The 51,367-nt window shown below is 59.3% G+C and carries 43 protein-coding genes, 1 tRNA gene and 1 other RNA gene; 13 read left to right on the top strand and 32 right to left on the bottom strand.

What is annotated here, in order from left to right; genetic code table 11:
* Window positions 1-343: 343 nt before the first annotated feature.
* Both ffs and tadA read right to left on the bottom strand, forming a co-directional pair.
* Window positions 344-439, bottom strand: an RNA gene (gene ffs / locus DW171_RS07175) — signal recognition particle sRNA small type.
* Window positions 440-892: 453 nt separating this feature from the next.
* On the bottom strand, window positions 893-2,674 hold the full coding sequence (tadA, locus tag DW171_RS07170) for a tRNA adenosine(34) deaminase TadA (protein ID WP_118270825.1): 1,782 nt from the start codon (window positions 2,672-2,674) through the stop codon (window positions 893-895).
* Between the two features lie 51 nt (window positions 2,675-2,725).
* On the opposite strand from tadA, the gene DW171_RS07165 reads away from it, so the two are divergent.
* Window positions 2,726-2,815, top strand: a tRNA-Ser gene (locus DW171_RS07165).
* 3 nt (window positions 2,816-2,818) lie between these two features.
* Here DW171_RS07165 and DW171_RS07160 read toward each other — a convergent pair.
* Window positions 2,819-3,403, bottom strand: a complete 585-nt coding sequence (locus DW171_RS07160; RefSeq protein WP_099432361.1) for a TetR/AcrR family transcriptional regulator — start codon at window positions 3,401-3,403, stop codon at window positions 2,819-2,821.
* A gap of 211 nt (window positions 3,404-3,614) precedes the next feature.
* Here DW171_RS07160 and DW171_RS07155 point away from each other — a divergent pair, with 211 nt between their 5' ends.
* Entirely contained in the window at window positions 3,615-4,166 is a 552-nt protein-coding gene (locus tag DW171_RS07155; RefSeq protein ID WP_082421874.1) for a LemA family protein, read from the top strand.
* A 479-nt stretch (window positions 4,167-4,645) separates the two neighbouring features.
* On the opposite strand, the gene DW171_RS07150 is transcribed toward DW171_RS07155, so the two are convergent.
* Complete coding sequence (locus DW171_RS07150; protein WP_118237545.1) at window positions 4,646-5,698, bottom strand: branched-chain amino acid aminotransferase; 1,053 nt, start codon at window positions 5,696-5,698, stop codon at window positions 4,646-4,648.
* 289 nt (window positions 5,699-5,987) lie between these two features.
* Window positions 5,988-6,635: a DedA family protein gene (locus tag DW171_RS07145; RefSeq protein WP_118237543.1), complete on the bottom strand. Its 648-nt coding sequence runs from the start codon at window positions 6,633-6,635 to the stop codon at window positions 5,988-5,990.
* Window positions 6,636-6,859: 224 nt separating this feature from the next.
* Between DW171_RS07145 and cysE the strand changes: the two genes are divergently transcribed.
* Window positions 6,860-7,564 carry a serine O-acetyltransferase gene (gene cysE / locus DW171_RS07140; protein ID WP_118270824.1) on the top strand — a complete coding sequence of 235 codons (705 nt, stop codon included), beginning with the start codon at window positions 6,860-6,862 and terminating at the stop codon, window positions 7,562-7,564.
* Between the two features lie 107 nt (window positions 7,565-7,671).
* Here the strand turns inward: cysE and DW171_RS07135 are convergent, their stop codons facing one another.
* From DW171_RS07135 to DW171_RS07120, 4 genes are all read right to left on the bottom strand, one after another.
* Entirely contained in the window at window positions 7,672-9,678 is a 2,007-nt protein-coding gene (locus tag DW171_RS07135) for an ABC transporter ATP-binding protein (RefSeq protein WP_199586902.1), read from the bottom strand.
* Between the two features lies 1 nt (window position 9,679).
* On the bottom strand, window positions 9,680-11,404 hold the full coding sequence (locus DW171_RS07130) for an ABC transporter ATP-binding protein (protein WP_118270823.1): 1,725 nt from the start codon (window positions 11,402-11,404) through the stop codon (window positions 9,680-9,682).
* Window positions 11,404-11,904, bottom strand: a complete 501-nt coding sequence (locus DW171_RS07125; protein WP_118270822.1) for a MarR family winged helix-turn-helix transcriptional regulator — start codon at window positions 11,902-11,904, stop codon at window positions 11,404-11,406. Before DW171_RS07125 ends, DW171_RS07130 begins: the two co-directional genes overlap by 1 nt.
* A gap of 181 nt (window positions 11,905-12,085) precedes the next feature.
* Window positions 12,086-12,376 carry a CDP-alcohol phosphatidyltransferase gene (locus tag DW171_RS07120; RefSeq protein WP_118260475.1) on the bottom strand — a complete coding sequence of 97 codons (291 nt, stop codon included), beginning with the start codon at window positions 12,374-12,376 and terminating at the stop codon, window positions 12,086-12,088.
* A gap of 294 nt (window positions 12,377-12,670) precedes the next feature.
* Here DW171_RS07120 and DW171_RS07115 point away from each other — a divergent pair, with 294 nt between their 5' ends.
* Window positions 12,671-13,192 (top strand): nitroreductase family protein, encoded by a 522-nt coding sequence (locus DW171_RS07115; protein ID WP_118270821.1) that lies wholly within the window; start codon window positions 12,671-12,673, stop codon window positions 13,190-13,192.
* A 41-nt stretch (window positions 13,193-13,233) separates the two neighbouring features.
* On the opposite strand, the gene DW171_RS07110 is transcribed toward DW171_RS07115, so the two are convergent.
* From DW171_RS07110 to DW171_RS07100, 3 genes are all read right to left on the bottom strand, one after another.
* Window positions 13,234-13,809: a hypothetical protein gene (locus tag DW171_RS07110; RefSeq protein ID WP_147357346.1), complete on the bottom strand. Its 576-nt coding sequence runs from the start codon at window positions 13,807-13,809 to the stop codon at window positions 13,234-13,236.
* 84 nt (window positions 13,810-13,893) lie between these two features.
* Complete coding sequence (locus DW171_RS07105; protein ID WP_118270819.1) at window positions 13,894-15,111, bottom strand: helix-turn-helix domain-containing protein; 1,218 nt, start codon at window positions 15,109-15,111, stop codon at window positions 13,894-13,896.
* A 273-nt stretch (window positions 15,112-15,384) separates the two neighbouring features.
* Window positions 15,385-16,419, bottom strand: a complete 1,035-nt coding sequence (locus DW171_RS07100; RefSeq protein ID WP_118270818.1) for a YeiH family protein — start codon at window positions 16,417-16,419, stop codon at window positions 15,385-15,387.
* Window positions 16,420-16,612: 193 nt separating this feature from the next.
* Here DW171_RS07100 and DW171_RS07095 point away from each other — a divergent pair, with 193 nt between their 5' ends.
* Complete coding sequence (locus tag DW171_RS07095) at window positions 16,613-17,419, top strand: GntR family transcriptional regulator (RefSeq protein ID WP_233539131.1); 807 nt, start codon at window positions 16,613-16,615, stop codon at window positions 17,417-17,419.
* Between the two features lie 14 nt (window positions 17,420-17,433).
* Here DW171_RS07095 and glmS read toward each other — a convergent pair whose 3' ends face one another.
* On the bottom strand, window positions 17,434-19,281 hold the full coding sequence (gene glmS, locus DW171_RS07090) for a glutamine--fructose-6-phosphate transaminase (isomerizing) (RefSeq protein ID WP_117582939.1): 1,848 nt from the start codon (window positions 19,279-19,281) through the stop codon (window positions 17,434-17,436).
* 326 nt (window positions 19,282-19,607) lie between these two features.
* Here glmS and DW171_RS07085 point away from each other — a divergent pair, with 326 nt between their 5' ends.
* Both DW171_RS07085 and DW171_RS07080 read left to right on the top strand, forming a co-directional pair.
* Window positions 19,608-20,741 carry a LacI family DNA-binding transcriptional regulator gene (locus tag DW171_RS07085; RefSeq protein WP_118270816.1) on the top strand — a complete coding sequence of 378 codons (1,134 nt, stop codon included), beginning with the start codon at window positions 19,608-19,610 and terminating at the stop codon, window positions 20,739-20,741.
* Window positions 20,742-20,954: 213 nt separating this feature from the next.
* Window positions 20,955-22,160 (top strand): ATP-binding protein, encoded by a 1,206-nt coding sequence (locus DW171_RS07080; protein WP_118270815.1) that lies wholly within the window; start codon window positions 20,955-20,957, stop codon window positions 22,158-22,160.
* Window positions 22,161-22,361: 201 nt separating this feature from the next.
* Here the strand turns inward: DW171_RS07080 and DW171_RS07075 are convergent, their stop codons facing one another.
* Window positions 22,362-23,012, bottom strand: coding sequence for an HAD family phosphatase (locus DW171_RS07075; RefSeq protein ID WP_118270814.1), 651 nt, complete (start codon window positions 23,010-23,012; stop codon window positions 22,362-22,364).
* 173 nt (window positions 23,013-23,185) lie between these two features.
* Here DW171_RS07075 and DW171_RS07070 point away from each other — a divergent pair, with 173 nt between their 5' ends.
* Window positions 23,186-24,064, top strand: a complete 879-nt coding sequence (locus tag DW171_RS07070; protein ID WP_118270813.1) for an ATP-dependent sacrificial sulfur transferase LarE — start codon at window positions 23,186-23,188, stop codon at window positions 24,062-24,064.
* A gap of 710 nt (window positions 24,065-24,774) precedes the next feature.
* Here the strand turns inward: DW171_RS07070 and DW171_RS07060 are convergent.
* The 8 genes from DW171_RS07060 to DW171_RS07025 form a co-directional block, all read right to left on the bottom strand.
* Complete coding sequence (locus tag DW171_RS07060; protein ID WP_158571034.1) at window positions 24,775-25,425, bottom strand: HAD family phosphatase; 651 nt, start codon at window positions 25,423-25,425, stop codon at window positions 24,775-24,777.
* A gap of 451 nt (window positions 25,426-25,876) precedes the next feature.
* Entirely contained in the window at window positions 25,877-26,743 is an 867-nt protein-coding gene (modD, locus tag DW171_RS07055; protein ID WP_233539130.1) for a ModD protein, read from the bottom strand.
* Window positions 26,744-27,018: 275 nt separating this feature from the next.
* Window positions 27,019-27,471, bottom strand: coding sequence for a PTS sugar transporter subunit IIA (locus tag DW171_RS07050; protein ID WP_089573499.1), 453 nt, complete (start codon window positions 27,469-27,471; stop codon window positions 27,019-27,021).
* A 12-nt stretch (window positions 27,472-27,483) separates the two neighbouring features.
* Window positions 27,484-28,422 (bottom strand): transketolase family protein, encoded by a 939-nt coding sequence (locus DW171_RS07045; RefSeq protein WP_118270811.1) that lies wholly within the window; start codon window positions 28,420-28,422, stop codon window positions 27,484-27,486.
* The gene (locus DW171_RS07040) at window positions 28,422-29,252 is read right to left on the bottom strand and encodes a transketolase (RefSeq protein WP_089573497.1); all 831 of its coding nucleotides are present in this window, start codon (window positions 29,250-29,252) and stop codon (window positions 28,422-28,424) included. The genes DW171_RS07045 and DW171_RS07040 overlap by 1 nt, the downstream gene beginning before the upstream one ends.
* 64 nt (window positions 29,253-29,316) lie before the next feature.
* Window positions 29,317-30,000: a fructose-6-phosphate aldolase gene (gene fsa / locus DW171_RS07035; RefSeq protein WP_006235616.1), complete on the bottom strand. Its 684-nt coding sequence runs from the start codon at window positions 29,998-30,000 to the stop codon at window positions 29,317-29,319.
* Between the two features lie 124 nt (window positions 30,001-30,124).
* Window positions 30,125-31,393 (bottom strand): class II D-tagatose-bisphosphate aldolase non-catalytic subunit, encoded by a 1,269-nt coding sequence (locus DW171_RS07030; RefSeq protein ID WP_055251764.1) that lies wholly within the window; start codon window positions 31,391-31,393, stop codon window positions 30,125-30,127.
* A 144-nt stretch (window positions 31,394-31,537) separates the two neighbouring features.
* The gene (locus DW171_RS07025) at window positions 31,538-33,010 is read right to left on the bottom strand and encodes a PTS fructose transporter subunit IIC (RefSeq protein ID WP_117582933.1); all 1,473 of its coding nucleotides are present in this window, start codon (window positions 33,008-33,010) and stop codon (window positions 31,538-31,540) included.
* A 415-nt stretch (window positions 33,011-33,425) separates the two neighbouring features.
* Between DW171_RS07025 and DW171_RS07020 the strand changes: the two genes are divergently transcribed.
* Window positions 33,426-34,436, top strand: coding sequence for a LacI family DNA-binding transcriptional regulator (locus DW171_RS07020; RefSeq protein WP_233539129.1), 1,011 nt, complete (start codon window positions 33,426-33,428; stop codon window positions 34,434-34,436).
* A gap of 129 nt (window positions 34,437-34,565) precedes the next feature.
* Window positions 34,566-35,528: a DNA/RNA non-specific endonuclease gene (locus DW171_RS07015; protein WP_118270809.1), complete on the top strand. Its 963-nt coding sequence runs from the start codon at window positions 34,566-34,568 to the stop codon at window positions 35,526-35,528.
* A 129-nt stretch (window positions 35,529-35,657) separates the two neighbouring features.
* Here DW171_RS07015 and DW171_RS07010 read toward each other — a convergent pair whose 3' ends face one another.
* The 4 genes from DW171_RS07010 to DW171_RS06995 form a co-directional block, all read right to left on the bottom strand.
* A complete protein-coding gene (locus DW171_RS07010) occupies window positions 35,658-37,733 on the bottom strand; it encodes a translation factor GTPase family protein (RefSeq protein WP_118270808.1) in 2,076 nt (691 codons plus the stop codon).
* Between the two features lie 310 nt (window positions 37,734-38,043).
* Complete coding sequence (locus DW171_RS07005; RefSeq protein WP_118270807.1) at window positions 38,044-38,808, bottom strand: amino acid ABC transporter ATP-binding protein; 765 nt, start codon at window positions 38,806-38,808, stop codon at window positions 38,044-38,046.
* Window positions 38,801-39,454, bottom strand: coding sequence for an amino acid ABC transporter permease (locus DW171_RS07000; RefSeq protein WP_233539128.1), 654 nt, complete (start codon window positions 39,452-39,454; stop codon window positions 38,801-38,803). The genes DW171_RS07005 and DW171_RS07000 overlap by 8 nt, the downstream gene beginning before the upstream one ends.
* Before the next feature lie 150 nt (window positions 39,455-39,604).
* Entirely contained in the window at window positions 39,605-40,465 is an 861-nt protein-coding gene (locus DW171_RS06995; RefSeq protein WP_118270805.1) for a transporter substrate-binding domain-containing protein, read from the bottom strand.
* Between the two features lie 435 nt (window positions 40,466-40,900).
* On the opposite strand from DW171_RS06995, the gene rlmD reads away from it, so the two are divergent.
* Entirely contained in the window at window positions 40,901-42,349 is a 1,449-nt protein-coding gene (gene rlmD / locus DW171_RS06990) for a 23S rRNA (uracil(1939)-C(5))-methyltransferase RlmD (RefSeq protein WP_118270804.1), read from the top strand.
* 78 nt (window positions 42,350-42,427) lie between these two features.
* On the opposite strand, the gene DW171_RS06985 is transcribed toward rlmD, so the two are convergent.
* The 5 genes from DW171_RS06985 to tilS all read right to left on the bottom strand — a co-directional run bounded on the left by DW171_RS06985 (window position 42,428) and on the right by tilS (window position 49,153).
* Window positions 42,428-43,249 (bottom strand): phosphatase, encoded by an 822-nt coding sequence (locus DW171_RS06985; RefSeq protein WP_117629855.1) that lies wholly within the window; start codon window positions 43,247-43,249, stop codon window positions 42,428-42,430.
* A 159-nt stretch (window positions 43,250-43,408) separates the two neighbouring features.
* A complete protein-coding gene (locus DW171_RS06980; RefSeq protein ID WP_117757871.1) occupies window positions 43,409-44,599 on the bottom strand; it encodes a pyridoxal phosphate-dependent aminotransferase in 1,191 nt (396 codons plus the stop codon).
* 176 nt (window positions 44,600-44,775) lie between these two features.
* Complete coding sequence (gene ftsH, locus DW171_RS06975; RefSeq protein WP_255413391.1) at window positions 44,776-46,854, bottom strand: ATP-dependent zinc metalloprotease FtsH; 2,079 nt, start codon at window positions 46,852-46,854, stop codon at window positions 44,776-44,778.
* A gap of 61 nt (window positions 46,855-46,915) precedes the next feature.
* Window positions 46,916-47,464, bottom strand: coding sequence for a hypoxanthine phosphoribosyltransferase (gene hpt, locus DW171_RS06970; protein ID WP_055251779.1), 549 nt, complete (start codon window positions 47,462-47,464; stop codon window positions 46,916-46,918).
* Between the two features lie 147 nt (window positions 47,465-47,611).
* Window positions 47,612-49,153, bottom strand: a complete 1,542-nt coding sequence (gene tilS, locus DW171_RS06965) for a tRNA lysidine(34) synthetase TilS (protein ID WP_199586896.1) — start codon at window positions 49,151-49,153, stop codon at window positions 47,612-47,614.
* Window positions 49,154-49,201: 48 nt separating this feature from the next.
* Between tilS and DW171_RS06960 the strand changes: the two genes are divergently transcribed.
* Window positions 49,202-50,011, top strand: a complete 810-nt coding sequence (locus tag DW171_RS06960; RefSeq protein ID WP_118270802.1) for an MBL fold metallo-hydrolase — start codon at window positions 49,202-49,204, stop codon at window positions 50,009-50,011.
* A gap of 81 nt (window positions 50,012-50,092) precedes the next feature.
* Here DW171_RS06960 and DW171_RS06955 read toward each other — a convergent pair whose 3' ends face one another.
* Entirely contained in the window at window positions 50,093-50,524 is a 432-nt protein-coding gene (locus DW171_RS06955) for an Hsp20/alpha crystallin family protein (protein WP_118270801.1), read from the bottom strand.
* A 275-nt stretch (window positions 50,525-50,799) separates the two neighbouring features.
* On the opposite strand from DW171_RS06955, the gene DW171_RS06950 reads away from it, so the two are divergent.
* On the top strand, window positions 50,800-51,267 hold the full coding sequence (locus DW171_RS06950) for a hypothetical protein (RefSeq protein WP_118270800.1): 468 nt from the start codon (window positions 50,800-50,802) through the stop codon (window positions 51,265-51,267).
* Window positions 51,268-51,367: the final 100 nt, after the last annotated feature.

The raw sequence follows: 51,367 nt of genomic DNA, 5'->3' as shown, positions 1-51,367 counted from the left end.
AGCGGTTATTGTCTTCGCCAATCCACAAGCCCAGAGACAAAAAGAGGTCCGTTTCCCCACCTAGGGAAACGGACCTCTTTAACTGCAAAAATTCAAACAACAGCACCGCCGCCTCTTAAACTACGTAGCCATCAATGCCCAGACAACGCCAGCGAGCAGCAAAAGGCACGGGATTAAATTATTCAGATAAATGTGACCCTTCAGGCGGTTTTGGTCGGCTACCCGCGAGTGCCGGCAGGGCGCTTGGTAGTTGAGCGATCCCGCAGGCGAAGCCGAGGACCAGCGAGACACCAAGCGCCCTGCCGGCACTCGCGGGTAGCCGCGGCACCAAAAAGCGCCTGCGCACTCGATGGATTCGGATGCCCGACAGAGGCTCCTTATGGCTGCTTCCTTCCGGACCTGACCAGATTCGGAACATATCGTCATCCGAACCCATCGAACGCGCTAGGCGCTCGATATATATTACCTGCTCCCGCCCGATGGGGCAAGACAGCTAATTTGGGACGAGGCTTTTTTGACTACTTTTTGACTGGGGACATCAGGGTGACGAAAGTAGCCAAGAAAGCCCCGTCCCAAAAAGACTGATCTGGTGCTGCGCCACGAAAAGGGCCCATCTACTACGTTTTGGTCGCGGGGGTCGACCATAGCCGACTTTTTCGGAAATCGGCAAGCTCTCTACCTGCGGTTTCATTTTTGCAAATTCAGAGATAGTCGAGGGTGGTCGGTTAAACGTAGTAGATAGCCGTGTTTCGTGGCAAACGGTCCGACTCGAAACCCATGTCGACCAGCCTCGGATGACCATTCACGAAGTTGCGGTGGAATACGGACTGAATTGGTACCTTAAAGGCAAAAACACTCCGTATTTCACCGCAACTTATCGAGGGGATGGGTTTTAGAGGCGGGCGAGGTCGTAGGATCGAGAGGCAGACTCGCCGGCGCAGATAAGGTTGGTTATGGCTTCTTGGGGATCGAGCGCCAGCTCAAGGCCCATGGGCTTGCGGCAGATCGTCAAAACCAGGTCGACGCCCTGCTCATACACCGCATCCAGGTTGTCAGCGCGACCGCCCACGACGGCGACCACCGGCTTGCTATAGCGCTTGGCACGGCGGGCCACACCCACCGGCGCCTTACCGGCAGCGGATTGATCGTCCATATTGCCCTCGCCCGTTATGACCAGATCGACATCCCGCACGCGCTCGTCAAACCCAATTAGATCAAGCACCGTCTCCACGCCCGAATGTAGCTCTGCACCGAGCGCTAGCAGCGCGGCGCCCAGACCGCCAGCGGCACCGGCGCCGGGCACACCGAGCACCGAACCAAATGTCCGCGCGCCCTCGGGCGCGCGCAGTAACCTCTGAGCCCGTGCCTCGGCAATCGCCGTATCGAGCAGGCGACCGTAACCGACCATCCAGTCGTCGTACCCGCCCAGCGCTTCGACATCGTCTGTCGGCAGGCCCTTTTGCCCGCCAAACACCGCAAGCGCCCCGCGACGCCCCACGAGCGGATTCTCGACATCGGAAAGCACCACGACACGCGCGCCATTCAGTGCCCGTAGCGCCGGTGCCAAATCGATACTCGCCACGTGTTCAAGGCCCGTGAGCCCCGGCGCGATATCGCAGCCACGGTCATCGACAAGACGCGCGCCCAGCGCCTGCAGCATACCGGCACCGCCGTCGTTGGTGGCGCTGCCGCCCAGCCCTATATATAGGGTCCTCGCCCCCGCGCGAACCGCACGAAGCATCAGCTCGCCCACGCCATAGGTCGTCGCGGCCAACGCCGCCGACTCCGTGCACGGCGAGTACCCGATGCCCGCGGCTTCGGCCATCTCAATGACAGCCGACTCGTGCTCGCCGTCCACCAGCATCCGGGCAGCCACGCGCTTGCCCAAGGGACCTGCCACCTCGCAGGTCACAATCTCACCGCCGCACGCGGCAACGGCATCGAGCGTTCCCTCACCGCCATCCGCCAGCGGCAGCGCGCTTACTTGGGCATCGGGCCACACGCGGCGCACGCCTTCGGCAACGGCCGTCTCTGCCTGCGCGCTCGAAACGTTGCCTTTAAAGGAATCAATCGCCAGCAGCACACGGCGGGGCCGCCGCTGCACGGGGCCATAGTTGAGCGTCTCGTCGGCGAGATCCCCAACACCCGCGAGCGCCTCGGCGTGGGCCGCATGTGCCTCAAGGTTCATACCACAATCGCAACCGACGCCGTCGACACTGCGCAGTCCAGCAAAATAGCCGCTCAACACCTCACGACACTCGTCTGCCAGCACGCCGGCATGTACGTTAAACTGATGATTCAGGCGCGAATCGGCATTGAGGTCGTATAGCGACCCCAGAGCGCCCGCCTTAGCATCGGCCGCGCCGTACACGCAGCGCCCCACGCGCGCATTAACCATAAGCCCCGCGCACATGCAGCAGGGCTCGAGCGTCACGTAGACCGTACAATCGGAAAGGCGCCAACGTCCAAGCGACTGAGCGGCGGCGCATAGGGCCGCAAACTCGGCATGCGCCGAAGGATCCTGGTCGAGCTCGCGGCGATTATGCGCCCGCGCGACAATCTCACCCGCGCGCACCACTACGGCACCGATCGGCACCTCGCCCACCGCCGCGGCGGCACGCGCCTCCGACAGCGCCTCACGCATGAACTTCTCATCGATTCCGGTGCTCGTCATCGTTCGCCTCCTCTGTTGCAAATCCAAAACGATGCTATCATTACGACTCACGGAGAGATGGCAGAGCGGTTGAATGCGGCGGTCTTGAAAACCGTTGAGCGCGAGAGCGTTCCGGGGGTTCGAATCCCCCTCTCTCCGCCACTTTTAGTGATGCACCGGTGTCATGGTCCGCTCAAACAGCGCATCGACCACGTCGGCCATCTCGGGTCGACGCTCAAGATCGTGGCCCGATTCCCACCATATCGTGAAAAGTCGAATAATACCGCCGGCGACAAACTCAGACGTCGTCTCGAGCGACACGGGGGCCAGGGCATCCTCGGCAAGCACGTTCATCACACGCTCGCGGATGGAGCGGGCAATACGATCGCAAATAACGTTGGTCAACATGCCCGACATGCTGCTTGCCAAAATGTTATCCATGAGTTGCTCGTGCGCCAGAATCAAATCCATGGCATCGTCCAAAATCGCGTGCCGAAGCGCGCGCACGTCCTCGGCAGACACTGTGCCGGCCTCATCGGGCTGTTTTTGCGGCAAGCCGGACATGAGCTCATCGATATAAAAGGCAAAGTAATCGTTCTTGTCGCGAAAGTGCTTGTAGAACGTCGTGCGGCGAATCATGGCGCGGTCGCACAGCATGGCAACCGTCAGGTCCTCAAAACGATGCTCCTCGAGAAGCTCGGTGAAAGCATCGAACAGGGCACGATAGGTTTTCTTGATGCGAAGGTCCATCCGTATCGCCATCCTCAGGGCAAAGACAGTACTCGTCAATCTGTCGCATATCTTACACCTGTACCTCGCGCGTTTTACCCCGGTGCCGACCCCGCCGAAAACATAACGCTTACCGGAAAGTTCGGCACGGCAAAACGTTGCGGGTATACTAGTAGCGTTATACCAACGGCAGCTGGCGCATGCCGCCGCGGCCATTCGAAACGGAGACATCATGATTACCGTCATCATCGGCATCGTTGTTGTCATTGTGATTGTCTGCGCCATCGCCGGCATTTACAACAACATGGTCACCAAGCGTAACCGCATCGATAACGCCTGGCAGAACATCGATACGCAGCTGCAGCGCCGCAACGACCTGATCCCCAACCTGGTCGAGACCGTCAAGGGCTACGCCAAGCACGAGCAAGAGACGCTCTCCGCCGTGATCAGCGCGCGTAACACCGCCGTCAAGGCCACCACGCCCGAGGCCAAGATGGAGGCCGACAACGTGCTGACCGGTGCGCTACGCCAGCTCTTCGCCGTAGCCGAGGCCTATCCCGACCTTAAGGCAAACACCAACTTTACGCAGCTGCAGGCGTCGCTCGAGGATACCGAGAACAAGATTAGCTATGCACGCCAGAGCTACAACGACTGCGTGCTCAGCTACAACAACGCCATTCAGACGTTCCCGGCTGTCATCTTTGCCGGCATCTTCCAGTTTAAGGAGCGCCAGGGCTTCGAGGCCGCCGAAGCAGCCCGCCAGGCCCCGACCGTCAAGTTCTAGTAGTTTGGCAGCGCATCCTTAATCGGCCAAATGCATAAACCGCCCCGTCGAATGCATACTTCGACGGGGCGGTTTCCTTTTTCGCGAAGCTCCCCCTCTAAGCGCCGTGCATTTTTAGGAGTATTCAACATAACCAAGGGCTTCGGGCACCGCGATAAATGCCAAAGAGCGCAAATATCCCTGCAAATCAAACGCTGTCAGCCCATAACCCCGCCCATCATTCGTAGAAAACATCGAGAAATCCCGATTTTTTGCCCGAGGTCGGTATGCAGGGGCCTTCGATTGCAGAATACTCGCAAAAATGCACGTCGCCACCACCCCCACATGGCGCGAACCAAAACAAAAGCGCGGCCTTCCTTTCCGGCGCACTCCGCAGGACGAAAGAACCTCCGCCGCACGAAGTGCGCTGCGGAGGTTCTTGCATGTCCGAGGACGCGCCGGAAAGGAAGGTTGCCCTCGGGCCGAACAGCTATGGCAGCTTACGCGACGGTGTGAACCCAGTCGTGCTTATCCTCGACAGCACCAGATTGGATGCCGGTCAGGGTCTCGCGGAGCTTCTTCATCACGGGGCCAATCTCGGTGTAGCCAGCCGGGAAGGTCACGGTCTCATCGGCACCATAGACCTTGTTGTCGATCTCGCCCACCGGGGAAATGACGGCAGCGGTGCCGCACAGGCCGCACTCAACAAAGGTGCCGGACTTGACCTCAGCCCACTCGACGGGACGCTGGTCAACGGTCATGCCCAGGTCCTCGGCAACCTGAACAAGCGAACGACGGGTGATGGAGGGCAAGATGGAGTCGGTGTGCGACTGCGGAACGACGAGCGTGCCGTCCTCCTTCACGAACAGAACGTTCGCGCCGCCGGTCTCCTCGACATAGGTGCGGGACTCAGAGTCGAGATACAGGTTCTCGGCATAGCCCTCGCGATGGGCCTCCATCGTGGGCTTGAGGGACATGGCGTAGTTCAGGCCAGCCTTGATGTTGCCGGTGCCGTGCGGTGCGGCGCGGTCGTACTCGGAAACGCGCAGCTTGACGGGCTTGAGGCCGCCCTTAAAGTACGGACCGACCGGAGTCACGAGAATGCGGAACGTGTACTCAGGAGCGGGAGCCACGCCAATCACGTCACCGGAGCCGATCATAAACGGACGCACGTACAGGGTCGCGCCGGAGCCAAAAGGCGGAACCCAGGCGGCGTTGGCAGAAACGACCTGCTTGACGGCCTCAACAAACTTGTCCTTGGGGAACGGGGGCATCTCGAGGCGCTGGGCAGAGTTGTACATACGCTCGGCGTTCATATCGGGACGGAAGCAGACGATGCTGCCGTCCTCGGCGGTGTAGGCTTTCAGGCCCTCAAAGACCTCCTGGCAGTAATGGAAGATGCCGCCGCACTCGGAGACATGCAGGGTGTGGTCGGTGGTCAGGCCGCCCTCGTCCCACTCGCCATCCTTCCAATGGGCCTCGTAGCTGTAATCGGTCTTCATGTAGCCAAAGCCGAGGCTACCCCAATCGATATCCTTCTTCTCGACAGTCATGTGTCGCTCCTTACATACACAGTTGCATACTCGCGAACTCGCACGCAAGGACCGAGGCCGACCGCGTCGCAACGTCGCACGCCCGGAGCGTAGAGCCGGACGGGACACGCGGACAACACCAAAGCCCATGGCACGTCGATTCGCATGCACGAGATTGTACTCCCCGCACACGCCTGATAAAACGCTTTTCTTTAACTAAGTAAAGTATTTTCATTCAACCGAAGCTAAAGAGGCCCGCCACCGTAAGCAGTGGCGGGCCTCAACGACACAGTTTGTGCGCTGCCTCGAGCTATGCGTTCTTTTTGCCCAGTTTAGCCTTAACCAAGCCGACCACGGTCGGAATGATCGACACGGCGACGATGCCGATAATCAGCAGCTCAAAGTGCTCCTGCACAAAGGGAATGCCGCCAAAGAAGTAGCCCAGCAGCGTAAAGACCGTCGACCAGGTAATGCCGCCCAGCACGTTAAAGATAACGAAGTTGCGCCAGTGCATGCCGCCCATGCCGGCGATAAAGGGCACAAAGGTGCGGATAAACGGGAAGAAGCGACCCAGGAAGATGGCCAGGTGACCCCACTTGTCCAAGAAGTCCTCGGACTTTTTGATGCGCTCGGGCGTCATGGCCTTCACCTTGCCCGAAGCGATAATCTTTTTGCCAAAGAAATGGCCAATCATAAAGTTGCACTGATCGCCCAAGATGGCAGCAGACCATGCGACGGCCAACAGAGCCACGATGTTAAAGCCGCCGTTATGGGCAAAGAAACCCGAGGCGAACAGCAGCGAATCGCCGGGAAGGAACGGGAAGAATACCACGCCCGTCTCGATGAAGATGATCAGGAACACGCAGCCGTAGGCCATAAGCGGGCCGGCGGCGATCCAGCTGGCAATCGCGGTGCGCGGGTCTTTGAGCAGCTCGGCGATAAAATTGATGAAACCCATGAAGTAAAACCTCTCAGTTGTGGGCGCGGATACGTCCAAGTTGACCAGTATACGGTTGTGACGCGGCAACGCACACGACCTTACAAAAGCGTGACTTCATTACCAGCAAGTTTGCATAATTGACACCTGTCGCGCAAAGCCGAGCAAGATTGCTCTTCCTAATCCCTAGCGAATCGCTATACTTTATTGAATTGCATTGTCGCGGCGCTAAGGGAGGGCGGCCGGTGAGCTTTATCAATACCATTCGCGAGGACATCAAGACCGTCCAGGCACAGGACCCCGCCGCGCAAAACGGCCTAGTCATCTTCCTTTCTTACCCCGGCCTGCACGCCAAGTGGAACCACGTACCCGAGCATTGGCTCTGGGAGCACGGCCACCGATCGCTCGCCCGCGTGCTCTCGCAGCTCACCCGCCATATCACCGGCGTCGAGATTCACCCTGCCGCGCAGATTGGCAAGCACTTCTTTATCGACCACGCCATGGGCGTCGTTATTGGCGAGACCACCATTGTGGGCGACAACTGCGTACTCTATCAGGGCGTCACGCTCGGCGGTACCGGCAACGAGACCGGCAAACGCCACCCAACGCTCGGCAACAACGTCACCGTGGGCACCGGTGCCAAGGTACTCGGCAACATCCGCATCGGCAACAACGTCAAAATCGGCAGCAACTCGGTCGTCGTCAAAGACGTCCCCGACAACTGCACCGTCGTGGGCGTGCCCGGGCGCATCATCAAGCGCAACGGCTGCCGTGTGTTCGAGGAAAGCTTCGACGCCAAGCAGCACCGCGAATACATGCCCGACGATGCCGCCGAGCAGAGTGCCCTCAACCGTCAAGGCATCACCGAGAATGCCCGCCGCGTCAAGGAACTCGAGCGAGAGGTGGCCGAGCTCAAAGCCCTCGTCGCCAAGCTCGTGGACGAACGCTAGGGCTGCGGACGGTACAGACCCGCATCAACGCAAGAAGGCGCGCCAGGGAATTCATCCCCGGCGCGCCTTCTTTTCGATGTGACATGTGGGGCTGTCCCTTTGTCACATTATGCGAACTGGCTCAGATAGAGGTCGGCGTAGGCCCCTTCGGCAGCCAACAGTTCTTGGTGCGTGCCTTGCTCGATGATGTTGCCGTGGTCCATGACCAAGATCAAGTCGGCATCAACAATCGTCGACAGACGGTGCGCGATCACAAAGCTCGTACGCCCGCGCATGAGCGCGTCCATGGCGCGGCCGATGGCAAGCTCGGTACGCGTGTCCACGCTTGAGGTCGCCTCGTCCAGGATGAGAATCGCCGGGTTGTTGAGCAGCACGCGCGCAATGGTCAGCAGCTGGCGCTGACCCTGGCTAATGCTTTCGGCATCGTTGGCCACGCGCGTGTCGTAGCCCTGCGGCATGGTGCGCACAAAGAAGTCAACCTGGGCGGCGCGCGCAGCCGCAACAATCTCCTCGCGCGTTGCCTCGGGGCAGCCGTAGGCGATGTTCTCGGCAATCGTTCCGTCGAACAGCCAGGCGTCCTGCAACACCATGCCAAACCGCTGGCGCAGCTCGCCACGATCCATACGGCTCGTGTCCACGCCGTCGAGCGTAATACGCCCGCCGTCAATCTCGTAGAAGCGCATGAGCAGGTTGATGAGCGTCGTCTTGCCTGCGCCCGTGGTTCCCACCACGGCAATCTTCTGGCCCGGCTCGGCAGCAAACGACACGTCGCGCATAAGCGGCTTGTCGGGCGAATAGCCAAAGCGCACATGCTCAAAAGCGACGCGGCCCTCAACGCGACCCGGCAGCTTGGCGGCCTCGTCCGGCAGCGGATCGGCCTCCATCTCGGGCTCATCGAGCAGGTCGAACACGCGCTCTGCGCTCGCCAGCGCGCTCTGCAGCGAGTTGAAGGTAAACGACAGCTGCGTCATGGGTTCGGACGCCTCGTAGATAAACTGGAAGAACGCCTGGAACACGCCGACGGTCATGTGACCGGCAACCAGCATGCTGCAGCCCACCAGCGCGATCACGATCTGCGCCAAACGGCCGATAAAGCGTACCGCAGGGCCGACGGCATTGATCATAAAGTCGGCCTTGGCACTCACGCGCGCCAGCTCGCCCGAGGCCTCGTGCACCTCAGCAGAGCTCTGGTGCTCGCGGTTGAATGCGCGAATCACCAAACGGCCCGAGTAACCCTCCTCAACCGCGCTCGTAATCTTGGAGACCCATTCCTGGCGCTCACCGGTTACGTCATGCGTGCGGCGCGAGACCACCTTGGTCACCAGCAGCGATACCGCCGTAAAACCCAAAAAGATCAACGTGAGCCTAACGCTATAGACGAACATCATGATGATGGCGCCCGTCACGGTGCCGATCGACACCAGCAGCTGCAGCAATCCGCGCTGCATGCTCTCGGACATCTTGTCCAGGTCGTTGGTCGCGCGGCTGACTACCTCACCGGGGCGATGCGCATCAAAGTAAGCGAGCGGCAGACGGCTGAGCTTTTGCGCGATGCGGTTGCGCAGGCGCAGGTTGAGGCGCTCAGCAACACTCGACATCAAAAAACTCTGCAGCGCATAGAACGATCCGGCGGCCGTCCAGATTAAAAAGTAGACAAAGATGGTCTTACCGCATTGGTCCCAGGCGATGCTAAAGGTGGTTCCGCTGGCAAACGCCGCTTGTATGTGGCCCCACAGCTCGTCGATGACATGAGCGCTGTATGCCGGCGCGGCGGTGTTAAAGATGACGTAGAACACGATGCTCACGAACACGATATAGAAGCGCCAATGGTCGCCGGTAGCCTCGTTCCACAAACGGCGCACCGTCGCCCAGGTATCCCGAGGCGTCTCGTCCTCGTCTTCGTCATCCACGTCACGCATGCGCTCCGCCTCGGCGCGGGCGCGCTCGTCCTCGGCGCGCTCGTTTTCCTCGTAGAGTGCTTGGCGGCGAGCCTCGCGCTCGGCCGCGGCCCTGGCGGCGTCATCCAGCTCGGGTACCGCGGCAGCCGTTTCCTCAACCAGTCCCGCGGCAGCGGCGTCATCAACGCCGCCCTGCTTCTTGAGCTCCTCGGTCATGCTACTCACCTCCCTTCATCTGCGATTCCGCGATAGCGCGGTACACCTCGCAGGTTTCCATGAGCTCGTCGTGCGTGCCTAGGCCCGCGACCTCGCCGTCCTTGAGCACTACGATCTGGTCGGCATGCAAGATCGTCGAGATGCGCTGCGCGATGATGAGCACCGCAGCGTCACGCGTCTCGTCCTGCAGCGCATGGCGCAGGGCCGCATCGGTCTTAAAGTCCAGGGCCGAAAAACTGTCGTCGAAGATATACAGGTCGGCATGCTTCATGAGCGCACGAGCAATGGCCAGGCGCTGGCGCTGGCCGCCTGAAAAGTTCGTACCGCCCTGGGCAACCGGCGTATCGAGCCTCTGGGGCTGGTCGAGCACAAAGGTGCTCTGGGCAACCTGGAGCGCATGAAGCATGTCGGCCTCAGTCGCGTCTTCGTTGCCAAAGCGCAGATTGCTTGCCACGGTGCCCGAGAACAGCCATGCCTTTTGCGGCACATAGGCAATGCGCCCGCGAATCTCACCTTGCGAAAGCTCGCGCAGATCCACGCCGTCCAGGCGAATGACGCCCTTGGTGGCATCGTGGAAGCGCAGCAGAAGCTTTGCCACCGTCGACTTGCCCGAGCCCGTCGAGCCCACAATCGCGGTCGTCTGACCGCGGCGACAGGTAAAGTTCAGATCGCACAGGGTGTCCTCGTCGGCGTCGTCAAAGCGAAACGACATATGATCGAACACGGCGACCGCATCGGCCCCGTCCTTTGAGTCGGACGCGGCCGCATCGAGCGTACGCTGGCCATCGACGATGCTCGGTTCAATCTCCAGCACCTGCTGTGCGCGGTTCAGACATGCGGCGGCACGCGGAAGCGTCAGCACCACCATCTGCGCCATCATCACAAAGAACAGGATCAGAAGCGCGTACTCCAGCACCGCCGAGATGCTCGCGATCTGCATGGCGTGGGCGCCCACGCGGTTGCCGCCCACCCACAGTACCGCCACCTCTGCGATGTTCATCAAAAAGAAGGTGGAGCTGTCGAGGCCCACAAACAGATGGTTGACTTTGATGGCGTTGGCGGCGTAATCGCTAAACACCTCGTCCAGACGCTGCTCCTCGTGGCGCTCTTTATTAAAAGCGCGGATGACGCGAACGCCCACGATGTTCTCGCGCAGCACCACGTTCATGCGGTCGATAAAGCTCTGCAAGCGCATAAAGATCGGCGCGGCGTTGGCAACGGTAAAGACCGCCGCCACCAGCACGATCGCAACGACCACGCCCAGCAGCGTACCCATAGCAGGATCGATGAGCCAGGCGAAGATGATGCCCGCCACGGCCAAGAACGGTACCGGCAGCACCAGCTGAATGGTCTGCAGGATCGCTTGCTGGATCACGTTGATGTCGTTGAGCGAGCGCGTGATCATCGATCCCGTGCCAAAGCGCTCAAAGTCGCTGGCGGACAGCTCGAGCGACTTATCGTAGACGGCGTTGCGGATGTCGCAGGCCACATTGGCCGCCAGACGGGCCGAAAGGTAGCAGCCCAGCACCGCGCCGCCGCTGGCCATGCCGGTCGCGATAAGCATGTAGAGGCCGTTGCGCAGGATGTAGTCGACATCGCCCGTGGTGATGCCGGTGTTGACCATATTCGCCAGCATCGTGGGAACCAACAGCGTACCGACGTTGTCGATTAGCAGCACCAGCAGCGTCACCGCGATCAGACCGCGGTACGGCCTCATAAACCTCATTAAGAGTCGCATGTCTCCCCCTCGCCCTTATCGTCAGCCTCGTTCTCGGCGGCAACTTGCCGTTTAAATGCCTCGCACTCTTCGTTAAGAACATGGGAGAACTTACCGACCAAGCGCATGATCTCGCGCTGTTCCCACGGCTCGAGCGCCTCGAATGCCTGTTGCTCGGCTTTTTGCGCCGGCAACGCGTAGCGCTTGGCAAACTGCATACCTTCTGCGGTCAGTCGCACAACCTTGTTCTTACGGCTGCCTTCGGCAAACTCCAACGTTGCGAAGCCCCGCGCCGTCAAGGTTTTAATTGCCGAGTTGATAGTCTGCTTGCTGTAGAACCATTCGCTTGTCAGACGGCTTACGGCAACACTGCCGCCCGCCGTGCTGGTATCGACGAGCATCCAGTAAGCGCAGTCCGAAAGACCGCAGGCGCGCGAGAACTCCGAATAGATATGGTCGAGTCCATTGAGCAACCGGTCGAAGTCGACCAGTGTAACCGCACTATTCATCTATCCCACCATTCGATTGTCCGATTTTTGACCAATTTCATGTCTCTAGATTAGTCCGAGTTTTGACTATCGTCAACAGGCTCTCCGCAAATGCGTGCACTTTTATGGCCTATCGGCAGAAAAAGACCGCCGGCGCGGGGGCGGCGCCAGCGGTCGCGTGAAAATCGGGTTTTATTGCCTGTTAAGCGGCAACGGCCTCATAGACCGTAGCGCCCGAGAAGCTATCATGCAGGCTCTTGCCACAGATCCACGGCAGCTCGACGACCTCGCAGACCGTGTTGACCAGCTCGGAGCAGTCAGTAAAGTGGCCCTTGTCGTTGAGGGCCTCGCAATCCTGAACACGCCAATAGCCATCGGTGTGCGTGATGTAGTACTCGTGATCGTTAATCGACACGAAAGCGCGCGTCTTGGAACGCAGCAGCTTCAGAAATCCTTCGAAATCGGTCTCGACGACATCTCCAGCCTGGAACATGATGTTACCTCCTGGCCCGGCGCCACCACGGCGCATTGATAAACGTTGGTACTCCTTTAGTAAAACCTTTATCAGAGGTTATGCGTTCGTCATTTAGGCAAGTGGTAAAAAACCGCAGGGTAGACGGGATAAAACGTTTAACCATCCCATTTGTTTGTCACATTCTGAAGGTACTTTTATGCAAACCTACTTTCCCAATTGGAATCTATCCTTTTGGCCGGGCAATTGACCGTCTATCGTTTGAGTCCGGCGGGTATGAACGGGACATCTGCAACGCCACCGCAAGGAGACACCATGGAGACTATCGAAGCGCTCATTCACCGCCGCAGCTGCCGCAACTACAGCGATCGTCCCGTCGAGGCCGAAAAGCTTGCACGTATTATCGAAGCCGGCCAATATGCACCGAGCGGCATGGGGCGCCAGCCGGTGACGTTTGTCGCCGTCACCGACCCCACGACCGTCAAGCGTCTCTCGCAGCTCAACGCCCAGGTCATGGGCAGCAACGGCGACCCCTTCTATGGCGCCAAGACCGTTGTGGTGGTGCTGGTTGACCGCAGCGTGCCCACACATCTGGAAGACGGCTCGCTCGCCATGGGCAACTTGCTCAACGCCGCCTATGCACTGGGTGTCGATTCGTGCTGGATTCACCGCGCACATGAGGTCTTCGACTCGCCCGAAGGCTTGGAACTGCTGGCAAGCTGGGGCCTGCCCGCCGACGGCAGCCTGCGCGGTGTCGGTCACTGCATTCTGGGCTATGCCGAGGACACGCTACCCGAGCCCAAACCCCGCCGCGACAACGTGGTGTATGTAAAGTAATTAGTTCCGCCGTTCTAACGAACGGCGGACCCGCTCGCAACTTATCTTGCCGATGGAGTTGTCGTCGTTTCGTTCGTCTGGGTCGTTTCGGCGTCGTCGTCTTGCTCGTCCTCGTCCTTTTGAGCGTCGGCGATGGTGGAGGCTGCCGCGACCATGCCGCGCTGGGGCGCGACGCCCGTCTGGGTCTGAGCGCCCTCGACAACTTCTGTGCCTGCATGCGCGAGCTCGGGCGATTTAAACACCGCGTCCAAGTTGGCGCCACCGCCGGCGTAGCCAAGCGCAGCGAGTGCGATGACGATCACTGCAACGACGACCGCGATCGGCACATAACGATGCCAACCAGCAGGATTGAGCCCACTGCGGCGAGCCGCCCCGCGGCTGATGTAGCCGAGCGTGCCGTCGTGCTTGAGCTTTGAGCCCACCACGCGTTTGCGGCCCCACAGCGAGGACTCTGCCTGCATTGCCAAGCGAGCACCTGTCGAAGGATAGCCGTATTTAGTGCGCTTGAACGAGCCGTCAAACCCCGAGGCGTGTTTGCCCCACGTCACCGATGTTATGCGTCGGTTAACCGGCGCGGCACTCCGCCTTCTGCGGCTCGGTTTTGTAGTCTCAGCCATACGCCCCCGCACGCCGTAACCAAATCGAAACAATAACGCTTTGGACTGTAGCACACGCGTCGCGCGCGGTCACGGGCGCCTCGCTCAACGGTCATCGTCCTTCAGCAAGCGCCACAGCGTTGTTCGGCTTACGCCCAGCACCTCCGCCGCACGGGCCCGGTTGCCGTGGAGATGATCTACAACCAGATGCGCGATATCTCGCTCGGTATCGGCCAGCGGTCGCAGGATATACAGGTCGCTTTCGAGTGTCGGGGCGCCAAAGGTTGCGGTCTTAATCACGTCCTCTTGGGCGAGCACTTCCTCCGCCACAGCGCGGTCCACCGTGCCCGCCCCCACCAATATATACAGTCGTTCCGAGACCTCGCGGAGCTGCAGATAATTGCGCGGCCAGCGGTAAACATCGAGCGTCTTTGCCGCCGCGGCAGACAACGTGGGCGCTGCCGTCCCAAATGCATCAGCGAGATATTCCAAATAGCGCGCAACCTTCGTCGACGCGGCTCCCTGCTCGGCGATTGCCGGCGCCACGCTCACCGCACAGGCGAAGCGCTCAGTCACAAAGGCAGCTTGATCACTTTCGCTGCCGCCCGGCATGTCATTCGCCGTCAGCACCACATGGCAGCGCGTCGCCAACGCGGTGTCGGCCATCGTGGAAACGAGCTCGCGGAGACGCTGGGGGCCAACCGTGTTCCAGCCCTCAATGCAAAGTGTCAGCCCCGTTTGGAACAACGGCGATTCGGCGCTTTTGAGCACGTGGCGCCAACCGCGATCGGTAAGCTCATCGAGCGCAACGGCAACAAAGGGTTGATCGGCAAAAGGACCGTCCAGATAGAGGCGCTTGGCGATCTCGACCTGACCCGCTCCCAGCTCGCCCTCGAGCATAAGGGGCACGCCGCGCGCGTAACTCTCGGCGACCGGCGCAGCTACCGAGGCCGCCCCCTCAACGATGCCGTACGCGCTCGATTCGTAGCGGGCCTCAACTTCGTCGGCGTTGAGCCACTCGATGCCCGCATGTGCCGCGGCGCCGCGTACCTCGCGGACCACGACGACCCAAAGGCCCCCGCCTTCTTTGTCGGTGGGGCGAACGGTCAGGCTCAGGCGCGTACCCGCACGCCCCATAACCAGACGCGCGCCGTCTCCTATACGGTCGAGGCGCTCAGCGACAAAAGCCGCCACATCCCGCTCAAGCGCCGCGTCATTCATGGTCGAAATCGCGACGTCCCCACGCGCATCGATTGCCAATGCCGAGGCCCCGGCAGCAGCCAGGGCCTCGGTCAAGATGTTCAGCTTGGCATCGCTATCCATGATTTGCCCCTGTCCGCGGCGACGTGCAACCGCCGACGGTCGCACGACCGAGTGTTTCAAAATTGAACGATATTGCTCACCAAACACTATAGGGCAGAAAGCGCCGTCCTGCGAGTATAGGTGTTGCCCCGCATCGCCATCCTGGCGGGGCGATAAGAGCTCTTCGGGACTTATAAACCTGCGGACAAGCCATACCCGCAAGAGCTCCTATCGCTCCACCGCAGGCTTGCGCTCACCAGCAACCAGCAACCAGCACGCGAATAAGCTACTTCTCTACCAGATTCCCAGCACGTGCTGCATTCCCAAACTCATGCACGCAATGCCAATCCAGCAGCAAAAGCCCAGCGCGATGGGCTTGCCGCCCTTTTTGACCAGCTCGACGATATCGGTATTAAAGCCAATAGCCGCCATGGCCATCACGATAAAGAACTTCGACAGCTCCTTGATGGGCGCCGTGATGGACACGGGAAGCTGAAGCACCGTGGTGATTACGCTCGCCAGCACAAAGAACAGCACAAACATGGGAAACGCGCGTTTAAGCGAGAACGTGCTTTTGGCGTCGCCGCCGGCCTTGCGCGCCAGATGCATCTGCCAGCATGCGAGGACCAACGTGATGGGAATAATGGCCAGCGTCCTGGTGAGCTTGACCACCGTGGCGCTCTCGAGCACATTGGCGCCGGGATGCATGCTGTCCCAAGCGCTCGCCGCAGCCGTTACGGACGAGGTGTCGTTGATGGCGGTGCCGGCAAACAGGCCAAAGCCCTCGTTGGTCAGCCCGAGCATACCGCCGAGCGTCGGAAACACGAGCGCCGCGATAACGTTAAACAGGAAGATGACCGAAATAGCCTGGGCAATCTCGCGATCGTCGGCATCGATGACGGGTGCGGTCGCGGCGATGGCAGAACCGCCGCAAATCGACGAACCCACACCCACAAGCGTCGCGATCTTGCTCGGCACGTTCATGACGTGGCAGAGCACAAAGGCAATGACAAGCGAAGTCGAGATTGTCGCCACGATAATCGGCAGCGACTGGGCGCCCTTGGACAGGATCTGCGAGAGGTTCATGCCAAAGCCAAGCAGGATAACCGCGTACTGCAAGACTTTTTTAGATGTATAGGTGACACCGGCGGCGAGCTGTTCGCGGCGATTCTTGGGAAAGACGAGCGCCAGGACCATGCCAAAGAGGATGGCAAATACCGGCCCGCCGACCACCTCAATTTGTTTGCCGAGCAGCGTCGCGGGGATAGCGATGATCAGGCAGAACAAGACACCCTTCCAGCGCTCGCGTACGATATTCGCCAGTTGCATATGGGATTCCTTCTTTCTCTTTCACGTTTGCGACGGCTTATGATACGGCAACATTGAGCGCAGCCTTGCGTAAACAAAGACTAAGATGCCGCAATAGTTCTTGGGCAACAGCCGAATTACCCACCGCGGAAAGCTGATTCGCGGCATAATTAACAACTGACATATGAGTTTGATAGAACAGTTGCGAGGCGCTATGGAAGAATCGATGCACGTCGGCGAGCAGGAAACGAGCCTACAGGACCAGTCCTACCACACCATTCGACGCAAAATCGTCTACCTGGACTACAAGCCGGGCGAAAAGCTGGGCGTCAAGCAACTTTGCGACGACCTGGATATGGGGCGCACGCCCGTGCGCGAGGCTTTGGTTCGCTTGGCGCAGGAAGGCCTGGTGCGCACCGTGCCCCAGAGCGGCACCTACGTCTCACCCATCAACCTCACCCTTGCCGAGAGTGCCTGTTACATCCGCGAGCATCTGGAAAAGCAGGTGATTGTGGAGTGCTGTGCGCGCGCCACGTCGGCCGGCATCGAGCAGCTCGACCGCGCCATCGTGCTGCAGGAAAAGGCCATGGCCGAAGAGGATCGCATCGGCTTCTTTTTGAGCGACAACCTCATGCATCACATGATTTTTAGCATCGCATGTCGCAGCACCGTGTGGTCGTGGCTCGAAGAGACCAATGCCGACCTGGAGCGCTTCCGCTGGCTGCGCGCCGCCACGCAGGTTCTCGACAATCAGGACATCGTGAACGAGCACAAGCAGATTCGCCGCGCTATCGCCGGTCGCGACCCCATCGAAGCGAGCTTTTTGGTCAGCAAGCACCTGCACATGATGTTCCGCAACCAAACCGAGGTTCTGGACCAGTTCCCCGAGTACTTCGAGACCAGCAAGCTCCGCCAACCTGCCAAAACCACCACAAAGGGGACAGGCACCTTTGTGGTGGTTTCTCCGTACAAAAAGGCCCGACTCTGTCATGATGACGCGGAGCCGGGCCTTGGTCGTTAGAACGGCGGAACCAACTACTCGACTGTGACACTCTTTGCCAGGTTACGGGGCTGGTCGACGTCGCAGCCGCGCAGGATGGCCACCTCGCGGGCAAGCAACTGCAGCGGGACGCTCGCCGTGATGGGGCTGAACACGTCGCGGACGGCCGGCACACGAATGATGCAGTCGGCAATCTTGTTGATTTCCTCGTCACCCTCGGTGGCAACGACGATAACCTTGGCGCCGCGCGCCTTGCACTCCATGAGGTTCGACACGGTCTTGTCGTAGGTGGCACTCTTGGTGGCCACAGCGATGACAGGGAAGCCCGGGTCGATCAGGGCAATGGGGCCGTGCTTCATCTCGCCGGCGGCGTAGGCCTCGGCATGCAGGTAGCTGACCTCCTTGAGCTTGAGCGCGCCCTCGTAGGAAATAGCGGCACCCATGCCGCGGCCCACGAACAGCGCCGACTGCGCGTCCTTGCACAGCAGGGCGGCCTCATGAACGGCCTCGGTCTGGGTATCCAAAATCCACTGGATCTGCTCGGCCGTATCGGAAAGCTCGCGGAACAGCATGCGCGCCTGCTTGGTGGTCAGACGGTACTTAACCTGCGCCAGCAGCAAAGCCAGCAGCGTAAGGCTCACGACCTGGCCGATGAAGCTCTTGGTCGAGGCGACCGCGATCTCCTTGTTGGCCTTGGTGTAGATGACGCCGTCGCTCTCACGCGCCACCGGGCTGCCCACCACGTTGGTGATGCCGAAGACCTTGGCGCCCTTGATGCGCGCGTCGCGAATGGCGGCAAGGGTGTCGGCCGTCTCGCCCGACTGGGACACAGCCACGACAAGCGTCGTCGGCGTGATGATGGGATTGCGATAGCGGAACTCGCTGGCCGCCTCAACCTCGGTGGGGATGCGAGCCCAGCCCTCAATAAGGTTCTTGGCGATGAGGCCAGCGTGATAGCTAGTGCCGCAAGCGATCACGTAGACGCGGTCGATGTCGTTGAGTTCCTCGAGGGACAGGCCCAGCTCGTCGATATCGAGCTCGCCGGCGGGGGTCATACGGCCCACCAGCGTATCGCGCACGACGCGCGGCTGCTCGTGGATTTCCTTGAGCATAAAGTCGGGATAACCGCCCTTTTCTGCCATGTCCAGGTCCCAGTCGATGTGGGTGACCTTGGGCTCGATGACGTTGCCGGCCTCGTCGGTGTACTCGACGCCCGCGGGCGTGAGCTTGGCAAACTGTCCGTCCTCGAGCACCACGACATCGCGAGTGGCATCGATAAGCGCGATCACGTCGGAGGCAACGTAGGAGCCGGTCTCGCCCACGCCGACCACAATCGGGGAGTCCTTGCGCGCCACGGCGATCACGCCGGGCTCGTCAGCGCACACGGCGGCCAGACCATAGGCACCGACCACGTGGGTGCAAGCCTCGCGCACGGAGGCCATCAGGTCGTGCGTCTCGGCATAAGCCTCTTCGATCAGATGCGCGAAGACCTCGGTATCGGTCTCGCTCTTAAAGTGGTGGCCGCGGCCCTCCAGCTCTTCGCGCAGCTCGGCGAAGTTCTCGATGATGCCGTTGTGGACGATGGCGATACGACCGTCGCAGCTGGTGTGGGGATGGGCGTTAACGACGGAGGGCTTGCCGTGGGTGGCCCAACGGGTGTGGCCGATACCGCAGGTAGCGTCGCTGTCGATGTTGGAAAGCTCGCTCTCCAGGCCCGCGACCTTGCCCACGCGGCGGATGACGTCGAGGTGCGCCGCGGCGCCCTCGCCCACCTCGAGCGCAACACCCGAGGAGTCATAGCCGCGATACTCCATGCGCTTGAGGCCCGTGACCAGGATGTTCTTTGCAATATCAGAGCCGGTGTAGCCGACGATTCCGCACATAGGATAAATCCCTTCGTTCGCGTGACTGCAAGACGTCCACGCACAGGGGGCGCTGAGACGTATAACGTTCGAGTATTGTACTCACGCAAGCGCAAGCTGATATACCAGAAGTGGTATCTCAACTTAGATACCACCCGATGCACACATGCCCAGCCGGTCCAAACCACCACGAAGGGGACAGGCACCTTTGTGGTGGTTTGGGCTCCAGCGTTTGCCCAGATAAAACCTACCAAAATAAACCTGTCCCTAATTGGCAGGTTTTGGCACCCTAGGGGCGGGCGATGCTACAATCTGGCTTGTACTTGAAACGCATCAAAGGGGCCGCTATGGCAAAGGTAAAAATCAGCGATGTCGCGCGCGAGGCGGGAGTCTCGCTGGGCACGGTTTCCAACGCGCTCAACCATCCCGAAAAGCTGCGCCCCGAGACCCTCAAACTTATCAACGAAACCATCAATCGACTGGGCTACCTGCCCAACCAAAGCGCCCGTCAGCTCGCAGGCGGCGCCACCAAGTCCTTTGGCCTAGTCCTCCCCCGCCTCGACCACGGCTTCTCGCTCCAAATTGCCAGCGGCGCCCACAACGAGGCCCGCAAGCACGGCTACGATTTACTCATCGCCAATGCCGATAACGACGATATTCTCGAGGATCATTACCTGCGCTATTTTATGGGCACGCAGATGTCCGGCGTCATGGTTCAGCCCATGGCGTCTCCCGACTGGCACCCCGCCATGACCAAGATGCCCGTGCCGATCGTCCATCTTGACATCCACTGTTCCGAGCCCGGCTACTACGTGGCTGCCGACAACGAGGCACAAGGCCGCATTATCGCCGAGCTCGCCGTTGCCCGTGGCGCACGCCATATCACCGTTGTGGGAAGGGCGGCATTTATGCAGCTCACCTTGCGCGTACTTGGCATCCACAAGGCCCTCGCCCTGCATCCCGATATCAAAATTGAGGTCATTGACGCCGGAGAGTGGAATACCGCAGCCGACGGCTACAGCATTGGCGCTCAGATTGCCGGGCGCTCCGGCGACGAGCGCCCCGATTTTGTCATCGGCCTGACCGACGTATTGGCCTCGGGCGTTATCTCGGCGCTGACCGACAAAGGCATTTCCGTCCCCGGCCAGGTCCGCGTGGCCGGCTGCGACGGCAACCCGCTCGCTTGGAGCGGAGCGGTCCCGCTCACCACGGTAGCACCCCCAGGCTACGAGATTGGCCGCAAGGGCGTTCAATTGCTCATGGAGCAAATCGAGGATAAACCTGCCGCCAAGACCAAACGAGTCCGCATCGGCTCCGCCGCGCGCACCGTCACCACGGCCACGGCCGCCGAGGACATTAACCGTCAGGAGCTCGTGCGCCCCTTCTTGCTCGAACGTGTGAGCACCCAAAAGGCCGAGCAGCACCCGACGGGCCCATCCGCGGCCCCAATAACCGACATCAACCTGGGCGCCTACCTGTAACAAAAAACGCCGCAACGGGAACAGTCCCGCTGCGGCGTTTTGCTGGCCCCATGTTCCCTCCCCGTTTAGCCGAACCTGCGGCTACGGATATTTATGGAATGTAATCCATTTTTCATTAACTTTTTTGTTAAAATAGATTCAATTCCATATTTTTAGATATTTCCTATAAGTATTGATTTTGCTCCAGTTTTTTCTCGCCAAGAAAGGGGTTTCATGAATCTGATTGATCGCAAACAGTACCTCGACTGGCTCATTTCGTGGAAAGACTCGCACGTCATCAAGGTCGTTTCGGGCGTGCGAAGGTCCGGCAAATCAAAGCTATTCGAAATCTACCGTAGCTACCTGCGCGATCATGGAATCACAGGCGACCAGGTTATATCCCTCAACTTTGAAGACCTGGAGTTCGAGTCGCTTACGTCGTATAGAGCACTCTACAACTACATTTCCGCCAGACTCGTCCCCGATAAGATGAACTACGTTTTTCTGGACGAGATACAGCACGTCGAGCATTTCGAAAAAGCCGTCGACAGTCTTTTTATCAAGGACAATGTCGACCTCTACATAACCGGTTCCAACGCCTATCTGCTCTCGAGCGAACTGGCAACTTTGCTCTCTGGTCGCTACGTAGAGCTCAAGATGCTGCCCCTATCCTTTAAGGAGTTTTGCTCGGCAAAAACCAATGACGGAAAGGCTCCCGCGCAGTTGTTTGACGAGTACATCACCCGGGGCTCTTTTCCCTTTATCGCCGAGACGGGCATTCAAGGACCCCAGGCGCGCGATTATCTTATGAGCCTCTACGATACCATCGTCATACGCGACGTTATCGAACGCCTGAAGGTCTCGGACGTCCCGACCCTGCGCGATATCACCAAGTTCCTACTCCATAGCATTGGAAACCGGATCTCGATTAAAAAAATCTCCGACACGCTCTCGTCCAACGGCAACAAAACCGACCAGAAAACCGTAGCCAAGTACCTCAAAGGCTTAACAGACAGCCTTGTGCTGTACTTTGCTCCGCGCTATAACGTGCGCGGTCGGCAGCTTCTTTCAACAAACGGCAAATACTACGCCGTTGACCTTGGACTTAGAGGCGCTCTCGTCAAAACCCAAAGCAGCGATATCGGTCATATCCTCGAGAATGTTGTTTATCTCGAGCTCCTACGCCGTGGATACGACGTCTACGTGGGCGATATCGACGGCGGGGAAATCGATTTTGTTGCCCTAAACTCAGACGAGACAGCCTATTTTCAGGTTTCAGCCACAACGCTCGACGAAACTACCCTCAATCGAGAGTTGGCCCCCTTTAAGAAAGTCCGAGACAACTATCCCAAGACGCTTCTTACGCTCGACACGCTGTTTGCGGACGCGAACTACGAAGGAGTCCGCAAGCGCAACGTGATCGACTGGCTCCTGGAGTAACTTGTAGCGTCATAACCCTCCGCCAGCTCCTTACCAAGGCCGCAGCCCCAGTCGCTTAAAGCACAATGCCCCTCTTATCGGCCAAAACAGCAATCTTGGCGTGATAAGAGGGGCTGACTGCGTCAGCGCCTCCACGCAGGCGCCGTTGCCGTCACCGTCCCGCGGGATCGGGCGCGGGGCATGGCGACTCGCGTGCGAACGCTAACACACGGGCTTGACCGCGGCCGTCAGATCGAACAGCGTATCGAGCACGGCCTCGCAGCCATCCACCACGTCCTGCGGCAGCGGCACGATATCGGGAACGGCAAAGACGTGGCAGCCGGCCGTGATGCCCGAGACGCAGCCGTTGCGGGAATCCTCGACCACGGCGCACTCCTCGGGAGCAAAGCCCGCGCGCTCGCAGGCGAGCAGGTACATCTCAGGGTCGGGCTTGCCGTGTACGACGTCCTCGCCGCAGGTCACCGTCTCAAACTTATCAAAGAGGCCGACCGTCTTAAGGTTGCGCTCGGCGGTAACATGGCGCGACGACGTCGCAAGACCCACGTGATAGCCCGCGGTCAGCAGCTCGTCTAGGCACTCGGCGGCGCCGGCCTTAAGCTCCAGTTCGGTCTTGACCATCTCGTCGCGAATCTCCTTGTGGCGACGATAGATCGCCTCAGCGGTTTCGCGGCTGCCGTAATGCCCATCAAGGATCTCCATGACATCGGGCAGCGTGCGGCCGATAAACTGATGGATCAGCGCATCGTCAATCGCGAATCCCAGCTCGGCCGCGCCCGCCTTCCACGCCTTGATACCCAAACGCTCGGTGTCGACCAGCGTTCCGTCCATGTCAAAAATGACAGCCTTGATCATATCGGTCCCCCATCGCTTCGCGCTGCTGTACTCCCGCAACTTTACCGCACTTGTAAACTTGTATATAACGTATATAGCATATTGCACTTTCGTTACATAGATAGAAGTCTTATGACAAGTGGCTCGGTAGGATTATAGTTTTCGATCGAGTACTCAACGATAAGGATCGTTTCATGATTTTAGACACCACGGCACCCGCAGAGGAGCTTCAAGACAAGCTATCGGCGCTCGAACAGCTGCTTTTGGCATACGGGCGCGTGGCTATCGGGTTTTCCGGCGGCGTTGACAGCAGCTTTTTGGCCGCCGTATGCGCCCGCATCATGCCCGCCAGCACGCTTCTTGTTCACCTCACTACGCCGCTCATCGGCACGCCCGAGCAGGCTTCGTTTGAGCGGGCGGTTGACGGGCAGGCCGATGAGGGGCCGCATTTCAAGCTCCCCGTGCTCAACCTCTCGGTCGATCAGCTGCAGCTCCCCCAGGTAGCCTGCAACGACGCCGACCGCTGCTACCACTGCAAGCGCGCCGGCTTTACCGCCATCGTCAACCACGCCAGGTCGCTGGGTTTTCCCACCGTCATCGACGGCAGCAACGCAAGCGACCGCGGCGACTACCGCCCCGGCATGCGCGCCGCCCAGGAGCTCGACGTGCGCTCGCCGCTTATGGAGGTCGGCTTTACCAAGGACGAGGAGCGCGAGCTGCTACGCGCCTGGGGATACCCCGTCTGGAACCTGCCGGCAGGAGCCTGCCTGGCCACGCGAGTCCCCACGGGCGAGGAGCTCACGCGCGAGAAGGTCGATGTAATCCGCACCTGTGAGGACTACCTGCACGACCTTGGCCTGGACCAGGTCCGCGCGCGCTTGGTCGGCGGCTGCATGCATATCGAGGCCGCGCCGGCAGACGTCGCCAAGATCGCCGCCCTCGGCAGGACCGCGGTCAACGACGAGGGCAAGGCCCCGCTTCCCGCCGCCATCGAATCTGCCCTGCGCAACCTAGGCTGCGGCCACATCTCCCACGAGGTCACCCCCTACATCCACGGCAACATGAACCTTTAGGTTACGCCGTTTTACAAACGGCGTACCTGCTCGGCGCTGCGCGGGCTCCGGGCACGGCAATCTGACGTTCAGCTTCACGGGCGCGACCAAAAGGTCAGCGCCCGCTTGTTTCGCGTCACCTTACCGCACCCGGAGCCCGCTCGCTCGCATATGCTCAACCTGAACTACATAAATTGTCGCCAACCTACCAAAAAGGGACAGGTTTATTTTGGCAGGTTTTATCTGGGGAAACGCAAACAGGGCCGCGACACCCATATGGCGTCGCGGCCCTTTTCCTTGGAGAAGGATCGATTGATTGAACGGGATGACCGTTCTAGTCTTCGAGTCCGCTATTGATGAGTTCCGCAATCTCAACGGGATCGGTGCTCGCGCGTACCTTGTCACGGAAGCCGGCGTCCATCAGCATCACGGCAGCCTTGGCATTCCGTCTCTCTAAACCAATAGATTTATCTCTCTAACTTTAGAGAGATAAGCACCTTGTTTTAGAGAGACCTTTAGAGAGATATATCGAATTCGCTGCTAGATTTCCTAAGGCTGTCTCTCTAACCGACTTTATCTTTAGAGAGACATTTAGAGAGACGAGCGCGACCCCTCTAATGAATGGAACACCGCAGCCGACAGCTACGGCATCGGCGCCCAGATTGCCGAGTGCGCAGTACCCCGGCAAGCAACTACGCCGAAGCCACCGCCATCGGCTTCGGCGCATACCTTTAGCTCACGGCCTTGACTGCCGCCCCCAGATCGAACAACGTATCGAGTACCGTCTCGCAGCCGTCCACCACGTCCTGCGGCAGCGGCAAGATATCGGGAACGGCAAAGACATGGCAGCCGGCCGTGAAGCCCGAGACGCAGCCGTTGCGCGAATCCTCGACCACGGCGCATTCCTCGGGGGCAAAGCCCGCGCGCTCGCAGGCGAGCAGGTAGATCTCGGGGTCGGGCTTGCCGTGCGCGACGTCCTCGCCGAAGGTCACCGTTTCGAACTTGTCAAAGAGGCCGACCGTTTTAAGATTGCGCTCGGCCGCAACGCGGCGCGACGACGTCGCAAAGCCCACGTGATAGCCCGCGGCCAGCAGCTCGTCTAGGCACTCTGCGGCGCCGGCCTTAAGCTCCAGGTCGGTCTTGGCCATCTCGGTGTGAAGCTCAATGTTGCGGGCATAAATCGCGTCGGCGGTTTCGCCCTTGCCGTAATGCGCCTCAAGGATGCCCTTAACATCGGCATTCGAACGGCCGATAAACTGATGCGTCAACGCGTCATCAATCTCGATACCCAGCTCGGCAGCACCCACCTTCCACGCCTTCATGTCCAAACGCTCGGTATCGATCAGCGTTCCATCCATGTCAAAAATAACAGCTTTGATCATATCGACCCCTTCATCGGCTTGCGTTACCGCAAATCTACTGCACGTTATAAACTTGTATATAACGTATATATCATATTGCACGTTCGCTATATAGATGGGAGTCTCATAACGAGCGCTCGGTAGGACCATGGTTTTCGGTCGAGTGTCCAGCGGTGAGAAGCGTTTCTGCTTTCAGACACTACCGCACCTGCAAAGGGGCTTCAGGAAGAGCCCGGTGTGCGCATGTCGAGCTACTGCCATATCTCACCCGAGGTCACCCCCTACATCCACGGCAACATGAACAAGTAACCTGCATCCCAATAAGTTGCGGTGGAATAGTTCCTGTTTTGCGGCCCGTCGGGCCCCAACAGGAACTATTCCACCGCAACTGCGTTTTGCGAGCATGGACCCGCAAAGAAAGAAACGGTTTTATTATTGGGCGCGTTTGCCCGGGCAAACGCGCGGCAACGCGCTAAGCGAACATCTTGACGCTCATATCGACGGGATTCGCCGTATAGCAGGACGTGGTCACGAGGCCATCAACGCCAGTCGACGCGTACTCGGCAGCGTTGTCGGGGTGAATCCCTCCCGCCGCAACTAGGGCCACATGGGGATCGATTCCATGCAGCTCCTCGACGAGCGGCCCCAGCTCGGCAACCGACACTTTGTCGAACTGAATACCGTCGACGCCCGCCTTCACCAGCCTGCGAGCATCATCGGCGCCCGCCTCGACAAACAGCTTTTTCTCGATGCAGCGTCGACGAATCTGGGGCAGAAGCTCAATAAACGCATCGAGTCCCGTCGCTCCAGAAGGCGCTGTCATAAACCTGGTATGGTTGTCGAACACCAGCACGGTCTCGGAAAGGCCCATGCGATGCGGAAACGCTCCGCCCGCAACGATCGCCTTGGTCAGCAGATCTCTATTGCCCGGCGTGCTCTTTCGCGTCGTCAGCACCTCGCACATGGGATTGGCCGCATGCGCAGCGTCGACCATTTTGCGCGTCTTGGTTGCCACAGCCGAGTAGTGGTCGAACATATTTAGGCCGACTTTCCATAGCAGATGCAAATTGGCGGCCGAACCGCGTACGCGCATAAAAGATTGCCCGGCTTCAACCTTGGTTCCCGAGGGCTCAAACCACTCGACCGTCAAGTTCAGCATAGTGGCCACACGCGCAACCTCCTCCGTGCAACAAAGCACACAGTTCTCGCGTGTGTAATACTCCATCGCACCGAGCGCCTCACCGATTCCCAGGATATGCGTCGTAAGATCGATATAGGGGACATCCTCGGCGATAAGCTCCTCGAGCCGCGCGTCGCTTATACGGATAATGTCGGACATGGAGCCTTCTCTCTCGCGTTGTTCTCAGCAAAAAAAGCGTGCCGCTTTTCCAGCCTATACGGTACAACCTCATCAGCAGCGTTTGCCCCGCATCTTACGCATTCTGCCGAGCAAACGTCCTGCGGCGTCTCCCGCTAGACTGATTAACCTGCTGAAAAGGGACAGGTTTATTTTGGCAGGTTTTATCTGGGGAAACGCAGACAGGGCCGCGACGCCTATAGCGTCGCGGCCCTTTTCCTTGGAGAAGGATCGATTAATGGAACGGAGAGCCCGTTCTAGCCCTCGAGCCCGGCGTTGATGAGCTCGGCAATCTCGACAGGATCGGTGCTTTCGCGCACCCTGTCACGGAAGCCGGCATCCATCAGCATCACGGCAGCCTTGGAGAGCAGACGCAGGTGCGTGGTTCCCGCTTCGCCGGCGGGCACGTACAGCGCGAGCGCCACATCGACGGGCACGCCATCAAAGCTCGGCCACTCAACAGGCTCGGACAGCTTGAGCACGGCCACGCCCGGCGTATGGATCGCATCGCTCTTGGCATGCGGAACGGCAAAACCGGCGACGAGGCCAGTCTCGGCCTCGTTTTCGCGAGCAATAAAAGCCGCCTCTACAGCAGACGCGTCATCGGCAAAACCAAGCTCAACAGCCTGCTCGGACAGATAATGCAGCGCGTCCTCGCGCGAGGCGGCGGCATAGCCAATCGTCACTTGGTTGGCAGATACAAACCCCATGGAAAGCCTTCCTTACAACACGGACCTGACCGCAGCTTCGATGCCGTCGGCGTCCAAACCGTACTTATGCAGCAAATCGACCGCAGGGCCGGACTCGCCGTACACATCGCGCACGCCGACGCGACGCATCGGCACTGGATGCTGCTCCGCGAGCACCGAGGCAACGGCCTCGCCAAGACCACCGATAATCGAATGCTCCTCGGCGGTGACCACGCGACCGGTCTTCTTGGCGCTGGCAACCACCAAACGCTCATCGAGCGGTTTGATCGTATGCATGTTGATGACCTCAGCATCGATGCCGTCGGCAGCGAGCGCCTCGGCAGCAGCGAGTGCCTCAGCGACCATGAGACCGCACGCGACGATCGTGACATCAAAGCCCTCCCGTACAACAACACCGCGGCCGATCTTGAACTCGTAGTCCTCGTGATCGTTGATGACCGGTGTTGCCAGGCGGCCGAAGCGCATGTAGACCGGCCCCTCAAACTCATAGGCGGCGCGCACACAGGCGCGGGCCTCGACATCGTCGGCGGGAACGACCACCGTCATACCCGGAATCGTACGCATGAGTGCGATATCCTCGCAGCACTGGTGCGTGGCGCCGTCCTCGCCCACCGAAATGCCGGCATGGGTGGCGCCAATCTTGACGTTGAGGTGCGGGTAGCCAATGGAATTGCGGACCTGCTCGTAGGCGCGACCGGCGGCAAACATCGCAAAGGTGCTCGCAAAAGCAACGCGGCCCGTGGTCGCGATGCCGGCGGCAAGACCCATCAGGTTGCTCTCGGCGATGCCGGCATCGTAAAAGCGCTCAGGATGGGCAGTCTTAAACTTACCCGTCTGCGTAGCGGCAGCCAGGTCGGCATCGAGCACTACAAAGTCATCGTGCTCATTGCCCAGCTCGACGAGTGCCTCGCCGTAGCTTACGCGCGTGGCGACTTTTTTGACCTCTGCCATTAGAGTTCCTCTCCTGCTGCCGCGAGCTCGGCCATGGCCTGCTCAAACTGCTCGTCATTGGGCGCCTTGCCATGCCAGCCAACCTGGTTCTCCATAAAGGAGACGCCTTTGCCCTTCACCGTCTCGGCGATGATAGCGACGGGCGCGCCGGTCACCTCGCGAGCTTCGGCGAAAGCCGCCTCAATCTGCGCCATGTCGTTGCCATCGGCTAGCTCTATCACATGCCACTTAAAGGCGCGGAACTTGTCGGCAAGCGGCATGGCCGAGTTGACTTCATCGATCGTGCCGTCAATCTGCAAGCCGTTGTGGTCGACGACGGCAACAAGATTGTCGAGCGCATGGTTGCCGGCAAACATAGCCGCCTCCCACACCTGGCCTTCCTCGCACTCACCGTCGCCCAGCAACGTGTAGACACGGTAGCTGTCGCCCCAGTGCTTAGCGGCAAGCGCCATTCCAACTGCAGCAGAGATGCCCTGACCGAGCGAGCCGGTGGACATATCGATGCCTGGGGTATCGTTCATGTTGGGATGGCCCTGCAGTCGGCTGCCAATATGGCGGAGCGTCTCGAGCTCTTCGACGGGAAAATAGCCGCGATTTGCCAACACCGAATACAGGCCCGGCGCCGCGTGACCCTTGGAGAGCACAAAGCGGTCGCGATCGGCCTTGTGAGGGTCGGCAGGATCGATATTCATTTCCTCAAAGTACAGATACGTCATGATGTCGGCTGCACCGAGCGATCCACCCGGATGTCCCGACTTGGCCGCGTGAACCGCAGTCACGACACCCTTCCTGACCTCATTGGCGACCTTCGCCAGCTCCTGGTTGGTCATACGAATTCCTCTCTTGAGAACAACCCCGGCACCGGATGGCGCGATGCCGAGGGCAACCCGGTCGTTAAGCCTGAGCGACGACCTTCTGCCAGTCAGCCTCAAAAGAGGCGAGGCCCTGGTCGGTCAGCGGGTGATGCAGGCACTTCTTGAGAGCGGCCATGGGCACGGTCGCGATGTCGGCACCAAGAAGAGCCGCCTGGGTCACGTGGTTGGGCGTGCGGACCGAAGCGGTGATGATCTCGACGGTGTCGTCAACGTTCTTGCCGGTCCAGTCATAGTTCTTGATGCATGTCACGACATTGTCGAGCTGCGAGATGCCGTCCTCGGCGATGTCGTCAAAGCGGCCGACAAACGGGCTGATGTAGCGGGCACCGGCGTTGGCGGCCATGAGGGCCTGCGTCGGCGAGAAAACAAGCGTCATGTTGACGCGCACGCCCGCATCGGCCAGGGCGCGGCAGGCGGCGAGGCCGGCCTCGCACACGGGAAGCTTGACCACAATGTTGGGAGCCAGGGCGGCAAGACGCTTGCCCTCCTCGATCATGCCCTCGGCAGTGGTCGCGGTGGACTCAGCAGACACGGGCAGGCCCTCGCAGAGCTCGGCAATCTTGAGCATATGGGGCTCAAAGTCGGCGAGCTTGCCGCCGGTCTTGGCGTACAGGGACGGGTTGGTGGTGACGCCGGCAAGGCAGCCCCAGCTCTTGGCCTCGGCGATCTCGTCAAGGTTGGCGGTATCGATAAAGAACTTCATGGTGCAAACTCCTTCTAAGGAATCCAAAACTCAAAAAAAGGACAAAGGGGATGTCCCTTTGTCCTATGTGCCGGGCCTGCAGCTGGGACATGCCCCAGGCCCGGCGTCGTGTAGGAAAAGCTACTTAGAGAGCCTTCTCGATGCGGCTCGTGACGCCCTTGAGGTTAAGACCGACGACGTACTGCTTGATCGGGCGCTTGATGTGCTCGATCACAAAGCGCTTGCCGTCAATGTCCTGGGCAGCGAGGTTGCGATAGAGCTTCTCGACCTGCTCCTTGACCTCGGGATCGTTGAACGCGTAGTGGCCGGAGACATCCAGAATCTTCAGGCTGAGCTCGTCGTCGGCCAGAATGTCGTCAACCTGCAGGTTGACATCGTCGCCGGTCATCCACTTGCGCCAGCGCTCGGTCTTGATGGCCTTGACCAGCAGCGTGTGATACAGATCGGAGGGATCGTCGCACAGGCCGTTGTCGACCAGAATCTGCTCGGTAGCGCAGAGCTTGAGGTAAGCGCGGGTCTCCTCGGTGCCGTACTGAGGGGCGACATTGGAAGCGGTCACGTGTGCCGGGATGTGCTCGAGCAGCGTCGCGTCGTCCAGGTAGTCGGCGTTGTGCTCCTTCAGGCCCACGCCGTAGCGCTTGGCCATGTCGGCGAGCTCGCGGGCATTCTTAAAGTTGTAATGACCGACCTGCTCGGTCCAACGGGTGAGCGTACCGGTCTGGCCGACGATAAAGGTGGGCATGGGGCAGCCGCGCTTCTCGAGCTCGGGCTGCAGCTGAGAAATGAACTCCTCGTACTTGTCGGTGGAGGTCAGGCCGCCATTGGTCTCCTCGGTACCGACCTCATAGGCAACCTCGGGCAGGTTATGCTCGCGACGGTACTGCTCAAGATAGTCGATAAGATCGATCGTGCGGCGAAGCACCACGTCGAGCGGAATAACCTTGCCGATCTGATAGGGGTCCTTGGTGGGGTCGACCATCAGCAGGTCAAAGCCTGCCTCCATGTCGGCGACAAAGGACTTGCGGGCGAGCTCCATGGCCTCGTCCTCGGGCAGGTGGGCGTTACGCTCCTCGTCGCGCTGCCACGGACCGCCGTGATCGCGGCACAGGTAGTACGGACCGGTATAGCCCACCTCGTCGGCAACCTTCTTAATGTCGGCGGCAAAGCGCGTCTGGTCCCAACCGTTGACGTAGCCGGCGCCCATCTCGTCCATATCGACCTGGTTGCGGCTAGCGATAAACATGGGCGGGAAATCCTCGTCCTTGGCAAGCTCGAACACGGCCTGAATCAGGTTGGGGCTCATGGGGCCAATGCCGACCATGGTTGCGTGATCGCCGCTGTCCTGCAGCTTGAGCATGCCCTGAACGGCCTGGCGGATGGTGAGGTTGGACATTTTGTTCTCCTTCTCCAGAGGATTTTTGACAAAAGTTCCCTGGGACCCAGATGTGGGCCCTATCAGTGCGGATGGATTTTGTTGTGTAGGGGCGGTTGTGCGGAGTCAAATCCATCCCTCCGCACAACCGGAGTCCTTAAAGGTTTACTTGGCCTGCTTATCGAGCGTGGGCTTCATGGCAATCAGGATTGCAGCGGCGACCAAGGAGCCAATCACGATGTCCAGGCAGAACAGCGCGACGTTGTTGGTAGCCAGGGCGACAATAAAGCCACCATGCGGAACATAGCAGTCGATGCCCTGGAAGGCGGCAAGCGCCGCGCCCACGGCAGAGCCGATGCAAATGCCGGGCAGGGTGTGGCCAAGATCCTTGACCGCGAAGGGAATAGCGCCCTCGGTAATACCGATGCAGCCCATGAACAGCGCAGAGATGCCCATCTGACGGTCAGCGTCATCGAACTTGTTCTTGGCGATGAGCGCAGCGAGGCCGCAAGCAATCGGGGGAATGGCGACGGCGACGCGGAACATACCGTTGGGGCCGTAGATGCCGGAGGCCATGATGGCCATGGTAAAGGTCGAAGCGGTCTTGTTGATGGGGCCACCCATATCGAAAGCGGTCATAACGCCAATGACCAGGCCCAGGACGACGGCGGAGCCGCCCTGCAGGCTGCCGAGCACGCTGGTGAGCCAATCCATCACAAAGCCAAGCGGCGTGGCCAGGATGTAGATGTAAGCCATGCCCAGGACGAGCGAGGTCAGAATCGGGATGATCAGAATGGGCATGATGGTCTGGATGGTGTTGTTGACCTTCCAGGTCTTCATCCAGCGGACAAAGTAACCGCAGATGACAGCCATGATCATGGCGCCCAAGAAGCCGGTCGAAACGCTGTTGCCGCTCGGGGTGACGACGGCGTTGTTAACCAAGTAGCCCAGGACGAAGCCGGGGGCAAGTGCGGGCTTACCGGCCATCGAGTAGGCGATGTATGCCGCAAGCACCGGAATCATCATAGAGATGCCGGCCATGCCGATAGTGTTAAGGCTCACCATCAACGGGTTGGTGACCTCCATGCCGCTAGCACCGGCAGTACCGGATGCCAACGAGAAGGCGAGGAACACGCCACCGATAACGACGATGGGGATAAAATAGGAAACGCCGGTATTGAATGCATTGAGCAGCGTCTTGCCAGGGTCGGCAAAGATGGACTGCTTGGACGCCGGTGTCGGGGCCTGCGGGGCAGCGGAGACGGCCTTCTTCTCTGCCTTGGCCTCGGCCTTGGACGCGTCAACGGCACCGCCCGTCGCCTTGATGATCTCGACAGCCTGGTCGATAATCTTTACCGGATCGGCGATTACATCCGAGGTGCCGACCTTGAGGAACTTGCCCTCGGCCATCTTCTGCTCAAAACGGTCCTCGTTCTCGACACCCACGTCGACGGACTCGAGCACCAGGTCGGCGCAATCAACGTCTTCCTGCGTGAGCTCATTCTCGATACCCAGACCACCCTGAGCCTCGACTTTGCACTCGATGCCACGAGCGGCGCATTCATCCTGAATCGCCTTCTGGGCCATATACGTGTGGGCGATACCCACGGTACAGGCGGCAACGCCTACGATCTTCATTGCTTCCCTCTTTTCATAGAGTTGCGTGCGCAAGACACCGTTTGCGGAGGCCTCCGGAGCATCCCCTGCCGTTTGGACTTGCTGTCTTTTCGACAAGACCAATATAGGTGCTCGTTTTTCTTAATGCCAGTTTATTTCGGTAAACGCGCAGGTCAGAGCATTGATTACGCTATTTGGTTATGCGTTTAACCAAAAATGAATCCTGCGATTTTACCATCGATTTCAAAAGTCAAGAAGTATTTGATTTTCTCGGTAGACGGCAGATGCGCATGCCGGTCACAAATTTCGACTCCACCCATATACCGCATTTGTTGCATACTCATATGAAAGGAAAAAGTCGCTCACCAAAGCGCATCCCTCACCAAGACTCAAAGTCATCATGTTGGAAAATGCTCATCTGTCGGAAGGAGTCGCTGTGGCAAAACAGCGCGTTACGATCGCAGACGTCGCTCGAGAGGCGGGAACCTCGACGGCAAGCGTCTCGTATTACCTCAACGACAAACGAGAAAAGCTTAGCGAGAAGACGCAGGCAAAGATTGCGCGCGTCATCAAGGAACTCGGATACGTTCCCAACGCCCAAGCGCAAACGCTCACCGGCAAGCAGACCCACGTCATCGCCATCATCATCTTGGATAACACCAACAAATGGGCGGGCCTCGTCCTCAACGGCATGGAGCAGGTCATGCTCCCCGCGGGCTACCAGACGGTCGTTTGCACGAGCAACTTTAACCCCGAGACCGAGCTCATGTATGTCGACAAAATGCTCTCACTGGGCGTCGATGGTTTTATCATCCAGCCCACGGCAAATTTCAAGGCAGTCCACGACCGCATCAAGCGCGCCGGCAAGCCCGTCGTCTTTTTTGACGCGGCCATCTACAGCCCAGGCACCAGCTGGATCAAAACCAACCTCTACGACGGCGTGTACAATGCCACGCAGGCGCTTCTCGACGCCGGCTACGAAGACTTCTTTTCCATCGCCGCCAACATGACCGAAATGCGCACTCGCATGGAACGTTTTCAGGGATATGCCGAGGCATTGGCCGCGAATGGGCAGCTCTACAAAGCCATCCCCATCGATCACAACAAGCCGTCAATCAACGAGCTTACCGACTACTTTAAATACAAGTTCAACCCCGCCAAGCGCACGCTCATCTTCGTACAAAACCAATGGGCGCTTCCCCGTGTCTACAAGGCCCTCCAACCCATGGCCCATCTACTTCCGCAGCAAATAGGTCTTTTGGGACTCAACTGCGAAGACTGGACCAACCTCACCACGCCGACCGTCTCCACGATCATCGAGCCCGTCGACCAGGAAGGCAGGGAGGCGGCCGAGATGCTGCTCGCCTTGCTTGATGGCAGCAGCCAACCCGGCGAGCAGCGCATTCTCGAGTGCAAGCTCAACTGGCTCGACTCCACCTCGATCTAGCCATACGTCAAATATGAAGCAAATGAACCAGTAGCGTTTGTCCCAAATCTTAAGTATTTGTTCGACAGAACGGCCTCTGCCGGCTCCTGCTAGACTAGTAGATTCCCAACCGTCCATCCAGGAGCCCCCATGTTGCGCAAGTCCGCCTACAAGCAAGCACTTTCCATCGGCACCGCCGTGGTGCTGGGGTTTGCGCTGTTCACAGGGTCGCTCGACGGAGCGCCCAAGCTGTTATCACCGCAAAGCGATGAGCAGGCAGCGGCTCTGGCCGAGAAGCAAAACGAGAGTCCCAGCCGTACCGACGACGAAGCGGACTTGGTCGCCCGGCTCGAATCGGGAACAGCGAGCTCCGAGGACTCCGGCGATGGCCCCGATTCCGCCGCAAGCGACACCGATGACGCTTCCGCGGACAGCGTCGCCACCCCCATCGACGAGGTCGAAAACCCCGACCTCAACCGCGCCCGCGGTGTATATCTCAGCAGCATTCCCGACTACGCCGGCAACCCCTACGTTGCCCTCCGCGCCGACGGCACGCATCCGCTCGGCACGCCGTCATTCACACTCGATGAATACGATCGTGCCACCGAAGAGGGCTGCTTTAAGAAATTCTCCAAGCTCGACAGCCTGGGCCGCACTCGCAAGGCGCTCGCCTGCGTGGGCCCCGAATCGCTCGGTCAGGGCAAGCGCGGCGATATCTCGCGTATCCATCCTGCCGGTTGGCACCAGCAGCGCTACGACTTTATTCCAGGCCAGAGCCTCTACAACCGCTGCCACCTCATCGCCTGGTCACTCTGCGGCGAAAACGCCAACCGCAAGAATCTCCTCACCGGCACGCGCTATCTCAACGAGACGGGCATGCTGCCGTTTGAAGAGCAGATCCTCGACTACGTCCGCGACACGGGCAACCACGTGCTCTATCGCGTCACGCCTATGTACAACGAGGAGGAGCTCGTCTGTCGTGGCATTCGTCTGGAAGCACAATCGATCGAAGACCACGGCAAAACCCTGTGCTTCCACGTGTACTGCTACAACCTGCAGCCGCACGTGCAGATCGACTACGCCACCGGCCGCAACCAGGCATCCGGAGACTAGTGCCGACCGCGCCGCCCGTAACCCAAAAAATGATCCGTTTTCCTCCGTCCCCAAGGGATCAAATAAGGCCGCCCCGGTTACCCAGGGCGGCCTTTTCGTCAGCACCTACATTGCAGACAAAGCCACACGCTACTTAGCGCGGCCCTCCTCATAGCGCTCGACCAGCTTGGCCTGCACGTCATAAGGCACCTGCTCATAGCCTGCGGGCTCCATGGTAAAGTCGCCCGTGCCGCGCGTAATAGAGCGCAGACGCGTCGAGTAATCCGTCAGCTCGGCCAGCGGGGCCTGGGCAATGACCACGGTATCGCCGCGCTCGTCGGTCTCCATACCCGTCACGCGACCGCGCGAGGCCGAGATGTCGCCCATCACGGCGCCGGCATAGCTCTCGGGGATAGTCACCGTAATTTCCTCGATGGGCTCCAGCACCACCGGGTCGGCATCGGCACACGCCTTGCGCAGGCCGATGCGAGCCGCCGCGCGGAACGCCATCTCGTTGGAGTCGACGCTGTGATACGAGCCGTCGTACACAGCCACGCGAATGCCCGTGAGCGGGTAGCCAGCGATGATGCCGTCCTTCATGGTCTCCTGGACACCCTTGTCCACGGCGGGGATGAGCGAGCGCGGGATGCGGCCGCCCACGACCTCGTCAACAAACTCATAGCCGTCGCTCGTGCCGTCGGGCCCAATGAGCGGCTCCACGCGCAGCCAGCAGTCGCCGTACTGACCGGCGCCGCCGGTCTGCTTCTTGTGGCGGCCCTGAGCGCTCGCCGTGCGGCGGATGGTCTCGCGATACGGGATGCGGATCGGCACGCTCTTGGCAGCGACCTTGGTGCGGTCCTCCAGACGGTTGAGCAGCACCGAAACCTGCGCCTCACCAACGGCGGAGATAATGGTCTGGCCGGTCTCCTCGTCGCGGTCGATGCTCATGGTCGGATCGGCCTTGCAGGCCTTCTCGATAAACGTGTAGAGCTTCTCTTCGTCCCCGCGATTCTCGGCCTCAATAGCGATGCGATACTGCGAGTTGGGGAACTTAAACGCCGCAGCCTCGACCTTGCCGGTAATGGAGAGCGTGTCACCCGTCTCGGCCGCCAACTTGGGCGCCACGATAATGTCGCCGGCATAGGCGTGACCGACCTCGGTCATGTCGCGGCCGCACATCACATACAGGTGAGCCAGACGGTCGCTCTTGCGGGTACGCGCGTTGATCAGCTCAAGGCCCGGCTCAAGCGTGCCCGTCAGCACCTTGATAAAGCTGATGCGACCCTGCTGCGGATCGGCCAGCGTCTTAAACACAAACGCCACCGGACGATCATCGTCACTCGAGATCTTAAGCGAATCGCCGTCGATAAGCGGCATCTCGCCGTAGTCGGTCGGCGCCGGGAAGTACGTTGCGATGTCGTCCATCAGCGAGTTGACGCCCTGCTCCTTAATGCAATCGCCCGCAAAGACCGGCACAAAGATGCGCTCGGCGATCGCCTTCGACAGCAGGCCTTCAAGTTCCTCCTGCGTCAGCGTCTCCTCGCCTTCCAGGTACTTCATCATCAGCTCGTCGTCGGCCTCGGCCACCAACTCGCACAGATGGTCATGGGCTTCCTCGGCCTGGGCACGATACTCCTCGGGAATCTCCGACTCAACGGCTTCGGTGCCGTTGCAATGGCGCGCCTTCATGCGCACCAGGTCGATGATGCCGTCAAAGTCCTCGCCCTCGCCCCAGGGAAGGGTCACGGCGCCCAGGCGCGTGCCAAAGCGCTCCTGCAGCAGGTCCATCGTGGTCGCAAAGCTGGCTTCGGAGCGCGACAGGCGGTTTACGAACACCGCACGCGCCAGGCGCAGGTCCTCGGCGGCATACCAGAGCTTAACCGTCGTAGGCTGCGGGCCGGCCTCGGCGTCGACCACAAACAGAGCCGTCTCGCAGACGCTCATCGCGGCAAAGGCGTCGCCGATAAAATCGGGGTAGCACGGGGCATCGAGCACATTGATGCGCGCGCCCTTCCAGTCGATCGGCGCGATGGTCGTCGAGATGGAGAATGAACGCTTGACCTCTTCAGGGTCATAGTCGAGCGTAGGCTTGGTGCCGTCGTGGCCGCCCAGGCGGGCGGTCTTGCCGGAAAGGTGGAGCATGGCTTCGGCGAGTGAAGTCTTGCCCACCCCGCCTTGGCCTACGAGCACCACGTTCCTTACGTTACCGGTCTTGGGAGCACCCATGATGACCTCCTTGCAGGGCCGCGCGCATTGCGCGACGCCAACGGGGAGAGTTCGCGGTCGGTGCCATCCCGGGAGCAGCATGGTCGGCAGCCGAGCCGACTCACCCTCCAAATGTCCTATGCCACCACCCTACCCTCACGGGCGACCGTCCATGCACACCTTTCGGCACACGTATGAATACAGGCGGCGAGAGGAAGAGACAAGCTTGTGAGGCGATTATTGAACCCCGTCGATGCAAACAAAAAGCCGCCACAGACCGTAAGACCTGCGGCGGCTTCGCCTCAATTAATAGTTGAGTAAATACCTGAGCCTATCCCTCGATACGGCTCAAGAACTCACGGGTGCGCTGCTCACGCGGATGGTCGATAACCTGCTCGGCAGATCCCTCCTCGACAATGCGACCGCCATCCATAAAGACCACGCGGTCGGCAACATCGCGCGCAAACTGCATTGCGTGGGTCACAATCACCATCGTCATATTCTGCGCGGCAAGGTCTTTAATGACACGCAGCACCTCGGCCGTCAGCTCGGGATCGAGTGCCGAGGTCGGCTCGTCAAAGAACAAGATCTCCGGGTCGAGCGCCAAGGCGCGGGCAATACTCACGCGCTGCTGCTGACCGCCCGAAAGCTCGCACGGTACCTTGTTCTCGTTGCCCGTCAGCCCCATCTGTGCAATAAGCTCGTGTGCACGCGCTTCGGCCTGCTCGCGCGGACGCTTGAGTACGCGAACCGGAGCGTCGGTGATGTTTTTCATCACCGTATAGTGCGGAAACAGATTGTAATTTTGGAACACCAGGCCGAATCGCGAGCGTGCTTGTTTGGGCACATCGCCCTTCGCATAGACCGCGCCCGAACCCGCATCCGTCGCAACGGCAAGGTCACCAAACGAGAGCGAGCCTCCGTCGAGTGTCTCGAGCAGCGTGGCACACCGCAGCAGCGTGGACTTGCCGCCACCCGAAGGCCCGATAATCGCCACGACCTCGCCACGCTTGACCTCGAGCGAGATATCCTTGAGCACCTCATTGCCGCCAAACGCCTTGCGCGCGTTCGATATATTCATTACCGAATTAATCATGGTAGTAATCCAATTTTTTCTCGGCGGCGCCCAGCAGCATCTCGACCACAAAGTTAAAGATCCAGTAGATCAGCGCCGCGATCGCAAACGGCACCATGCTCACCTGCGAGGCGACCAGCTCCTTGGCCGTCGAGAACATCTCACCCACGCCAATGGCAAACGCCAGCGACGTGTCCTTGACCAGCGTGATGATCTCGTTGCCCATCGCCGGCAGAATACGCTTGGCGACCTGCGGCATCACGATATACAGAAACGTCTGCATGCGCGAATAGCCCAGCACCTCGGCTGCCTCGTATTGACCGCGCGGAATGGACTGCAGGCCCGAGCGATAGATCTCGGCAAAGTAACCGGCGTAGTTGATGATGAACGCTACGACGCACGCCGTCCACTTGGAATCGGGCGTGAGCGAAATGCCAAACACGTAGTACGGGGCAAAGTAGATGGCAAACATCTGCAGCATGAGCGGCGTGCCGCGCATGACCGAGATATAGATGCGCGCAATCCAGCGAAGCGGCGCGATTTTGCTCATGCGCATAAACGCCACGGGGATTCCCAGCGGAATCGACCCCAGCAGCGTCAGCACAAACAACTGCAAACTGACCAAGAATCCCTGGCCAAGCATCTGCATCATGACCTGAATAGACAACCTAAGCTCTCTTTCGCGACAACAGAACAGCAAACCCAATGCTAAAGCAGGTTTTCCAGGTGCTCGAGTTTGCCGTGAAAGAGGAGCGCCGCGTACTAAATGTACGCAAGCGACGGTTTGAACGGCAAAATCGGGTGCCTGGGAAAGCCGCTATTTCAGAACCCAGTTGTCGAAGGAAAGACCGTATTCTGCATATTTATCGCACAGGTCCTTGACCGCACCGTCCTCATAAAGTGCCTTGAGCGACTCGGTCACGGCGTCGGCCGACTTGGTGTCGCCCTTCTTAAAGCCGACGGCGTAGTGCTCGCTGGACAGCGGCTTGTCGAGCTGCGTATAAGCATCGGGCTTGGCGGCAAGCTGATACTGGGCAATCGAAAGGTCGCAAGCCACGGCATCGACCGCGCCGCTCTCGAGCTGCATAAAGGCCGTGTTGTACTCGCCGATCGTGTCGAGCGTGGCAAACGTCGCCGCCAGATCCTTCTGGTCGCCCTCGAGCACATCCTGCGCAGCGGAATCGGTCTGGGTAATCACGGTCTTGCCGGCAAGATCGTCCCAGCTCTTGATACCCGCGTTCTTCTTGACCACGAGCACCTGCTCATTGAGCATGTACGGCTCGGAGAACGTGTAGTCGTCCTCGCGGCCCTCCATGGTAAAGCCGTTCCAGATGCAGTTGATGGCACCCGAGTTGAGCAGCGTGTCCTTGGCATCCCAGTCGATAGCCTCATACTTAACGTCCCAGCCCTGCTTGTCGGCAACGGCCTTGGCAAGGTCGAGATCAAAGCCCGTGTACTCACCATCGTCGCCCACAAAGCCATACGGAGGATAGGACTTATCAAAGCCCACCACGAGCTTCTTGGACTCCGCAGCGCCCTTCACGTCCTTGGCTGCGGCAGAACCGGCAGCGGAGCCCTTATCGGCACCACCACCGCAGCCTACCAGGCCGAGGCCAAGCACCGTGGCGAGTGAGCCAGCTAGACCAACAAACTGACGACGAGACATATCGGTATTCATGGTATTCCCCCTTGATGGCACTTTAGTTAGGTAAAGTGAGTCATGTAACGTCCAGAATCATACACTTTAGTGAGATGGAGTACAAGGGAGGGCTTGCCCGGCGTGGGCGGGGAGCGGCGCGTAATTAAGTTTCCTGCTCTACAGTCCTGCGCAAGACGGAAAGCGCGCATGGAGCACTAGGTTGGAGCACCCGGAATGCCGGCAGCTGTCACGGTATTTAATTTGCTGCTCTACAGTCCTGCTCACGACGGAGGCCACATTAAGTGGCCTCCTGTTCGTGCGGAACTCGCGACAAATTAAATACCGTGACGGCTGCCGGCATTCCGGGAGACAACGTGCTCGGGACCTTAAATAGGCGTCCCCTCCAATCGGGCACGTTGAATGCACGGTACAATTACTTCGGACTTTTCTTTTATTTAATAGTGGGGTTAATTCATGGCAGAATCTCGTGCGGAGCGTAGGGCTCGTCGTGCTTTGATTGAGGCGGCTGAGGGGTCGGAGGAGAAAAAATCTTCTAAGAAATCTAAATCGTCTAAGGATGCGAAGGGTAAGTCGGCCAAGGGCAAGGCTAAGGCCAAGCGTCCCGGCTCTCGTCGGGGCGGGGATAAGGCGCCTCAGACTCGCTCCAAGCGTCCGCGTAACGATTCGGCTTCGTCTGCGCGTAAGGCTGTGGATCCCAAGTCGCCTTGTTCCATCATGCGGGCTTGCGGTGGGTGCACGGCGCTTAATCGTCCTTATAAGAAGCAGTTGGCAGCCAAGCAGGCTGCTATGGAGGAGCTGTTTGCTGAGCTCTGCGAGCGCGAGGGTATTGCCGTTGATCCCATTCGCGGTATGGACGTTACCCTGGGCGACCCGGGCAAGTATCCTGCGCCGCGTGGTTTTCGTCATAAGGCTGCCACCCCCTTTGCTCCCGGCAAGGAGGGCGCTGTCCGCTGCGGCTTTTTTGAGCGTGGCACGCACAAGATCGTTGCCGTTCCCGAATGCCCTGTCGAGGCACCGGGTGCCCGCCAGATTCTCAACGGCATCGCGCATGAGGCCGAGCATCTGCATATTCCCGCCTTTAATGAGGACAAGCATCTTGGTTTGCTTCGCTATGCCGTCGTCCGCTGCGGTTGGCGTACCGACCAGGTCATGGTCACGCTCGTGACCGCTCAGCGCGACTTGCCGCATGCGCAGGAGTTCTTTGAGGCTGTCGCCGCACTCAATCCGCACATCGTCACCGTCGCCCAAAACATCAACGGACGCCCCGGCAACGCCATCCTCGGCGAGGAAACCCGCATCGTGTATGGCGCCGAATGCATGCGCGACCAGCTGCTCGGCTGCGAATTCGACATCTCCCCCACCGCGTTCTATCAGACCAATCCGCAGCAAACCGAGCTGCTCTATCGACTTGCCATTGACGGCATGGACCTGCAGCAGGGTGATATTCTTATGGACGCTTACTGCGGCAGCGGAACCATCGGCCTGTGCGCCGCGAAGGATGCCCAGGACAAGGGCATCGGCATTATGCTGCTCGGCGTGGAGCGCAACCCGGCGGGCATTGCCGACGCACGTCGCAATGCCGAGCTCAACGGCCTCACCCGCAGCGCTTGGTTTATGGCCGACGACGCCACCGATTACATCCTGGACGCCGCCGACAACAACGAGCGGATCGATGTCCTTTCCATCGACCCGCCGCGCGCCGGCTCCACCCCCGAGTTCCTCGAAGCCGCCTGCGCACTCAAGCCGCGCCGCATCACCTATATCAGCTGCAACCCTGTGACCCAAGAGCGCGACCTGCACCAGCTCCTCGACGGAGGCTATCGCCTGCTCAAGATCACGCCTGTCGACATGTTCCCCCATACCGACCACACCGAAACCGTAGCGGTCCTCGAGCGCCGCTAATCCACCCCGGTAGATTTTCGAGACAAGAAAGGGGGCGGCCCGTCTGGACCGCCCCCTTCGCTTGGTTTATGAACTCCGCTACATCCCCTTGCGCAGGTCACACACGCCGGCTGCCGCCATCTCGCGCAGCAGCGTCTCGCGGTCGCGCGTCACGATCAAATCCAGCGGGAAGTGAATCTCGTCGAGCATCTTGCGCGCGTGATCGAGCTTGCCAATGGCCATGCCAATGTGGGCATCGGTCGACACGCCAATACCCACGCCCAGCTCGGCGCAGCGCTCGGCGATCTTGCGGCATACGGCCCAATGCTCAGTGTCGACACCGTGTTCAAGACTATGGTTGTTGATCTCGATGATCTTGTGCTTGGCCTTGGCCGCCAACAGCACCTCATCGATATCGAACGGCACGCCCGAACGACCCGCATGCCCAAGCATGAACACCTTGGGGTGCTCCAGGGCATTGATGTACATCTGGGTCGTTTGGGCGAGCGTCGCGCCTTCGGCAAACTGCGGGTTATGCACGCTTGCCACCAAATAATCCAAATTACGCGTCACCAAATCGAACAGCGAATGCTCACGACTATACGAATCGCCGGCGATATCGAGCGAAACGGGAATGTCTTCGCCAAACAAGCTGCCGTCCAGCGAAACGATATCAGCCTCGGCACCACGCAGCACCAGCACGCCGCTCCAAATGCGCGGCCAGATATCCTGGTTAATAAAGAATTGGAAACTGCGCAGGTCATTGGGACAAGGCGTAACCATCGAGCTTAAATGATCGGCGGAACCGAGCACCTGAAGGCCGCGCTCCGCCGCCCAATAGATGTTCTCCTCGATGGTTGAGTACGCATGCGCAGAGAACATCGTATGAGTATGAATATCACAAGAAAGAAGGTAGGGCATCGGGTCTCCTTGTCCAGTATGGCCGTCGCGTATATTCATTGTACGCATAGCTTTCGGCAGTCGTAAAACTGCTTCATCCCAATCACACAACGGCATAGACAACGGGGTCTGGCTTAAAACCAAACCCCGTTTCACGTAAAACATTGTAAGCAGAGCGCTTTACTTTCGACGATATTCGTCGGCCAGCTGCTTCCAGGCAGGCAGAGAGTTGACGATTGTCTCATAGCTCACGCAGTAGCCCAGGCGGAACCAGCCCGGCATGCCAAAGCTATCCGAAGGCACCGCGAGCAGCTCATGCTTCTTCGCGCGCTCACAGAACGCATTCGCATCGGACTCCAGCGCTTTCACCCATAGGTAGAACGCGCCATCCGGCTCAACATAGGTGTAGCCGTACTCCGCTAGTGCATCGGTAAGCGCGGTGCGGTTGCGAGCATAGGCCTCGACATCGCTCGGTTCATCAATGCAGTCGATGATTACACGCTGGAAGAGCGCCGGTGCACACACGAAGCCCAGCGTACGGGCGGCACCGGCAACGGCGGGCATTAGACGAGCTGCCTGAGGATTCGTATTGGGAACCAGGATCCACCCGACGCGCTCGCCCGGTAGCGAAAGCGACTTGGAATACGAGTAGCACACGATGGTGTGCTCGTAGATCGAAGGCACCCAAGGCACCTCGGCGCCATAGACAATCTCGCGATACGGCTCATCAGAGATGAGCATAATCGGATTCTCGGGATCGCGCTGAGCGTTGGCCTCGCGCAGAACATTGGCCAGTCGCGTCAGCGTGTCGCGTGTATATACGGCACCGGTCGGATTGTTGGGCGAGTCGATGATGACGGCAGCCGTCTTATCGGTAATCGCCTTGAGCACGTTACTCACGCTCAGCTGGAACGTATCTTCATCGGCGAGCGCCTCAACACACGTGCAGCCGGCCTTCTCAATCCACACGCGATACTCCGGAAAGTACGGGGCGATAACAACAACCTCATCGCCCGGGTTCGTAACGGCGTTGAGCGTGCAGGTGAGCGAAGCCGCGGCACCCACCGTCATAAAGACGTCCTTGCCCTCATAGCTCGTGCCAAAGCGACGGTTGAGCGAGTCGGCGACGGCCGCTCGACATTGCGGCAGACCCGGCGCAGGCGTGTATCCATGCAGCTGGTCGCTCGGCAGCTCCAATGCCTTCTTAATGGACTCAGCAACAGCAGCGGGCGCCGGAACACTCGGGTTGCCCAGCGAAAAATCGAATACGTTCTCCGCACCGATCTGTGCCTTGCGCTCAAGGCCATAGCTAAAAATCTCACGGATGATGGAGCTTTCCGCACCGCGAGCATACATAGTTTCGTTGATCATCTGTTCCCCTTTCGCATAGGCGCTATTGTACGCTTTAGCCAACTAGAGCGCCACAATGTTGATTGGGGACAGACTTAAATGCGTGAAAACGCTCATTTAAGTCTGTCCCCAATCAACATATCGCTCAAAAGAAAGAGCCTCCACAGGTTTCCCCGCGGAGGCTTTCGCTACAAGAACTATTTGTCGGCGTCGGTGTTGCCGTCAGCGTTGGCAGCATTGCCATCTCCGGCATCATCGGATGCGGCTTCGGCATCCTCCTGCATGGCCGCCTGCGCAAAGGCCGCGGCATCAGCCGCCAACTCCTCCTCGCTCATGCGAAGCGAGCGCTTCTTGGTCGGCATGCCAGCCGCCTTGGCGTTGCGCTCCTCCTTGGCCGCCAGGATATCGCCCTCGCGCTCAAGGTAAGCGTCCCACTCGTTGTCGAGCAGGGCGTTCACGGCGTCACCCTCGACGGTCTCGCGCTCAAGCAGCACCTTGGCCATCAGATCGAGCTGATCGCGGCGGGCATCCAAAATCTCGACCGCACGACGATGGGCCTCACGCATAATGCGCTGGACCTCGATGTCGATGCGACGCGCCGTCTCCTCGGAGTAATCCTGGTGATCGGCATAGTCGCGACCCAGGAACACCTGATGCTGCGCCTCGCCAAACACTTGCGTGCCCAACTCCTCGCTCATGCCCAAGCGCGTGACCATCTCGCGCGCCATCTTAGTCGCGCGCTCCAGATCGTTGCTCGCGCCCGACGTGATGTCGTCGCACATGAGCTCCTCGGCAACGCGACCACCCAAGAACACGGCGAGCTCGTCGAGCATCTCGTTCTTGGTCTTGAGGAAGTGATCCTCCTGCGGAAGCTGCAGTGTGTAGCCCAGGGCCTGACCGCGGCTGACGATCGAGATCTTATGAACCGGATCGGAGTGCTCCAGGATGTGGCCCACCAAAGCGTGACCGCTCTCATGGTAGGCAATCGTGGTGCGCTCGGCTTCGGTCATCACGCGACCCTTGCGTTGCGGTCCGGCAATCACGCGCTCCATCGACTCCTCGACCTCGTCCATCGAGATCACAGAACGATGACGGCGAGCGGCCAGCAACGCAGACTCGTTGAGCAGGTTCGCCAAATCGGCACCAGTAAAGCCAACGGTCATCTGGGCGAGCTTCTCAAACTTAACGTCCTCGTCCATCGGCTTGTTCTCGGCATGCACGCGCAAGATCTGCTCGCGGCCCTTCACATCCGGACGGTCGACCGTAACCTGACGGTCAAAACGGCCGGGACGCAGCAATGCCGGATCCAGGATGTCAGGACGGTTGGTCGCAGCGATCAGGATGACCGACTCGCTTTCCTCAAAGCCGTCCATCTCGACCAGCAGCTGGTTGAGCGTCTGCTCGCGCTCGTCGTGACCGCCGCCCAAGCCAGCTCCGCGCTGACGTCCCACGGCATCGATCTCGTCAATAAAGATGATCGACGGAGCCTGAGACTTGGCCTCCTTAAAAAGGTCGCGCACGCGGCTGGCGCCGACACCCACGAACATCTCGACAAAGTCGGAACCCGAGATGCTAAAGAACGGCACGCCCGCCTCGCCGGCAACGGCCTTGGCCAGCAGGGTTTTACCGGTACCCGGAGGGCCAACCAGCAGCACGCCGCGCGGAATCTTGGCGCCCAGCTTGCGATAGCGGTCCGGATCGCTCAAAAAGTCGCGAATCTCCTCGAGCTCCTCGACTGCCTCGTCCACACCGGCAACATCCTCAAACTTGACCTTGGGGCGCGTTGCCTCGTTGGTCTTGGCGTTGGTCTTGCCAAACTGCATGTTCCTGTTGTTGGCGCCCATCATCTGGCGCATAAAGTAGAACATGATGGCGATCAGGGCGATCGTCGGAAGCACGCTCATCGCCAAGTCGCCCCAAAAATCGGGGTCATTGGTGTTGACGATGTACTTGGTATCGGGGTGCTCCGCCATAAGCTCGGCAAGCGAATCGGAGCCGACATAGGTCGAGGAGAAGCTCTTGAGCTCGCTCGTGTCACCCTTGTCCTTTTTCGTCTTCCAGTAATGACCCGCCACGCTTCCGTCTTGAACCGTATAGGTCAAATCTTCGACGCGATCCTGCTTAATGGCGTTGACCATCTCGCTCGTCGCGAGCTTTACGGTATTGCTGGAATTGGCGAAGCCGGAGCCCATGTTAAAGAAGGCGTAGCCCAGAAGCGCGCAAGCCAAAATAAAATACAGCCAGCCCGTACGCGTGGGCTTCTTGCCTCCGGGCATCCCCGGGATCTTAGGCTCCCGGGGAGTCTGGGAATTGTTATCGTTACGGTCGTCGGGCATCTTACGAATAAACCTCCGGTTTCAAAATGCCCAGATACGGAAGGTTACGATAGCGCTCGGCATAGTCGAGGCCGTAGCCCACCACAAAGGCATCGGGGCAATGGGTTCCAACATACTTGGGCGTGACGGCCGAGGTACGGTCCTCAACGTCCTTCCACAGGAAGGCGGCAACCTCCAGCGAGGCGGGCTTGCGGCTCTCGAGGTTCTTCATCAGGTACTTGAGGGTCAGGCCCGAGTCCAGAATGTCCTCGACAATCAGCACGTCGCGACCACGGATGTCGATATCCAGGTCCTTAATGATACGCACGATGCCCGAGGACTTCACACCGTCGCCATAGCTCGAAACAGCCATGAAATCGATGTTGGTCGGCAGCTCGATCTTGCGCATCAGGTCGCCCATAAAGACCACGGCGCCGCGCAGGACCGCAATCAGCACCAGATCCTTACCCGCGTAGTCGCGAGTAATCTGCTCGCCTAGGCGAGAGACGATACCGTCGATATCCTCCTGCGTAAACAGAACCTTCTCGATATCCGGATGTTGAGAAGCCATGACAACCCTTTCTTGTGCTTATCGCCCACGCACCGCCGCATGGACGCGAACTACACATTCTAGCAGCGCACGGGGTATATTTTCCAGCCCGCGCACCATCAGCGCGGGAATACCGTCAACGCCGCACAGAAAAGCTGGTGCGAGGGGCTAATCCGCATCAACCACGCGAAGCAGATAAGCCACACGCGTCGCCGCCGTACACTTAAAGCGCTCGTCCGCGCGAACTCCGGCGACCCACACCACGGCACCCCCCGGCGCCGTCCTCACCATGGGCACGCCGGCGCGCTCGGAAACGGGAATGCGGGCCTCTCCTAGCAAGTCGGATACCTTCTTGCTTCGGCCACTCATCCCTAACGGGCACATCACGTCTCCCGGTGTGGGACCGTCCACCCACAGGCGCGCCAATCGCGCCTCGGCGGGAATCTCCCCACGCGAGCCCGCCAGGATCCGCTCGCTATCGCTGTCGGCAAAACCCAGGGCAGCCGCGTCTACCAAAGCTGTCGCTTCCCCGGCAGCCGCAAGCTCACGGGCGCGGCGCACGATATCGCATCCCGGCTCAACGGCCATCGGTTCTGTGACCAGCATACGTCCCCCGCCCAACGGCAAGCGACCGGGTACGGTAACCCAGTCCGCGACCAGGCCCTCGCGAGCCACCGGCGCCTTAAACGCCAGCATGCCAAACTCAACGCGTGCGTCAATTCCCGCCGGCAGTGTGACCGAACCCGAGTCTTCGGCGACACAGGCGAGCACGCGCTCCACATGTCGCATCTCTGGACGAGCGTCCGGATCGATGCGTTTGATCGCCAGCCTCACGATGCGCCGCGCGATTACCACCTCAGCCGCGGCCAGTCGACGAGCGTCAAGGACCAGTGCACCCGCCGCCTCCTTACGCAGGCAGTTTCGGAACGCCTGCGCGGAAAGCTGGGAAAGAAAGGCATCCTCATCGCCTAAGATCTCGCAGGCGGCGCCAATCGTCTTACAGACGCTCGCGTTGCGCTGCGCCACCACCGGCATCACCCGATGGCGCACATAGTTGCGCAAGTACGAAACGTCCTCGTTGCTTTCATCTTCACGCCACGGTTGACCATGCACCTGCAGATAGCCCACGAGCTCATCATGAGTCAGGTCGAGCAAGGGACGCACCACGATATTCCTCCGGCGAGGAATGCTCGATAGACCAGCGGGCCCCGAACCCTTAATCGCGTTCATCAAAAACGTTTCCGCGCGATCCGAAGACGTGTGCGCGGTGCAGATACGAGCCGCCGTTCGCGGTGCCCCCGTCTGGGCGCAGAGCTCGCGAACATATCTTCGCGCCGCGGCATAACGCACCTCGCGCGCCGCCGCCTCGATATTGCCCGATTCATCATCAAAATAGGCATGTTCAACACACAGCGGCAAGCCATATTGCGCGCAGAGCTCACGCACAAAGGCCTCGTCGCCATCGGACGCCTCACCACGCAGATGATGGTTCACATGCAGCACGTGCAGTCGCTCGCGCGCGATGGGGGCAACACCGCGTCCGTCTTGGATATCCAGCTTTGATGTGCACGCCATAAGGAGCAAAGCCGTCGAGTCCGCGCCGCCTGATACCATGAGCACGACAGGAGCAGCCTGCTGCCGCGTTGCCAAGGCTTTATCATCAGCCCACGATGCAGCATGGTGTCCATAATGCTGAGATACCGTTGGCATTTGCTTCCTCCTCTATTCGTTCGCACCCATTGTATCCTTTGGAATCTTATGTCTCGTCTGCACCTTCATATCCTCGGCAGTGGCTCAAAAGGCAACTGCGCGCTCATCGAAGGCCCCCGAGGGCTCATCATGATTGACGACGGTCTTTCTCGCCGCGAGACATTAAAGCGCATGGCAGAACTGGGGCTCTCGGCAGATAACGTCTCGGCTCTTCTCATCACTCATGAGCACAGCGACCACATCAAAGGTCTCGATGTCTGGTGCAAGCACTGGCACGGCCCCCTCTATGCCAGCAGGGGCACACTTTCGAGCAAAGAAAATCTTTCGCATCTGCCTGTCGAGGAATTCGATCCCGGTGACACCCTATCCATTGCCGGCATCCACGTGCAAACCTACTCAACGTCACACGATGTCATCAATCCAGTCGGCTATCGATTCGACACCCTCGATAATTCCATCGGCTTTGCCACCGACACCGGAGAGCTATCGAGCCAAGCCATGAACACCCTCAAAGATTGTCGAGTCCTCGCACTCGAAAGCAACCACGATGTGACCATGCTGCGCGAGGGAGAATATCCCCGCTTTCTTCAGGAGCGCATCCTGTCTGCAAGGGGGCACCTCTCCAACGACCAAGCCGCCGAAGCCGCGCGCGAACTCGTTACCGATCGCACCGAACAGCTCATTGCCATGCATATCAGCCAAGATAATAATCGCCCGAGCCTTACCGTCAAAAGCTATGCCAAAGCTCTAGCCGCAACCTTGGATGACGAGGTCGGCAGCTCCGCCACCCTTCTCCAAGGATCGCGAAAACTCTCGATACGCCCCGCAAGCCAGCATCGGCCAGCAACTATTCAATAACTGTCCTAAACAGCAAAAGGGGCCGGGAATCGCTTCCCAGCCCCTTTTGCTGTCTTTTAATAGCGCAGAACACCAACGAAGTTAGTCGATGGAGATCTTCGTAACGTTCTTCTTCTCGACGATCTTGGGAACCGTAACGGTCAGGATGCCGTCAACGTACTTAGCCGAGAGGCCCTCGCTCGAAGCGTCCTTCAGATATACGCCACGCGTCGCGCTGTACGAGCTAAACTCCTTCTGCAGGAAGTTCTTGCCCTCGTTCTCCTCGTTCTCTTCGACATTCACGCTAATGGACAAACGGCCCTCGTTAAGCTCGACATCGATATCGTCCTTGGCGACGCCGGTCAGATAGGCCTTGACCTCATAGCCATCGCCCTTATCCTCAACGTCAACGGGGAACGCCTTAGAGGCAATCGAGTTGTTTGCAAGGTCGGTCATATCATCAAACAGATCGAACAGCGAGCTAGCAGAAGGACGAACGCCAAAAACCGAACGATAAGGAACCATGCTTGCCATGTTTACCACTCCTTTTAAGGACTGCCGAGTCATCTTCTAGGTGACTGGGACTTCTTTTGACGCTCATATATATGCCCAACCGCTTCTTATATATACATCGACTATAAAGTTTTTTGAGTCTATTGATATAAGCATATCTGAGTCTGTTTCACTAAGGTTTTGTCTAATAAACGGAATTTGAACGAAGGCTTAAATAATGTATGCAATCCCATCAAAACTAGACGGCTGGCTTACAATGGGCGCATACACGATATTGATGACGAACTAAGGGCATCATGGACGATCAAAAACAGGACAACACGTTTATGCCGGAGCAGGACGAAGCATCCAGCCCGCAACCGATTCGATTCCATCGCCCCCACATCTCGCAAGAGCCCATCAATGACCCAGAGCCCAAATATGTGACAAGAAACCGATATCAAACACTCGAAGAAGCGCAAACGGGGCGCAAACATATGGGCGTTGCCTCGGGAGACCCTGTATATCTGAAAGACGCACCATTATCTAAAAACAGCGCAGCTAGCGATGAGCCGATGAAAGCATCCGCCGCTCATCAACAAAGAGGGCCTCGACCCAAGCAAACCTTGACGCATTCGGCTCGCTATCTCGAAACGCCAAAACAGGGAAAATCAATCTTCGTTTCGTCAAGTAAACGACGCAAGCAGCATCAGCTGACAATTCTGCTTTTGATCATTGCGGCCATAGCAGTTGCCCTTGTTATACGATTTATTTTCTTTAAATAAAGGCTCAATACCAAAAACAACAAGATCGTCTGGTGTAATTGAGTCATTTACACCCCGTAAACGCAAAAAAGGGGGAGGCCGCGAGGCCTCCCCCTTCTTC

The organism is Collinsella sp. AM15-2 (assembly GCF_003471985.1).
In the GTDB taxonomy this organism is placed as follows: Bacteria; Actinomycetota; Coriobacteriia; order Coriobacteriales; family Coriobacteriaceae; genus Collinsella.
This window is presented reverse-complemented; position numbering and strand designations above follow the sequence as displayed.

Bases quoted from the DNA above. Each gene is read 5' to 3' on its own strand.
- DW171_RS07085 (WP_118270816.1), top strand. From the start codon at position 19,608: ATGGCAAAGGTAAAAATCAGCGATGTCGCGCGCGAGGCGGGAGTCTCG.
- DW171_RS06985 (WP_117629855.1), bottom strand. From the start codon at position 43,249: ATGCCCTACCTTCTTTCTTGTGATATTCATACTCATACGATGTTCTCT.
- DW171_RS07115 (WP_118270821.1), top strand. From the start codon at position 12,671: ATGGAGACTATCGAAGCGCTCATTCACCGCCGCAGCTGCCGCAACTAC.
- DW171_RS07050 (WP_089573499.1), bottom strand. From the start codon at position 27,471: ATGGGGTTTGTATCTGCCAACCAAGTGACGATTGGCTATGCCGCCGCC.
- DW171_RS06960 (WP_118270802.1), top strand. From the start codon at position 49,202: ATGTCTCGTCTGCACCTTCATATCCTCGGCAGTGGCTCAAAAGGCAAC.
- DW171_RS07010 (WP_118270808.1), bottom strand. From the start codon at position 37,733: ATGGGTGCTCCCAAGACCGGTAACGTAAGGAACGTGGTGCTCGTAGGC.
- DW171_RS07150 (WP_118237545.1), bottom strand. From the start codon at position 5,698: ATGACTGTCGAGAAGAAGGATATCGATTGGGGTAGCCTCGGCTTTGGC.
- modD (WP_233539130.1), bottom strand. From the start codon at position 26,743: ATGTCCGACATTATCCGTATAAGCGACGCGCGGCTCGAGGAGCTTATC.
- DW171_RS07095 (WP_233539131.1), top strand. From the start codon at position 16,613: ATGGAAGAATCGATGCACGTCGGCGAGCAGGAAACGAGCCTACAGGAC.
- DW171_RS07060 (WP_158571034.1), bottom strand. From the start codon at position 25,425: ATGATCAAAGCTGTTATTTTTGACATGGATGGAACGCTGATCGATACC.
- DW171_RS07040 (WP_089573497.1), bottom strand. From the start codon at position 29,252: ATGACCAACCAGGAGCTGGCGAAGGTCGCCAATGAGGTCAGGAAGGGT.
- DW171_RS06995 (WP_118270805.1), bottom strand. From the start codon at position 40,465: ATGAATACCGATATGTCTCGTCGTCAGTTTGTTGGTCTAGCTGGCTCA.
- DW171_RS07005 (WP_118270807.1), bottom strand. From the start codon at position 38,808: ATGATTAATTCGGTAATGAATATATCGAACGCGCGCAAGGCGTTTGGC.
- tilS (WP_199586896.1), bottom strand. From the start codon at position 49,153: ATGCCAACGGTATCTCAGCATTATGGACACCATGCTGCATCGTGGGCT.
- DW171_RS07145 (WP_118237543.1), bottom strand. From the start codon at position 6,635: ATGGGTTTCATCAATTTTATCGCCGAGCTGCTCAAAGACCCGCGCACC.
- DW171_RS07015 (WP_118270809.1), top strand. From the start codon at position 34,566: ATGTTGCGCAAGTCCGCCTACAAGCAAGCACTTTCCATCGGCACCGCC.
- DW171_RS07160 (WP_099432361.1), bottom strand. From the start codon at position 3,403: ATGGACCTTCGCATCAAGAAAACCTATCGTGCCCTGTTCGATGCTTTC.
- tadA (WP_118270825.1), bottom strand. From the start codon at position 2,674: ATGACGAGCACCGGAATCGATGAGAAGTTCATGCGTGAGGCGCTGTCG.
- DW171_RS07080 (WP_118270815.1), top strand. From the start codon at position 20,955: ATGAATCTGATTGATCGCAAACAGTACCTCGACTGGCTCATTTCGTGG.
- fsa (WP_006235616.1), bottom strand. From the start codon at position 30,000: ATGAAGTTCTTTATCGATACCGCCAACCTTGACGAGATCGCCGAGGCC.
- DW171_RS07025 (WP_117582933.1), bottom strand. From the start codon at position 33,010: ATGAAGATCGTAGGCGTTGCCGCCTGTACCGTGGGTATCGCCCACACG.
- DW171_RS07030 (WP_055251764.1), bottom strand. From the start codon at position 31,393: ATGTCCAACCTCACCATCCGCCAGGCCGTTCAGGGCATGCTCAAGCTG.
- DW171_RS07120 (WP_118260475.1), bottom strand. From the start codon at position 12,376: ATGTTCCAGGCTGGAGATGTCGTCGAGACCGATTTCGAAGGATTTCTG.
- DW171_RS07045 (WP_118270811.1), bottom strand. From the start codon at position 28,422: ATGGCAGAGGTCAAAAAAGTCGCCACGCGCGTAAGCTACGGCGAGGCA.
- DW171_RS06980 (WP_117757871.1), bottom strand. From the start codon at position 44,599: ATGATCAACGAAACTATGTATGCTCGCGGTGCGGAAAGCTCCATCATC.
- DW171_RS07075 (WP_118270814.1), bottom strand. From the start codon at position 23,012: ATGATCAAGGCTGTCATTTTTGACATGGACGGAACGCTGGTCGACACC.
- DW171_RS06955 (WP_118270801.1), bottom strand. From the start codon at position 50,524: ATGGCAAGCATGGTTCCTTATCGTTCGGTTTTTGGCGTTCGTCCTTCT.
- DW171_RS07125 (WP_118270822.1), bottom strand. From the start codon at position 11,904: ATGAATAGTGCGGTTACACTGGTCGACTTCGACCGGTTGCTCAATGGA.
- DW171_RS07135 (WP_199586902.1), bottom strand. From the start codon at position 9,678: ATGACCGAGGAGCTCAAGAAGCAGGGCGGCGTTGATGACGCCGCTGCC.
- DW171_RS07100 (WP_118270818.1), bottom strand. From the start codon at position 16,419: ATGCAACTGGCGAATATCGTACGCGAGCGCTGGAAGGGTGTCTTGTTC.
- glmS (WP_117582939.1), bottom strand. From the start codon at position 19,281: ATGTGCGGAATCGTCGGCTACACCGGCTCTGATATTGCAAAGAACATC.
- ftsH (WP_255413391.1), bottom strand. From the start codon at position 46,854: ATGCCCGGAGGCAAGAAGCCCACGCGTACGGGCTGGCTGTATTTTATT.
- DW171_RS07130 (WP_118270823.1), bottom strand. From the start codon at position 11,404: ATGAGGTTTATGAGGCCGTACCGCGGTCTGATCGCGGTGACGCTGCTG.
- DW171_RS07155 (WP_082421874.1), top strand. From the start codon at position 3,615: ATGATTACCGTCATCATCGGCATCGTTGTTGTCATTGTGATTGTCTGC.
- DW171_RS07110 (WP_147357346.1), bottom strand. From the start codon at position 13,809: ATGGCTGAGACTACAAAACCGAGCCGCAGAAGGCGGAGTGCCGCGCCG.
- DW171_RS06950 (WP_118270800.1), top strand. From the start codon at position 50,800: ATGGACGATCAAAAACAGGACAACACGTTTATGCCGGAGCAGGACGAA.
- DW171_RS07105 (WP_118270819.1), bottom strand. From the start codon at position 15,111: ATGGATAGCGATGCCAAGCTGAACATCTTGACCGAGGCCCTGGCTGCT.
- rlmD (WP_118270804.1), top strand. From the start codon at position 40,901: ATGGCAGAATCTCGTGCGGAGCGTAGGGCTCGTCGTGCTTTGATTGAG.
- DW171_RS07070 (WP_118270813.1), top strand. From the start codon at position 23,186: ATGATTTTAGACACCACGGCACCCGCAGAGGAGCTTCAAGACAAGCTA.
- hpt (WP_055251779.1), bottom strand. From the start codon at position 47,464: ATGGCTTCTCAACATCCGGATATCGAGAAGGTTCTGTTTACGCAGGAG.